Here is a 57311-nt window from a genome sequence, read left to right as displayed (position 1 = left end):
GCCTCCTGTGGCTCGTGGTCAACTACATTGCCGGGCCACAGATTCCATTCATGCAAACACTGAATGCATGGAATTACGCCATTGGTTTCGGCCTTTTCGTTGTTGGTCTCTTAATGACTATGGGATGGAAATAGCGACCTACCGCCGCCCCAGTCCTACATTCCCATAGCAGAGTGAACACATTCGAGATAGACCATTCCTGCCGCTAGAGCACCAAGAAATACGGCCACAGCGGCAGATACGCGTGCACGAAGCTTCCTCGTAACCCCACCATATCCGCGTGGAATGGTGCTTCCCGCACCACGGAGGAGCGAATATCCACCTGCTGATAGCGAGGAGAGGCCTCCAACGCCGTGCGCTAAGCCAGCTGTACCGATGCCCGCAGCAACAAACCGGCCCATACGCCGACCCGGACCTCGAACACCAAGGATCACCTGGGCGACATAAATGGTGACAGCCATCGCAGCGCCTGTCGTCAAGCCTCCGATGTGGCCCCACAATGAAATCCCTGGGGTAATAACTGAATACCCCACGTTCACCGCGATGAGAACAATGAGAGCCCTCATCTGCGGTTTATTATTGGTATACATTCCAACAGCCACGGCCATCAAACCGTAGACCACACCAGATGCCCCTACAGTGAGCGACAATGGGTCGCGCCACTGGATCATCGCTGCCGAACCATAGCTCGTACCAACAATAATGCTTGCCAGGGCACATGAACCATAGGTGCGTTCAATCCCAACACCAAAGAGCCACAGCATGACGCCGTTAAAGAAAAGATGCGTCGGACCGGAATGGACACAACTAAACGTCAGTCCCCGGAGCAACGCATCATGCTCACTCATTAATGCAGGTAAATATAGCCACCAGGAAGCAGCTAAGGACGAATCATGCGTGTTATTGTCCACAGACCCCGATTGCACGACCGTCACGAGATAGACAACCACGCAGGCGATCACGGCGCCCGAGGTCACAGGGGTACGACGAATCGTCCGTGTTAACACGCTGTCACACGATCTCCACAGAATCGATCACGATATCATCCAGCGGGCGGTCAAAGCGGTCCGTCGCGGTTTCCGCAATCGCGTCGACAACTTTCTGGGAATCCGCATCGGTGACTTCACCGAAAATGGTGTGGTGATTGTTCAAATGCGGAGTCGGGGCCACAGTAATGAAGAACTGGGAACCATTCGTGCCCGGGCCTGCATTCGCCATAGCTAGCAAGTAGGGGCGGTCAAACTGGAGCTCGGGGTGGAACTCGTCACCAAAACGATAACCGGGGCCACCACGACCTGTCCCTGTTGGGTCTCCACCTTGGATCATGAACCCGTCGATGACACGGTGGAAAATTGCACCATCGTAGAACGGGCCCTCTTCTCCACCCGAGGCGTTGCGCTCGGAGTAATCCTTTGTGCCCTGTGCCAAGCCGACAAAATTGTCGACGGTTTGGGGAGCATGATTACCGAAGAGGTCGATAGAAATATCGCCGCGATTAGTGTGCACAATCGCGGTTGCTGTCTTCTGCGTACTCACGACGACTCATTGTACGTAATTACTGGACGAACCGCCCCCTCACCCCACTACAGTGGGTAAAGGAAACTCTCTCACCACCCTGAGGACAATTAAGGAATCACCATGAACCCGTCGACAAAGATGATTGTGCACGCGGCCCGGAACCTTTCCGACGCGCGCAAACACCACAAAGACAGAAAAGAAGCTCGCGATTTTGATCCCGTTGAGCGCCTTGTCGAATACGCGAAAGCCAAAGAATCTAACCCCGGAAAACCACGTGGTCACAGCGATGACGGTAAGGTGGGTAAGGACGATAACAAGAAGGAGAACTCGGCCGTGTCAAAGAAAAAGTCCACTCTGGAGCAGCTTCGCGCTTCAGCAAACCCCACCGCCGTAGCTGTCGTTGATCGCATTCGCGAAGAGAGCGAGCGCGCATACGAACTCGCTACAGAAAAAGCTGATAAAGCCAGCAAGAAATTAGATAAAGCACGGAACCAGGCAGAAAAGAAAGCCAAGAAGGTTCAGAAAAAGACCGACAAGAAAGCCTCTCAGCTTCGGAAGAAGAACGCGAAGAAAGCCGATGCTCTACAGAAGCGTGCTGAGGTATTCCAGAAGAAGGCCGCTGGTTTTGCCGACAAAGCATCAGATAAGGCCAGTGATCTCGCTAAAAAAGCCCAGGATCGCGCCTCCGATGTGAAAGATAAGGCACTCGACACCGCAAGCACCGTTGCTGCATCAGCCTCAGATAATCTTCCCGATTCCGTAAGCAATCGTCTTCCGGATTCCGTCACACATTCCCTTGACCAGGTGGCGGGGAAGAAGTCGAAGCGCAGCAAGAAACCGTTGTTCATCGTCTTCTTCGTGGCATGTGTTGCTGTTGGGTGGGCGGCATATAAGTCCCGTTCCTCCAAGAAAGTGTCGACACAACCGCCGAGCACCACGAATACCGATTCCCGCTTGGTGTATAAGACGGAAACACCGACAACAGATGCCGCGTCCTCCGACACCAAAGACAAGGCCGATCAGGCCAAGGACAAAGCCCTCGAGGCGAAAGATGACGCTCAGTCCGCGGTCGCTGCGAAAGTAGACCATGCTCAGGACACGATCAACGACGTCAAAGCCAAGGCCCACGACAAGGCCGACGATCTCAAGGCTGCCGCTTCCACCGCCGCTGACAAAGCTGCCGATAAAGCGGAACAGGCAACGGCGAACGTCAAAGACGCAGCATCCCGCGCCAGCAATAAGGCCACCACCGCCCCCAAGCCCGCTACGAAGAAGAGCGCGCCTAAGAACAATGCTCCACAAGCACCAGGTGGAAAAAATAAGGCAAACAAAGGTAAGTCTGCTGGCAACAAAGGCGGAACAGGTCGCCACGCCCTCAAAGAAGACGAGAACTAACTGCCCCCACACTCGGGAGTCATGACACTCCTCCCCGGCAATCCGTGAACCCCGCCACCTGCTGTGGCGGGGTTCACGGATTGTTCATGTCTACGTCAGCATGGTGTAAGGGAAGATTGGTACACCATACACATGGCACAAGCACCCATTCTCCCCACCAGCCCGGGCCCCATCCGGTCCGCCCACTCCCCTACGTCGTCGAGTTCATCAAAGCCCTCGTCACCCATCGGCGTTAACCCTATCGCCGTAGCTTCCCTTCTCAGTGCCGCCGTCGTGTTGCTGATCATCTTCACTGTCACGGACAAACAGGTCAGCGATGCCATCATCGACCACAACAGCGTGTTCGGCACTCTGTTCCAGTCATATGGCGAATTCCCGCCGGCTATCCTCAGCGCTGTAGCCATGCAGATCCTCGCCGGGTGTTTACTACGGTCACAGCTCCCCAACATCGCCCGCGGGTTGGGAAGCATTCTGCTCACATGGGCCAGTTTCTTGTCAGTTCTCGAATGGTCAAAGCAGGCCGAAGCCTACCGCCGGTCGTGGGCCGACAATATATCCGCAGGCACGCCAATCGGCATCGCGAATAATGATGATTCCACCACAACATCCTGGTCCCAATTCGCACCAGCGTTGTTCATGGCGCTCGGAATCACCGTCATCGTGGCCGCGCTCGCATGGCTATTGATTCGGAATCTCTCCCCTGAGATGCTTCGCCTCATTGCGATCTCAGCGGTAATCATGCTGGCGATTGTGTGGGTCGGTCACGGAATTAATGTCCAGATGAAGGATCTGTGGGGCCGCTTCCGCCCCTACGAAGTTGATGCTGGCCAAGGCCCATACCAGGCGTGGTACCACATTAATCTGCCGAACGGTCACCGTTCCTTCCCCTCCGGGCACACACAAGAAGGCACAACGCTTGCAGCAATGGCTATTGTGCTTCGCCCACTCGGCGGGAAAGCCTGGCGCATCGCCTTGTGGGTCGGAACAGGGTGGGGTGTTCTCATGGCAGCAAGTCGTGTCATTATCGGTGCTCACTGGGCTACCGACACCGTCGCCAGCTTCATCCTGACCTACAGTGTCATCCTGATCGGACTCTGGCTGGCAACGTGGACAATGAAAACCCTGAATACCGGCGGGGCTACCGGCGTTGGTACGTCCGTGAATGATCCTTCACACCAGTAAAACGGAACGGTGCGTCCGTCACAGCGGGCGTGTCATAGTCCGTGATGTCGCCCACGCGTGTTCCCGGGTGGAGGCGGCGGTACGCGTCGTAGCTGAGGGGTTCGCGTGAGTCCAACTCTGCGTTGTGCTCCTCGGTGTGGAGCAAGTCGCGATAACCATCCACGACGACGCCGGTGAAGAACTCGGCGACAGCGCCGGAGCCGTAGGACAGGACACCGACGCGGGCGCCGGTGAGGTCATCATTGTCTGTTTCGAGTAGCGAGAGCAGCGCGAGGAACACCGATGCCGTGTAGGAGTTACCAATCATGCGGTTGTAGTGCATGGTGGTTTCTAGTTCGGCGGCAACCTCGGCTTTGTCTGCCGATAGGCCTACATGTTGACGCAACGCCATGTGTGCTTTGACGGCCATTGTCGTGAATGGCTGGTGATAGCAGTAGCGGTCGATGGCTGCGAAGTCAGAGCCGCCGTGGGAGATGTAGTCGTCGTAGGCTCCGCGGACCGCGTCCAGGTAGGCGCCAATGGATAGTTTCCCGTCGACGAGGGCGGTGTTTCGGTCATTCGGCCGCCAAAAGTCCTGTACATCGTAGGTGTATACACCGGATGCGGGCTCAATGGCGAGAATGCCGGGGTTCGCTTGAACAAGGAATGCGGTGGCCGCCGCGCCTTGTGTGGGTTCCCCACCGGAGTTGAGGTCGTAGCGGGCGATATCCGACGCCACGACGAGGACTTTTTCCTTCGGGTGTCGCGCAACGATTCCCAATGCAACCTGCAGGGCACCAACACCCGAGTAACAGGCTTGCTTCATTTCGATGGTGCGTACCTGGGATGGCAGCTCCAGGAGCCCGTGAACGTAGACACCGGCGGATTTTGATTGGTCCACCCCAGATTCTGTCGCAAAAATGAGGGTACGGATACCGTCAGCGCCGTGGCGATCGATGATCCGCTGAGCCGCGGTGGCGGCCATAGTGACAACATCCTCATCGGCTGCTGGTTGGCTCATGATTTCCTGGCCGATGCCTTTATGGAATTTGCCAACGTCGATGCCGAGTGTGTCGGCTAGTTCTGCGAGGGCGAAACTGTGGTGCCCCGTGGCGAAAGTGATGTCATGAATACCGATGGGGTTCGCAGCTGTGTTCACGGTTGTGCTCACTCGCCTTTCCTTTCAATTTTCACGTGGGCGGCCATCAGTTCGCCCGGGTTCGTCTGCGCGGCCAGCAATGACAGCTCTCCGCAGAAAACGGACGCCGCACACAATACTGCAAGTCGGCGTGCATTATCCCCCGCTGGGCGGTCGTCGCGGCAACCGAGGCGTCGTAAGTTTTCTTCGACAACCTCGAGGCCCTGGCCTTTTCCGTTTCCTACTGTACCAACAATGAGATTGGGCAGGTTACAGGAGAAATAGAGGTCTCCGTCGCGTACTTCGGCATGCGTGATGCCCTGGGAGCCTTCCACAATGTTGGCGGCGTCTTGACCGGTGGCGAGGTAGAACCCGAGGAGCATGTTGGCGTAGTGGGCGTTGGCGGAGCGCAGTCCGCCTGCCAGGTTCGTGCCGATGAGGTTTTTCTTGATGTTTAGGTCGACGATCTTTTCCGGGGTGGTTTTGAGTCGTGCCACGACGACGTCGAGCGGGATGAGCATTTCGGTGATGACGTTCTTGCCGCGGCCCAGGATGCCGTTGACGGCGGTGGCTTTTTTATCCGAGCACAGGTTGCCGGAAATGGATCCATACGTGAGTTCTGGGTAGTGATCGAGGATCCATGGCATGAGGTTGTCCGACGCGAGTGTCACCATGTTGTGTCCGGAGGCGTCGCCCGTAGTGAATTCGAATCGGAGGAACAGGAGGTTCCCTGCGTATTGGACGTGGAGGTCAATGAGTTTCGCGAAGCGGGATGCTCGGGCTACGACGGTTTGGAGTTCATCGCGGCGGCGGGTGATGTCAGTCGCGATGCGAAGGGCAGCCCCGGCGTGGGGGGCTTCGAAGTAGACGGAGCGGGTCATGCGTTCGTCGATGAGTGTGGCACGGATGCCGCCCTCAACGTCGCGGGATACTTTTGCGCCGCGTCCCACTGATGGCCACAGTGGGGTTTCGTATGTCGCTAGGGGGAGCATGACGGCATCATGGGCGACAGCGTCGGTGGTGGTTCCCTCCATGTCTCCGGAGACGATGTTGCCTGAGATGTGGACCGGTCCGATCCATGACATGGGGATGGGGGCGTATAGGTTGTGTTCCATTGGTCATCCTTGTTGGTTGTCGGGGCCATCGGTGCGGGCCGGGTTTTCTTGAGTGGTTGGGGTGCCGTGGTTGGCGCTGATGAGCTATGCGCTAGTGATGGTGCTTGTTGCCATGGCTCTGCGTGCGGCGACGCGTCGCGATGGTGGTGATGTCGATTCCTCTCGCGCGGGCGGCGTCGGCGAGTGGTCCGGTGATGAGGGCGTCGGTGGTGTGGAGGTCCGCGGTGGTGGTGGCGCCGACCATTTCGTAGAGCGCTCGGAGGTGGTGTGCCCAGTGGTTGATCTGGGCTGTGAGCGCGTCGACGGCGGTGTCGATTCCGGCTGCGCGTTCTTTTGGTGTGAGGGTCGCGTCGCCAACGCCGGTGCTCAGGGCGGTGTGGAGGAATGTTCCGGCGACGCCGACGGCGTTGGCTCCGAGGGCGAGTCCGCGGAGGACGTCGTAGGGGTGGCGGACTCCGCCTGAGGCGAAGAGTGTGGGGGTGGTGTGGGGTGTGGTGGTTGTGGCGTCGAGGAGGGAGAATGCGGCGGATTGTCCGAAGTTGGTGAGGTAGGAGAAGTCGCGGTCGGAGCGGCGGTCGTTTTCGATGCGTGCGAAGTTGGTGCCTCCGCGGCCGGAGACGTCGGCGATGGATACGCCGAGGTCGTGGAGTTGGCGGAGGGTTTCTACTGTCATGCCGAACCCAACTTCTTTGACGATGACGGGGGTGTTGGTGGCGTTGAGGGCTGTGACGATGGCTTCGATGTTGCGTGGCCAGGCGGCGTATCCGCGTGAGCCTTCGGGCATGACGGTTTCTTGGACGGCGTTGACGTGGATTTGGAGGGCGTCGGCGTGGAGGGCGTCGACGACGCGGGCGGCGTCGTCGGGTGTGGCGTCGGCGCTGAGGTTTGCCCAGACGGTGCCGTTGGGGTTGCGGTCGCGTAGGACGCGGAATGTGGGCAGGGTGTCGGGTTCGCGGAGGTAGATGGACATGGAGCCGGTTGCGACGGCGATTCCTGTGCGTGCGGCTGTTTCGGCGAGGACGTGGTTGATGCCGGCGGTGAGGGTGGATCCGCCGGTCATTCCATTGATGTAGAACGGGAGGTCCCAGGTGAGTGACCAGGGTGGTGTGTTGTCGTCACTGTCTGTGGGGTGGATGGTGGTGGAGATGTCGGCGTGGCCGGGGTCGATGCCGGCGAGTGAGTGGTGGAGGATTCGGATGTCGTCCCAGGCGGTATAGGGGGGTGTTGGGGTGGCGGTGGCGTCGTGGTGTGGGGTCATTGTGGGTGGCGTGGTGTTGTGTGTGGTGGTGCCGTGGGTTTCGCGTTGTTGTTGTGCGGCAAGGGCGAGGTGGTCGTCTTTGCGGTTGCTGCTCATTCCCCGTCTCCTTCCATGGGTGTGTGGTGGTTGGGTGTGGTGGTGGCGTGGGCTCCGTGGGGTGATACGTGGAGGTCGAGGGGTTGTATGCCTGCGGTGGCCCAGTGGTGGTGTAGTGCGTGGGGGTTGGTGTCTGGTGTGGTGAGGGCTATTCCGCAGTCTCCTCCGCCTGCTCCTGATGATTTTGCCCACCATCCTGTGGTGAGTGCAATGGTGGCCAGTGTGTGTAGTGCTGGTGTTTCGATGGTGACTCCGCGTTGTTGTGCGATGTGGCCGAGGATGTGTCGTGCGGTGGCGATGGCTGTGGCGATGGCTGTGGTGTTGTGTGTGGTGAGGGCGGTGGTGAGGGCGTCGACGGCGGCGTCGCTGCGGTGGAGGAGAGTGTCGGGTAGTGCGGTTTTTTTGACGATGTTGCCGACGAGTGTGGTGGTGTCGGCGGGGGTGCCTGTCCATCCGACGGCAAGTTGGATGCCGGGGTCGGCGGGGGTGATGCGGTGGAGTGTGAGTCCTGGCCAGGGGGTGGTGAGGAGGTGGTTGATGGTGGTTGTGGTGTGTGGTGTCCAGGCGTGGTGGTGGAGCCAGGTGCGGTCGGGTGAGTGGTAGTGGACCCAGCCGCCGAGCGCGCTGGCGGCGATGTCGCCGCCGGAGGTTTTTGTGGTGATGCGGGTGGTGGCGATGGTGGCGAGTCGGTAGATCTGTTCGGGTGTGGGGTGGAGTCCGTGGTGGTGTGCTGCGGCGGCGATGGTGGCGGTGGTGATGGCGGCGGAGGAGCCGAGTCCGAATTTGGTGCCGCTGGTGGTGTCGTTGAGGGTGCTGGTGGTGTCGATGGTGTATGCGCTGGGTGGGAGGTTTTTTTCTGCTCGCCAGCGTTCGACGGTGGTGATGGCGGCGGCGACGTATTTGTGGAATCCGTGGTCGTTGGTGTGGAAGTGGGCGGCTGTGTGGGGGTTGGTGGTGGCGTTCCAGTGGAGGGGTGGGTGGTTGGGTTGTGTGGGGTCGGTGGTGTGGGTGCGGATTTCGCCGTGGGTGGTGCCGGTGGGTGTGAGTGTGACGTGTATGTACCTGTCGACGGCGATGAGGAGGGCGGCGTGTCCGGGGTGTACGACGGCGTATTCGCCTGCTATGTAGAGTTTTCCGGGTGCTGATGCTTCGACGACGGGTTGTGGTGTCACGGGTGTTATTCCTGGTGGTCTGGGAGGGTGGTGAGGTGTGCTCCTGTGCCGGCGCGGGTGGGGATGAGGTCGAGGTGGGGGAAGTGTGTGGTGAGGGCGGTGTGTGTGGTGTCGAGGTCGTGGGCTTGGCAGAGGACGGCGACGTTGGGGCCGGCGTCGGCGGTGCCGTAGATGTTGAGGCCTTCGGTGCGGAGTTGGGCGATGGTGTCGAAGATGGCGATGGAGGTGGGTGTGAGGTAGCGGACGGGTGGGCGGTTGCCGTTGATGGTGGCGTGCATGCGGAGTGCGTTGGATTCTGTGATTTCGCCGACGCGGGTGTAGTCGCCGTCGGCGAGGGCGTGGGTCATGTCGGTGAGGTCGTGTTGTGTGCTGTGGACCCAGCCGTCGAAGAAGGGTGATGTGCGGATGCTGTCGGCCATGGCGATGCGGGAGGAGATGGTTTTTTGTGCTCCGGAGACGACGCAGATGACCATGGCGAGGTCGGGGCCGGGGATGTTTTCGGCGTAGGAGGTGAGGTCGGCGGTGGTGTTGTCGCCTTCTCCGGCGTGCCAGATGACGAGGTTGCCGAGGATGGATCGTGTGGCGGAGCCGGATCCGCGGCGGGCGAGGCGTGAGAGTGAGCGTGGGTCGGTGGGGAGTTTGTAGGCGTGTGATGCTGCGGTGGCGAGTGCGGCGAAGCCGGAGGCTGAGGAGGCGAGGCCTGCGCCGGTGGGTACGGTGTTGGTGGAGTTTACTCGCGCGTAGGTGTGTGCGAGTGCGGGGTTGTGGGTGGTGCTGTGGTTGCGGATGAGGTCGAGGAATGTGCTGACCCGTTGGGTTGGTGTGCCGGGTGCTTCTTCCCCGTTGAGGGTGAAGATGTCGCTGGTTAGGGTGGGGTCTGGTGTGACGGTGGTGTGTGTGGGGTAGATGTCGAGTGTGAGTGACAGGCTACCGGTGGCGGGTAGGACGAGGTCGGCGTTGCGTTTTCCCCAGTATTTGACGAGTGCGATGTTGGGGTGTGCGGTGGCGCGTGCTGTGTGTTCGGTGATGGTGCCGGTGGTGGTGTTGTCGGTGTGCATGGTGGTCACCTTTGAAATTCTGAGGGGTGCATGAGCCATGTGCGGCGTGCGCCTGCGGTGCGGAGGGCGTCGGCGAGTGTGATGGCGTGGTCTTCGTCGTGGGCTAGGGCGATGATGCAGCCGCCGCGGCCGCCGCCGGTGAGTTTAGCGCCGAGGGCGTCGGCGTTGCGTGCTGCTGTGACGAGGTTTTCTAGTGCTGGGCTGGATACTCCGAGGTCGGCGAGGTGTTCGTGGACGGCGTTCATGCGTTCGCCTAGTGATGTGCGGTCGTCGAGGGCGAGGTCGATGCGTGCTTCGACGGTGTGGTGTCGGATGGCGTCGACGTTGGTGGTGAAGCGGTGTTTGTCGGTGCGGCGGAGTTCGTCGACTCCGCGGACGGCGGAGAGGGTGTCGCCGGGTTGGCCGGTGTCGGCGACGACGAGTGGTGATCCTAGTGTGACGGTGATTGGTTCGCTGCGGCCGCCTTGGAAGAGGACGGGGTGGGTGTTGAGGACGGTGTGGGCGTCAAGGCCGCTGGCGCTGCCGTGGGCGACCCTCTCCCCTATTTGGACGAGTTCGTATCGGCTGTGGTAGTCGATGTCGGTGCCGCTGAAGTCGATGATGGAATCGACCATGGCTGCTGATGCGGCTGCGCTGGAGCCAAGGCCGCGGGCGGGTGGGACGTTGCCTTCGCATGAGATGTGCATGCCTGATTGGGGGTATTCGAGCAGGTCGAGGCATGCTTTGATGGTGGCGCCGACGGGAGATAGAAAGGTGGGTGCGTCGACGAGTGGTCCGTCGTAGTTGTTAGCGGTGAGCCATAGTTCTCCGTCGCAGGGTTCGGCGGTGGCGTGGAGGCTTAAGCATCGCATGGGGAAGGCGATGGCTGGTTCGCCGAAGACGACGGCGTGTTCGCCGAAGAGGATGATTTTGGCGTGGGCGCGGCCATAGCCGCGTGTGTTGTCGGTGAGGGCTGAGTAGTGGGTGCTGTCAGGGAGTGGGGCGTACTGTGGGTTGTCAGGGTGATGTGGGTATGCGTGAGCCTCGCTGCGAGGCGAGGATGTGAGAACTTCGCCGTCGGAATGTCTCAGTGGCTGCACCAGTGCTCCTATATGGGATGAATCTAACCCTGCCGCCACTCCAGCCTACCCAGTCTCCCGGCGGGCCTCCTCAGATCCAGCCGGGTGTGGAACAACATAAGCAAACGGCAAACGCCAGTACTCTACCATGGATCACAGTGGCGATCGATTCTCAGATAGACTGTTCACAACACTTAGATAACCAATATTGTGGGCTCACTCGCCACTAATTGGGCGCCGATATTTTCAATCTTTCGAACATCGATTATGGCTGCGACATATGGTTATCATCGTAATTTTCCTCACCGGCAAAACAATATCTCGACACCATTCTTCACCACCTTTATCCGCCACTCATTATAAACATTATTCAACCCCAGACTGGGGAACTAACTTCTCATCCACTGAAACAAGGTGAGTACTTAATTTCCTTTACGTCAACACCCGGTATCCATTTATACCGTTCAGACAGAGGTGGCATCGAGGTTCCTCCAGATTATCGCTATGACGGAAAAGATGGCGATGACCTCCATGACTATTGCTCATATAGTCCTGATCAGTTCCCAGCCCCAGGCGTCAATGCCGACTTCAGCGGAGCTTGCGCCCGACATGACATGTGCTATGAACGGGTAAATGCAGGAAATGGTACGCACAAAGACTGCAACGATGCTTTTGAACGAGATATGCATGCGGTATGCAACAACGTATACAGTGGCCATTTTAGCCTCCGTCGCCCAAGTTGCAATGCAACGGTCGATATATATGTCGAGGGTGTCCGTCACGCTAACTCATAACACATCAATCCATCACGCGAGGAGGAGGGAATGGGCAAAATCCTTTTCAAATTTCCAACTATTGAATTAGTTGTATCTATAATATCCTTTGTATCATTCAGTATGCTACATTTTGGGACTGCCGTTTGGGTGTTCTGCACCTTTGTCCCCGCAATGTTTTACCATTTTTTGTTGGCCCTATTGGGAGTCCGAAAGATTGTGTTGTGCCTCATCGTTCCGACGATTGTAACTGCTATCGGCATTTATGATTGGGTCGTAGGACCTTTCGGCATCCTCGACGGCCTAACTCTTCCAGCAGGTATCGGTCTTTTCATTGGATGCGGATTCCATTATGTATGGTTGAGGTTCGGCGTGTCCCCACAACACGAGGGATACAAGAACGACATGTCCACGTAACGCCGCTCTCACCGGCGCGCATCGCATCACTGACAGAGAGGCTGTTGGCTGGGTTGGTCAGTGTCTCATTGTCATAACGTCAATGACCACGTCAGCTAGTGCATCGTTGTTTTTGTTAAGTGGTTTCAGCCGGGTGATTGTTGTTTTTACGGCGTCGTACATGTCGGTGTGGTGTCGGTGGGTGGAAATTCCGGCGATGCGTCCCCGGGCAGCCGCGGCGACGGCGGCGCAGACCCAGGGGCGTACGAGGTAAACACCTGGGCCCATTGCAGCGGTGAATTCGTCGACAATGATGAGGATGTGTTCGGCGGTGACGACGCCCCCACTGTTTATTGGCATGCCGTGGGGTTGCGGGCTCGGCGGATTGCGATTCGCTGTGCGGTGATCTGGTGTGGTCATCGTCGTACTTTCGTGGCCAGTTCGGCGTATTCGGGGATACGTGCGCGGGCGTAGGCTCTTATTTCTTCGTTGTCGACGGTGCGTGCTGCTGTTCCGACGATGGCGCGGATGACGGCTTCGTGTTTGGATGTGCCGGTCATTTCGGCGAGGAGTGTGAGGGCGCGGTCGTGGTCGGGTGTGAGTCGTAGAGTCATTGCCATGTTCTTTATTTAACCAGTTACTCACACCTGGTGTGATACCACCGTGATACCGACTTGTAGGGGTTGGGGAAGCATAGTGGCGCTGTGGGCTTCGCAAGGGCCTGTTGTGGGCTCCTAGTGGGGTAGTGTTGTCCGTATGAGTGACGATAGCGGAAATTCTGGGGGCAATGATCTTTTCGATCGTGTTAACCCGATCGATATTCAAGAGGAAATGCAATCGAGCTACATCGATTACGCCATGAGTGTGATCGTTGGGCGTGCTCTCCCCGAAGTACGTGACGGTATGAAACCCGTCCACCGTCGCATCATCTACGCGATGTTCGACAATGGTTACCGCCCTGAGCGCAGTTATGTGAAGTCTGCTCGCCCGGTCGCAGACACCATGGGTCACTTCCACCCGCACGGCGATACTGCTATTTACGACACGTTGGTTCGTATGGCGCAGCCGTGGTCAATGCGGTACCCCTTGGTTGATGGGCAGGGTAACTTCGGTTCCCGCGGTAATGATGGCCCTGCTGCTATGCGTTACACGGAGTGCCGCCTCACGCCGTTGGCGATGGAGATGGTGCGCGATATCCGCGAAAATACCGTGGATTTTGAGCCCAACTATGATGGCAAAACGCTGGAACCCACGATTCTTCCGTCGCGTGTGCCGAACCTGTTGATGAATGGTTCCGGCGGTATTGCTGTCGGTATGGCGACGAATATCCCGCCGCATAATCTCACAGAGTTGGCTCATGCGATTTTCTGGTGTCTTGATAATTATGATGCCGACGAAGCCACCACGCTGAAGGCTGTCATGGAGCGGGTGAAGGGCCCAGACTTCCCCACTGCCGGGTTGATCGTCGGTGATAAGGGCATTAAGGATGCGTATACGACGGGCCGCGGTTCTATCAAGATGCGGGGTGTGACCTCGATTGAGGAGGAGCACGGCCGCACTATCATTGTCATCACCGAGCTTCCGTACCAGGTTAACCCGGATAACCTGGTCTCTAGCATTGCGGAGCAGGTTCGTGATGGCAAGATTGCGGGCATCTCGAAGATCGACGACGAGTCATCCGACCGTATTGGTATGCGGATCGTCGTCACCTTGAAGCGTGATGCTGTTCCGCGGGTGGTGCTTAACAACTTGTACAAGCACTCCCAACTGCAAACAAGCTTCGGCGCGAACATGCTGTCCATTGTGGATGGTGTTCCCCGCACGTTGCGCCTGGACCAGTTGTTGCGTCTGTATGTGGATCATCAGATCGACGTTATTGTTCGTCGTACTCAGTTCCGCTTGGATGAGGCAGAAAAGCGTGCTCATATCTTGCGCGGGTTGGTCAAGGCGCTGGATATGTTGGATGAGGTTATTGCGTTGATCCGCGCCTCGGACACTCCTGAGGTTGCGCGGACTGGTCTCATGGATCTTCTGGATATCGATGATATTCAGGCTGATGCTATTTTGCGGATGCGTCTGCGGCAGCTGGCTGCCCTGGAGCGTCAGAAGATTATTGATGAGTTGAAGGAACTTGAGCTCACCATTGCTGATCTCAAGGACATTCTGGCCCGCCCGGAGCGTCAGCGTCAGATTGTTCGCGATGAGCTCGAGGAGATCGTCAATAATTATGGCGATGAGCGTCGCACGCAGATCATTGCCGCCACTGGCGATGTGTCTGAGGAAGACCTTATCGCGCGGGAAAATGTGGTTGCTACTATCACGTCCACGGGGTACGCCAAGCGGACGAAGGTGGATCTGTATCGTAACCAGAAACGTGGTGGCAAGGGTGTTCGTGGTGCTGAGCTGAAGCAGGATGATGTTGTCCGCCACTTCTTTGTGACCTCGACGCATGACTGGATTTTGTTCTTCACGAACTTCGGGCGTGTGTACCGTTTGAAGGCGTACGAGTTGCCGGAGGCTTCACGAACCGCGCGTGGGCAGCATGTTGCTAATTTGTTGGAGTTCCAGCCGGGTGAGCACATTGCTCAGGTTATCCAGCTGCATACCTATGAGGATGCCCCGTATCTGGTTCTGGCTACGAAGCAGGGGCGTGTCAAGAAGTCGAAGCTCACTGACTACGATTCCGCTCGGTCTGGCGGGCTTATCGCCATTAATCTCAATGAGGGGGATTCTCTCATTGGGGCGCAGTTGTGTTCTGCCGAGGATGATCTTCTGTTGGTCTCCGAGGAGGGGCAGGCGATGCGTTTCACTGCCGACGATGATACTTTGCGTCCGATGGGCCGGGCGACTGCTGGTGTTAAGGGCATGCGTTTCCGCAGCGATGATTCCCTTCTCGCTCTGACCGTCGTCCGTGAGGATTCCTATCTGATGGTCGCTACGTCGGGTGGTTATGCCAAGCGGACGAAGATGGAAGAGTACCCGGCCAAGGGCCGTGGCGGGTTGGGCGTTGTGACGTTCAAGTACAACCAGAAGCGCGGGAAGCTCATTGGGGCGCTCGTGGTTGATCAGGATGATGAGATCTTCTGCATCACGACCGATGGCTCCGTTGTTCGGTCGAGTGTGAAGGATATCCGGCCCAGTTCGCGCCAGACGATGGGCGTTCGGCTGGTGCATTTGGACACGAGCTCCGAGCTGCTTGCTATCGACCGCAATGTGGAGGATGAAGGCGAGGAGAACGCGGCGAAGACCGCGGAGCGGGGCAACGCCCCTACTGATCCGGCCGAGTCTGGAGGAAGAAACTCTGATGACGGTGACGATGCTAAGGGCGGGGAGTAATGACGGTTCCCAGCGCGCCGAGTGCGCGTGGCGGTGAACGCGTTGTGGAGATCACCCATATTGATGTGACACGAGCTGCCCGCCTGTCAGGTGCTGTGAGCGTGGTTGTCGCCATCGTGTGGGTGATTGCTGCCCTCCTCGTGTTCGGCGTGGTGGGCTTGATGGGCGCGTGGGGCAATATGAATGATGCTCTTCATGACGTGACCGGTGTATCTATTCCTGCTGTTGCGATGATCGCGATGATTATCGCGGTGGCGGCCTTCGAGGCTGTGATTGGTACAGCTTTGGGGGTGGTGGGTGCTGCGATTTATAACGGTTTGACGCGTGTGGGTTCGGTTGGCGGGGTGACTGTTGTGGTTCGTGATTGCTCCGGGGAGATGTCGGTGTGAGTGTGGCGTGCGGCGTAGGGGTTTCCTACGATCTACTCGTGTTGTGACCTGGGGATTTGGCAAACCCCATTTTCGGCGGTAGAGTTCTGCACGGTTCATGGGCCTATAGCTCAGGCGGTTAGAGCACTTCGCTGATAACGAAGGGGTCGGAGGTTCAAGTCCTCCTAGGCCCACCACGAATGCCACGTGTCGTGGTGTTCGGGGTGGTTGAACCCCACGAGGGGCGTTAGCTCAATTGGTAGAGCACTTGCTTTGCAAGCAAGAGGTCACGAGTTCGATTCTCGTACGCTCCACATCGTATCCCCGGCCAGTTCCCCTGGCCGGGGTTTTCGCATGTCACCCTATTTTTTATTGACGCGGAAAGCCGCCGAGGTTAAAGGTGCCACGATGCATCTATCTCCCGAAGGCCTAAACCCCTATCACCTCACCGATTAGCCCCCCTTTTTTGAGGGGTATCGCATCCGATACGGGAAACACGAAGTTAGACGGAACGCGTCCGCTCCTTGTTAAGCTAAAGGCACACACATCCGATCGCCCGGTGACAAAGAACCATCCCCATGAAACTTAAAGCGAGGTGCACGTAATGACCATCCACGTCAAAGTAATCGCCACCTTTTTCTTTGGGGTGTTCTTTTCAATCATGTTAGCGGCGAGATACGATTCTTTGATTACGGGTGTTGGCTTCCTTGCCGCAGTGACCACCGTTTGTTTTGTGCTCAATCGGATGATCACAAAGTCAGACTAATCCACATCTTAAGTACTACCGAGAAGAATAATTCCTGGACCTCTGCGCACATCTACCCAGAACTCCTCTAGCTAGAGGAGTTCTGGGTTTGGTTGGAATGGTGTAACCATGCGCAGTTACAGGGGGCATACCTAAATCAGTCAGACGCACCAGAATTTGTACGTGTCAGCCTGGGCCCCATGTCCTCCCAGGAAATAGTTGCGAGTACGCAGTGGTTGAAGAATAAGTAGATGGGATCCCCTATGCAATTTAAAACTGGTATATCTTTGAGTGGAGAAACATTTCCCTTGGACTGCGGTCAAGAGTTTGATGAAATCGGTCTTATTCGGTCGGAATACTTATTTAGATCTGCTGGTCGTTTCCCATCCGGTGATTCTTGCAAATCACTAGTTACTCCTTATCTGGATGCAATTTCACGCAGTTTTTCAAAGGCGGTGTGGTATCGCACTCTCGAAGTGGACACTGCTGAAGCAAATGTCCTGGATGGTTGTGATCACATATTAGTTGAGGATGATCGGCTACGAGGAATTCGGGGGATACGTCGCTCGATCATCTACCCGGATCCTTTCATCGCTGAGCTGCAGGCGGTCAATGCTTCAACAGTCGAAAACATCGGTATTATTGTTCCATTCGTATCTACTATAAAAGAGATTGAATGGGCAGCGAAGGTCATTAAAACCATAGTTCCAAGGGCACGTCTCGCATGCATGGTAGAGATTCCATCCTTAATACCGGTGATCCCCACTCTTCGTAATCTTGGCTTTGAGCGGGTTGTTGTCGGCTGTAACGACTTGGGATCACTATGTATGGGGACCACTAGAAAGGCCCAGACCAGCTCAGGGATCCCTTTCGAATTTCGAAAAATATTAGACCATATCGCCGACACCTCTGCGCGCAATGGACTAGAATGTGTCGCAGCAGGATACCTCACTGCAGAAATGATAGATCATTTTCATAGGTCTGGTTTTTCCGGAAGTACTGTACACTACAGTGACCTACCGGGCGTCTTCAATATTTCCCCTGACAAACTCCCAGAGATCAAGCATCTAAGTTTGGTTAAAGAGAAGACTCGAGAGGCAATAAAGCACTTTAACCACGCCAACGGAGTCCACCAGGTTATTTACTGAGCTATATGGATCTAATTTTCTCAGCTCGTGCGTTCGTGGGCTCCGCATTCCTTATGGTTAATCGACTGAAGAGGGTGTCTTCGCCTCGGCTTTTAATGTCTAGCTTTATTTTATGCATTATTTCGTATTTTGCGATGCTGCTTGCCAAATCCATTTACCTCTCGATGGTTGTGCGCTTTATATGTGGTGCTGCCTGTGCTCTGATTTCATGCTCTCTATATAGGTTGTTCGCACTAGTGGAGTCCTTTGAATAGACCGCTCCTCCTCAAGGAGCTTCACCGAAAGTCCCCTTGTTGACGATCTCGTCAACAAGGGCGTAAAGATCAGTCAATGATCGCGCGCACCGGCCCATTGATGTCACCACAGGCTGGACTCCTGCGCGGACATATCGCATCGCTTCTTCAAGGCCAGGACACTCCCTGGAACCACCACTGGCCTTATCCGTGTAGTCAGTGAAGACCTTCTCCGCTTTGAGTTGTTCGATCTGGCGATCAAGGTTTTGGTCTTTCGAACTCACTCGGGCGTAACCCACTTTCTGGCCGGAAATCACACCCAACTGCTCGGTGATCTCTAGAGGTAGTGACGGTTCTGCTAATGAGGTCGATGGCCTTGTCGTCCACATCAAATCACTAGTCCAGCAAGCACGAACGGCAGCCAAGGAGGCTGCCGACCAGCGCCTAGCCCAGGAAACGGCGTACCTCAAAGCCCAAGCTCTCCAAGCTCGCGAAGTCCAAGATGCCCGCAATGCCGCCCAGAATCAAGAGCGCACCCGCCGCGATCAACTCACCGCTGACATGCGCGCCCTCGGAGCCAACACACTAGTCAACGGAGAGGCGTCAGCAGGGCCTACTCCAGGTTTCTCTGGCGATATCAGACAACTTCGCCAATCGACCATCGCAGCAGCAACAGTCGGCGGACCAGCCATATCAGCAGCAGCGAAAACAGCTCTGGCAAGTGGACGCGATGCTGACCTCAAAAAATTCGCTACCGATGGTTACCGAGCAGCTGCGAGCATGGATGAACGCGCCCAGCTCGACCAATGGTGGACAACACATTCGAATGAAGATGTTCGTTTCGATTCCGGTTATTACGCCAATGCGGCAGAAGATGTCGTTCACTGGTTTGCCACCGACGGTGTCGAGTAGATCCGCAAGCCAGCCCTCGATCTCGTCTTGGACCTCATTGGTGTCACGGATGTTCTTGACTGTATGAAGGGGCAAATATCCGGGTGCCTGATGACCGCGATCGGCCTAGTTCCATGGACAAAGCTAGGCAAGGTTGCTCTGGCTATGCCAGCTATCCACAAACTTGCAGGAAAAACTGGTCCCATCCGTGAGGCGCTCAAGAAACGCTCGGGGGCACTCGGAAATAAACTGGACAACGCCCGCAATACTCCTGCGTGCCCAGTCACTTTTAGAGCAAGCTACTTTGCGCAGAAGCCTGTCTTCACTTTCGGGATTCACCGGTCGGGTAATGCAGGAAGCGAGCCACGATACCTTGTCGCTAGCACTCGAAAGTGTAGAATACCGTCTGTCCAAGAAGCGCCTTTCAGAGGTGGAAACTATAATCACTTAGGAACTCGCTTTTGGAAAACCACCGATGATGTATCCGACTTAGAACGCCACCATATTCTTTCCCGTGCTGTTATCAAAGAAAATCCGGGTGGAAAAATCCCCGAAAAAATGAACCCGAATAATGCACCATCCATTCAAATGACCCCTGAAGATCATCGTCTAACTTTATCGTGGGGCGGAAAGCCTAAAGCAGTCGCTTATCGTGAACATCAGGCACAACTAGTCCGGGAGGGTAGGATTGATGAAGTGTTCCAGATGGAAATTGCCTCTACTCGTGAAAAGTTTGGCGACAAATACGATCAGGCCTTAAGCGAGATGGTGCAAGATGCAAAGAAGCGTGGATTCATCACCGACGCTGTTCAGGTTTAACAAGAATAATTATTCAATCAGTAGGAAATCATTGTGAATTTTGGAATCACGCCCATTTCACCTCTTCAAATAGGCGTCACTGCTGAAAGCTATGCAAACATATTGAAAGACTACAAATATAACCCAGAATCAGCATGGCCTTCCCTTTCAGGAAAGATAAAAATTGATGAGAAATACCGTCTTGTTACTTTTAGCTTGTCAGACGGAATTGTGACAGGTATCGAAATCTGCGAAATCGAAAAAGAAGATAGCTTCTGCGGCATTTCGATGCGTAACCGACCAAAGAAGTTTCAAAAACTCCTGGCCAAAGCTGGGTTTAACTCCAACATCGACTATAGCGGACTCGATCTCACAGATCATCCGGTCGGGTTCTTCATTGCAGGGGGATGGATTGCTTCCATCTGCTGGAAGTAGATCACACCAGCCCACATTCGCCGCTAATCAATATATTTGATCAAAGGATCAACGATGGACCTTTCCCCCACTTTCATCCTGCCCGTCACGTTAGGCGGAACAGTAAAAGAAGTCTCAGCACAATGCTACGAAGCTGAAATCAATGAATTTGAAGAGCTCGACGGCTTCATCGACATTGAAGAACTCGAGCCTGGCGACGACGGCAGACAGATCATCTGTCGCATCGAGGACGATCGCTGCGTTACCATAACAATGATCTACCCAGAATTCCCCATCACCGATACTTTCCTCGGGATAGATCTCAATAGTGGCCCAGGGGCAGAAGAGCGATTTGTTGAAAAGTTACGCGCACAAGGAATATCTGCCATCACCCAATTCGACGGAATCGTACTGCCAGACCATTTCATGATGATCGAGCTTGGCGAATCCATCACGTGGTGGGATGCACACTATTGGGGAAAAGACGGCTTCCACGAAGAAGCCATCGCACTACAATAAACCACCAAGAGAACCTCACACACCCGCTCGCCAGCAAAAGCGCAGGCAATCACCTCCACCTGACGCTTCCGGCTGACCGAGGCTTCACACTCCGCTACCCAACCCAATAACCCCAGCATTAGTTTGGCGATCGTCCGGAGCTACCCGACATTGACACGAACTCGCCGCACAAGTAGCTCATGCTCCCTGGCCGGGGTTTTCGCATCTCACCCTATTGTTTATTGACGCAAAGAGCCGTGGGTAGAGACCGAAATGGAGATTTCTCAAGAGCAAGTACCATTCTCGATATTGACGAAGAATACCGACGACAAAATAACCTCGTGTGGCATCACCACGACGAAACCGAACGTATGCAGTTGATCCCACACGACCTCCACAAGGTTGTTCGACACTCCGGTGGTTGGGCCAACTGGGGCCGAAATACGTAAAGCATATACAAGGACAAGGTAATGAAGCTGTCACACATTGAATTCACCCATCAGGGAAAACCCTGCGGTAGTCTCCGAATCCGTTCCATCGAGGAGAAGATTGGGCGCACGCTTCCTGCGGACTACAAGACGTTTATAAAGATGACGGGAGGCGGCACCCTCAGCCTAAAAAACTTCGTTCTCACGGTTGCGCCTCTTCCTGATGGTGAACAACTCGACGTCAACGTTGAACAGATTTTCGGCAATGGTCACTCCCCAGAAGATGGTAACGACCTGGCGGACTACGCCAGCTATCTCGCCGATGAATGGGAAATCCCTGATGAAGTTCTTCTTATTGGGCATTCCGAAGCGGGCATGCACGAAAGCTTTGTGATTAACTACGACCTCACAACCTTCCCCCTGCATTCTGTTCTCTATCTTGACAACGATGAACCGGAGCAATTCATTCTCGTAGCTGAGTCTTTCGGAGAGTTTCTCCACAAGCTAGCACCCTCGCCTGATTACGACCCAGAAACAGCGGGGCAAGAAGCACTTAACGACAAAACCCGACAAGACATTACTCGTGCTCGTAGAGGAGCCTTGTCACCGCAGCTAAAAGAATCGATCACTGCGACAGGTATTGCTGATTACGAACAGATCGTTCGCCGTGCTGCATACAACTTGGCCATAACTGAGGGTGGCTTCGGAGTGTGGGGCAGCAATGCCGCTTGGCTGGAGCTCGTTGATGTCGTGTATTGGGCAGCTCAACAGGTGCACCCGTCTCCCAGCCTTGAATCTTTCAAGGGGCCGTTGTGGGAAGATACTCCATGGGACGGCAATGAATACCAATTCCCCTCACTCATTAAGCGTTCATTCCTTATGGAGGATGACCATACTGGAATCACGTGTAGCGAAGCTATGCTTGAAATCTGGTGGAAGAGACGAATGAAGGCAGGCGTGCTTGCCGAGACGTCTGACGGTTTCAAGTTGAAAGATTCCTACATTGCAACAGTTCTCGAAACTCTGCGGTAGGCTTTCCTATCCGGTGGTACACGTCCGGGGGAAGATGGACTTCACTTTCCGGAACCTGTCACCGCTCAAGATTAATGTCAGATCACATGGCAGATACTTTCTGCTCATCTGTTAGAACCCGCCGCGCGCCCCTTATTCACATCGCCCCTCTTTCGCCCGGGCAATCCTTTCTGTCTGGTGCTCCCGGATGATAAGGCGTTCAAAATGTGCGACTGAGTTCAGCAAAGGCTCAGGATCAACTTGGTGATCGGCGTGGGGTCCTTGGAATAGGTTTGTCCCTCCTTGACGAGGCTCCTTTGCTAACAGGCGCATCAACGAATGGATTCGTACGTCACATAGAATGTCAGCCGGCGTGACCTTACCAGTATTCGTTCGCAACATTATTCATTACCTTGAGGGCACGGAAAACGCTCCGGTCTCTGATGAGAATCTCTGCGAAAACAACCGAGCTTCTAGTGTGAATCGTGGAGAGAATCAACGCACGCTAGTTAATGAAAGCTAAGTCGCAGCAGCGGTGTAAGTGATCTCCCGGGAAGCGTGCCATCAGCCCGCCTGAGCTGGGGAAAACATGAGCGCTACGATTAACGCGAAGCCTCATACCGCTGAGGAAAACCTCATCAAACAAGGCCATAACAGGGCGACTACTGGTTGTCACACGGCAGTTGGGTGCGGATGAAGTATTTGCCGTCCTCACCACACAAGAACCTGATCCAGAAGAGAAGAAATACGACGAAACACTATCCGCCTTGTTGGCTGAAAATAACCCGGCCATTGTTGTCAGAGAGATCCTCGCCAACAACAGCGAACCTGCCTCTAGTGAGCTGGCGTACAGCGTTGCAGCTACGGAAAGTGTAGAGATGACGAGGCTGATTCCACCCCACCGCAGGCGGCATCGGAAGCAATTCGCTCACCAATCAGCCTGTCTAACACACTTCACAGCACGTGTCAGTTACAAACTAGGGGTGGTCGCGCTTACTTCTACTTTGTAAAGCAACTATAGATTCAGAAAAAGACAGCTCTGGATGTTCATGACGAAACTGCTTTAAATCATCTACAGGTGGGGCCGGTACACCAGATTCGGCGATCTCATCAAAAGCAGAATGGCGTGTCAAGGATTGGAAACCCCAGATGCTAATTAAGGCAGCTACTGCGGCGACTAAATACTGGCCAGAAATAAGAGCCAATACCGAAGCCACGATTAATACAAAGGATCCAAATATTACCATCAGCTTAATCATAAGAAGACCTCATGGAAATGTAACGTGTGTCATCATTGAAAACAGGCCGCTTTAACGCCCGCATATCCTGTCAGCTCTGCAGCAAGCGCGCCAAGCGCTCCACCGGCAGCAATCATCTTTTCATAGCTGAAGCTGGCTCCCCACATAACTTGTACCGCTTCTTTGACACCACCCAGCGAATGTATATACTTTTTGATTTTGAGCAGTTTACCTGCCGCTACTAAGTTTCCCCCGACCAGGGCCACAATGGCACCAGTACATGCCAACTTGTTTGCATAAGGGACTATGTCGGTTCGATCCGGAGTTCTTAGTAATGAATTTTGACGGAGCCAGTTTTTAGTAGCATCATCGCCTTTCAGTAAGACTTCATCCGGGATGGACATAATAATATCCAGACCCTTTTCGAACTCATCCGCTTCGCTTTGTAAATTAGGATCCAATCCTTTGCCAGAAAAATTAGACGAAGAAACAGAATTGGGAGAAGTGAGAGGTGTAGCAGCAAAGCTTCCAGGCGCAGAAACTATTGACACACCCAAAGCAAGGGTAACGACACCAGAAATATATTTGACACTGCAAAATGCCATTATAAGCACTTTTAAAAAAGTTGGCAGTTCCTTCTACACTATAGAGGATTTTTTAATTTTCTCCAAATCGCCAGCAGATGTGGCCACCTATGTTCCCAACACCAGGTTTAGTCCACGAAGGCAAAATCTCCACATCACGGTGTTAAAGTGCCGAGTAGCTTGACGCAGATACGCCATATCTCCTTCGGCAGCCGCTCCACCGACATCGACGAGGTCGAGCTTGTATGTCAGAGTAGCAACGAAGTCAAAGTAAAAGTCAAAATCGCGAGGGCGTAACTTTTCATGCTATTCGTCAACGGTGATGTCGGCAATCAAATGGCTGAGTTGTGCTGAGAGGATTCTCTTTAACGGTGAACGAATCATATTTGGTACCAAGTTTATGAATGCCATCCTTAATTCTGCACTCGGCAGGCTTGATACACCTCAATATCGCGTTGAGTAGGTGGTTCCCACCTTTGTTTTCAATACGCGTGACTAGTGACGGCCATCGCTGACTGTTTGAGTGGTAAAACCACCATCAACAAGGACCTTCCCCTGACCCTACTTTCAGCACCCTGATAGCTACCAAGTTCTCCATACAGAAAGAAGCGAAAGCCGTGGCCACTTTCACTACCCCCAATCCTCATTCTCGGAACTCACATCAGAGGCAACCCAGTAGGCTTCAAGAGAACCTCCTTCTCCCCTACCTGGGAGAATTTCTGCAAGCACCATAGGTTCGCGAGTATCGATACCCAACCAACTAAAGGTTCGCTCCCAGATACTCGCCCCTCAAGATCGGCGAATGTCACCAACCGATTTTCATTCCGCCGGCGAGGATCTGCCCGAGGTCCCTAGACTGGCCGGTCACAGGAGCGTCGATACCCGCCGTTCCACTATCTCTCGAGAGCATAGGTGCATGACCAGCCATCACCACAGCACCCACCCTTGCACGTCACAACGAGAAAAACTCGCCTGAGAAAATTTCCTCAAGACTCCTCGCCTTCCACTTATTCCGTGATATATTGCATTCCTATAGGAACATAAAGGTTTCAGAAGGCATCCCATAGGGAGGAAGGTCCACACTAGGCGGATTATCAGCAAAGCAACGGTGACACTAGCTTTTATTTTTTCTATCGTCATTAGCTTGGCATCAACTGCGGAGGCGACTCCGATTGACAACGACGGATCGAGTTCAAAACCAGATTCCCGACTGGCTGTTGATTTCTACGGCCAGCAGGTCAATAGCAAAGTGGCTGCACATCTCGAAAATGTAGGTCCGAGAGAATGGGCTCGATCTTGAAGAGGAAATCTATACTTCAACCTTTGACCCGCGCCGTCATGGTTATAGGTCGACTGTCCTCGGGTATTACAGTGCAGTAGTTACTTTCCATATCAAGAATTATGGCTAAGGCGATTCAGTCTCGAAAAATAGATGAACCCTAGGAAAGAAAGCTTAAGAATGAGCGCAGCCAAAGGTGCTGGGATCCTCGTCCTTATGGGAATAATCTGCCATGCGGTCGCATTTGGTGCTACAGCACTGATTCATGACAGCGATATTGACGTCAGTTTCATACCACTTTTGTTTCGATCCTTATTCGTCATCGGTTCGGGACTAATATTTGCTGCTTTATGGACTCCGGCATTAGTTAAAACCTCTCGACGTATCCTTGCTGTCCTTGTGGCTCCTGCCGGTACAGCCGCAGCGTTATGCTTTTTCATGATGTTCATAGAATCTAACGATCCGGATATTTTCTCACCGTGGCTTCTCGGTTATCCCCTGTTAGGCCTTGCGTTGGGTTCCATGTTCCACCTATCTGTCAGGAGGTAGATCGCAAAACCTAGCCGTGGAACTAAAGGAAAAGTGGTCTTGACCCAGTGAAGAAATTTATTGTTCAATCTATCAACATAAATTTCCTTTACTATTTGCTAAGATGTGTCGCATTCTAGAATGAGGGTGGGTTTCAAGTTGATTATTGAGAAGATAGAAATAGTCGACAGCGGCCAGACATGGTCATCACACACCTGGAGTCCAACGATCGGGCGAAAGGTTTCACCTCAATTCGTTCATGATATTGCAGAGCTGTACTACATGAGAGAAGGAAACAAATGATAACAATGACGATTGTCGGTGCACTAGTAATCCTAGCCAGCTTGCAGTACTTTCTTCCTCGATGTGGACCCGACTTTCTTGGTGTGATAATTCCTATTCTGTTTGCGATAGCAGGAGTAATACTGCTGGCAAATACTGGTGTTAGCAGAATTCGAGACATTCTATTACCACTTGCCGGATTCTTCGCCTTGCTTTGCATCTGGGGTGGGCCCTTGAATCGAAAAAATCCAACCCTCGCGAGAAGAATGGGCCAGGTTGGCCGGGAATCAGATAAATCACGGAAATTCAAATGAACATCATGCTCCCTTGTGACACATGCGGTCCGACGGTTACCGGATTATAGCCGTCTTTTCTTCGAAGATCCGAACATTCCTACACTATGTCGTGAGACACATCCGAGGGTAATTCGCATGTGCGTTTTACGCAGTGGAGGTCCACGGATAAGCCCCTCCTATGGGTGGGCCTTCAGCTAGAACAAAGGTCCGGTGCATGTGAGGTAATAGACATTCTAAGCAGCGGGTATTGTCTGAATTGCGACGATGGCGTCAAATTCAACTGCTGATTGCGGATACATTAATCATGTGTTCCGACGTGCATGTCGGAATCTACGGCAATGTCCTCACCAGAAAATTCCGTCACCGCTATTCAACACGACTTGGACAACACTGCCAGGACCTTCCTCCTCAGAGGAGACAAGGCCAAACATATGGGCAAAGTGGTACAAGAAGAACATGCCACTTGCCGACGTCAGAAACACCACCTACCTCACCACCATGAAATTACGCCACAATACAGTTCCCTCATCACGGGGAAATCCACCTAAACCACGAAAAGAAGGTGCATCATTATGAAAACCCTTGACGATCTCGTCGCTAAGTATCCCGGCAACTGGGATAACCGGCTTGCTTGATCTTGTGGCTGAAGTTGTTGAGGATATGGCGTCTTCCGGCGAGGTGGTGCCTGCTCCGTTGGAAAGCCGTAGCTGCTCGGGGAAGTTCAATGTGCGCACGTCTCCGTCGTTGCATCGACGGTTGGTCATCGCTGCCAAGGCGGAGGGCATTTCTTTGAACGCATTGATCAATCAAATACTCGCGTCCGTCTAGCTGGTAGCACCAGAATATGCTGCCACCGAGATCGAGCAACAGCACCCACACCACGACATCAACGAGATCATCAGAGATGCTCGCCAGTATTAACGTGACGGCTGCCGCCGCCCCGTTAGACTATGTGACCATCTACCGCCACCCGGTTTCAACCAATTCCGGTTTTTAGATGCATTGGTTTTGGTTTAGATGATGCAACAACGGCACGAAACCCCTGTTCGGGGCGGGTTCACGCTAATCTGAAAGTGTCATAACCAATAATGGTTTCAGGGTTAAAACAAACATTGGTTAACTGGTCCATATGTGAATAGCACGTAGCCACACTTTTAACACTGCACTTCAGAAGACAAACACTCCCCTGTGATGTAGGAAATAAAAGACTGCCTTCCGGTGGTGCACTACTGGAAGGCAGTTTGAGAGCTACAAATATACTGATTGACAGTTTATTATGTTCACCGCCTGAAAGTGTTGATAGCTTGGAATTTAGATTGGAATCGAAATCAAAAGATTCGCATATTTTTGGCAGCGATATTTCGAGAAGTCACCGAAGCTACTCCAAGCCGCTATTGAGTCCTGAACTGTTAGGCTCCGGCATAGCTGAATTTTTGGTACGTGAGCACTGACGGTGATGAGTTTTGTTTTTCCGGAGTTAAGGTGAGTCGATATTGATCCAGCAGCGGGTCTCTTCTATTCCGGAAATTGCGTTTAATAGGCTTGTTTTCCCTGATCCGTGTGGTCCGCAAATGGCAGTAACTATACCGCTGTGTACTCTCGAGTCTGACACTCTGATATTTGTCCGGTTTTTCTTGACAGACCAAGATTTGATATTTCTATAGTGTATCGTTTACTCATGCATCATGGCGCTGAGTACGTTCCTTTTTTACCGTTTCTGTAATCAGTATGATTGCAGAAACGAGGGTTAGAACTACTCCAACTCCGCTCAGCAGTAGATTACCAAATACGATCACACTGAGAACGAAGATGATTGCTCCGACAGCTATACCGAGAGTTGAAAAGGTCGATATGTTCACACTAGTTCTCCTCCAGGTTAGAAGATAGTACTGCAATGTTATCATATTCCAGGATTTTCTTTGTAAATAGACCGTACCTGGGGTGGCCGCCAGTGCTTCACAAAAGTCGACTGTTGAGCCTGTGAACGGCGCATACACCAGGCAACATACCGAAGATTGGCAATCCACGACGGGTGCACGAAGCCTGCAGAAAATGAATGGTTACCACCTCAACATCGTCAAAGAACGGGATCGTGCACCCGACTGATGTTATTCTCGCTGACCACAGCCCCGTTGATCGCTGCAGCCCTGCCCGATGTACTAACTACCGTTACTGGTTCTCCGCCCTGCTCGCCGTTTCGCCGACAGCTATCGTTGTTGGTGCGACGTCCATCTTTACCATTGACGCAGTGGGCCAACGACCCTGCCAACGCCACCATCGATGACCTTGGTGTTGATCTGTTCCGATGGTCATTGGCAGCCACGCTCCGCCACGCACTGACAGGTGTCAATGCGAACATAGATGTCGGTACATGTGTCACACACAAACAAAGAAAATGCTATACCCCCTAGCACTCTTGTGGTCCGGCAATCCTTACGCAGACAAGGGAAATGTCCCCGGCAGTGACCCGCAACGCACTCAAAGCAATAGACAACGTAACCACATCCTAGAAAGGACACACCATGACCACTGCTATATCACCCGTAACCGTGACCGCCTCCCGGTGGTCTGGCGGTTGGGATTTAGTTCTCAATGACGATCACGCCACCAGTGTGACACACCTAAAAGATGCCGTCACTCAAGTACGTGACTACCTCGATACGGTAGAGCCAGCAGTCGATCACGCCACTGTTCCCGTTCACGTCGAGATGGAATTAGGTGGACTCCAAGACGATATTGCCAACGCGAAAGCAGCCAGCGCACACGCAGCACGTCAACAAGAAATCGCTGCTGCCGAAGTACGGCGGATCGCCCGCGAACTGAGCAGTAAGAAGATCAGCGCCGACGATATAGCGACCCTGCTCGACGTCAGCCGTTCTCGCGCTTATCAGCTACTAACCACAACGCGGGGGCAATAATTCGACATGTAACCACCACATACCCACGAAACGTTCCACTGGGGTATGCTGCAGTCGAACGTTTCGTGGGTACTAGTTATCTACATCGTGTTGCCTTGTTATGTCGCTATAAGGTAGCCAAAGTTTCGTAGCGGAGTGTGGGTAGTTGAATGTGCGGCACTGGGCGCTGTATCCCACATCAGACGACTAAACCGTATTCCTGGCGAGATGTGGGAACCAGTCGCTTACCTCACAGGATTAGACGATGATGATATTTCCATCGACATGAACCCTATCATCTCCGCCAATGTTGTAGAGCTTCGACGCAGAGGCTGAGGAATTGCACATTGAGGCAAAGCGGGAATGTAGGCGCTCTGCCCAGTCCCAACGCGAAGTAGCTCGAGGGCTAAAATAGTGCGGTTATAGGGTATGTGACATGGTCGCAATTTTAGGAATATGTCACTAACGAGCCGCATAACTAGCTGCCAACTAGATAGGATTCACCACTGTTGCGATATACCGGGAAGATATACCACCGGGTGATCTTCACAATATTGAAATGTTGATGTTATTAGAAGCGTCTGAGTCAACGTTGACTATGGTTGCTTGGCTGAGACAAAAAGGGGTGGCGTTTTAACCTCAGTAGAAAGACCCAGAGAGGACATGATTTTGTTTTATTTATCAGATCATGATTGATACTTGAACCCATCGATTATAAATAAGCTTGTTATATGCGCATAAAACATAAATAAACTTGCTTTATGTTTATAATTAACTTTGGCCGATCATATTTAATTGATACTGTTGGAGACACACCGCCGTCACTCGCTGCCGCAGGTAACCTTTGCGATTAGAATGAGCAAGGAATCATCATCTGGCAGGTACCCGCAGTGTCCACGCCTGCCGGCACCCCTCAGAAATACACCACAGAGCGAGGTAGAGCATGAAAAATCAAAGCATCCCTCTCGTATCCTGGATACTTTTAGCTATAGGCCTCGTTTTTATTGGTCTGTTTATAGCCGATAAAGCGGATACTATAATCGGCATTTGCGGCATGGTTCTCTGCACCCTCGCAGTAGCTACGCGGTTACGTCATTCTTCCAAGAAAAAATCCTCTTGAAACTGGACGTGGCGGGGCGTAACAGTGCGATACCGTACCGCCCCGCCACCCTTCATTACAACATTGACGTGTCAATGTTGTTGATAGAAGCGGATGGGTCGACGGTGACCGAGCTTGTCCTCAGAGGTAAGACGTTAAAAGTGCAGACGTCGCGACCTCAACGGTGTAAACCAGAAAACCAACGCACCTAACAAGCAGAATTGGTGTCAACCGGGTGACGGCAAATGGTCACGTGGTTTAAGGAGTAGTGATGGTAGTCGTCACGTCGATGCTGCAGGGTGCCCCGAATAGTATGATGCTGCAGGGTGCCCCGAATAGTATGTGGTTGAGACACCCTTGAGTCCATCACAGTGCACGGAAGCTAGCGCACCTGCTTTCGCAGAAGGGACAGTGGGCTAAATACCCACAACCGGGTATCGCGGTTAAGAATGAATCAATCCTCCCCACTCGACTGTATCCAGCCCCAAAGCCCGTACCACAACTGCAACATCATAGAGGGGAAAATGGCTATCAGATCCCCACTTTGCCCCCGTCTTTTTAGCGTATCCTTTAACCCATTTCCAATCCTTATGGCCATTCCAATCAGAGAACGAAGACCATGTCATTCTTGCTGCCTCTTCCATGGAAATCCACTGAATACCTCTTATGAATTGACACTGGTAGGCAGACTCTGGATCCGCATTAAAATTAGTATCTGTTACATCACGAGGTGCATCCCCCACTCCACCCAAAGCGAACACATGAGCTTTGACAGGAAGGCGTTGCCTGTTTAGCCGATTGAGAGCAGAGGCAATATTCGTCAATGGGCCAATACAGGCGATCACATCTTCCTCGCAGGCTAAAGATTGTTCCAGGAGATCAACCGCACATCCTTCGGCTAAGGGTCGATTGCATTGATCCCAGTGACCATTTATCCCATCGGAACCATGCCGAAGCATTGGCTTCCAACCGGCGGGGTTTAACCCCACCATCGGTTGCATACCAGTTGCAAAAGCTAGGGTCTGCGCAGCTTGTTGGGCGGAGACATTTCCCCCAACGGTCGTGATGCACACATCACGCTGAGAAAGCATCTTCGCCAGGCGAACAGCAAAAACATCATCAATGCCCCCATCAGAATCAACGATCAATCGTCCTCGCATGCCCCTATCCTGCCAAAATATTCAACCCAGAACATCCACTACTATGAGCCACAAACGCGGCTTGGAGAACACAAACCCTAAGTATCAAACCCCACATCATGCCGAGACCACCATCTAAACCGTAGTTGCTCCTAGTGATGCCGTAATGTGGCGACACGTGCCCCCTTCAGATAGGAAGCATTCCTAATACTTAGGTGTAGCCATGTGATCCGCTATCTCCCTTTACTGTGCCGAGTTGCAGAAGGATTTTCATATTTTAGATAAACGCCGTCATCGACACCGACACTAATTTTCCCCGCAGCAGTACGTAGCAGTTTTAACGCCAAACGGGTAATAAATGGCTCTCTCCTATATAATACATAACACTTCCCCCTCCAACTACCACAGATCCCCCACTCAGCCCGAGATACACGGCACATCACACGTGCACTTATGCTGGTTCTATGGACCGTGTACCTCATGTCGTAAATGATCAGCCAGGTCATAAGGCTCCACCCGCCATGGAAATTGGGGCGGGGATTGCGTCGATAATTCTCATGGCTGTTGTCTCAATCCTCAGCCTAACCGGACAGACCTCTAGGATATTCCTCCTGGCTGTCGCTATAGTCACGATGCTCGGCTGGATCAGCTACCTCCGGCCGGCCACGGGCCACTGATGCGCCGCTTCTACTCATACTGCTGCTCCCCATCGTGATAAGCGCGTGGACCCTCACAAGCGACGTCCATATGGGATTGTTGAATGCGTCTGGTTTCGCCGGGATAAATACATCATGTCTCTTCAGCTACTTCATGCGCCGGTGGCAGAAATAACCCCACAACCAGGGTGAATATAGTACCACTTCCTTATCACGGTCACTTACATGCCAACAATCACCACCAGGTGCACTCCGATACGGGCGAAGGCTAATGCTCGTAACACCACGCCACTGAAACCCCAGTGCAACGGAGCAGCTCCACGTTTCCCACCAACACAGCCCTCGGTCAGGCCAGGCACAACGTAACGAGATGCGCACCTAGTAGTGTTGCACTGCTCATACGCATGGGTGTGAACTACTGCCCGAGAGCCACCACGAGAACATCACACTCCCCAACATTAACCATGAAATCCCGGTAGAAACGTTTTCTACAACACAACAAAACCCACGCCAGGCCCTTCAGGACTCAACACAACTCGCGACACAACTGCCGAATCTACCAACGTTGAAATCCCACCCCTCAGAAGCACAGAGCCTATTCAGAACTAGCATACAAACTCCTAAAATATAGTTCCGAGTGATAGCCTTATCTCTACATTCGATGAGGTCTGTACACGCGATCGATTTTTGTTGTCGCCGGCGGTGGTCGCACGCGCTGGCCGAGGGATAGTTCAGGTGTTTCTGACAATGATCAACCGATAGAAATAGCCCCCACCGGGATCACAACCACAGCGGTCAAAGGACGCGCTGCCACGCCGGTACGTCTCGGCAACCAGGATTAATGGTGCATATCTCGTCACTGCGGCTGGGCTATTTCTTTCCCTCAACGATCATTCACACACCCACCACCGTCGCGCTACCCCTTCTTACCTCGCGCACGGGGGACGGTTTTCACGTGAAACATTCACCACCGTCGACCGAGAGATCCCATGACTTTTAAGACACTCGTACACCAATCATCTGGCCTTATTACTGCTGCGCTAATCCTGTCACTACTCGCAGCCATGGCAACCCTAGCCCAGCCGCTACTCGTAGGGAAGCTCATTGAGTCAATTGGCACCGCCGCCGTCGTTCACCCCACCATCATGCTCGTCACACTTATCATCGGCGAAGCGATCCTTCTTGGTGTCCAGATGTACCTCACCGCCATCGCCGCCGACCGCGCAATCCTCACCATCAGACAGAAACTCACACACCATCTCCTCCGCCTACCGTTACAGGCATATGACAAAGAAGGCGCTGGCGCATTCGTCACCCGCCTGACCTCAGATACGTCCGTCATCGGCACCGCTTTCTCCTCTGCACTCGTCGAATCAGTCGGAGGCGTCATTGTTGTCATCGGCGCCATCACCTACATGGCCTACCTCGACACCATTCTCTTCAGCATTGTCATCCTTATCCTCGTTCTCTCCCTGCTCATCATCACCGTAGCAACGACAAAGATCTCTCGTCTCTCCGTCGACGTACAAGACAACCTCTCCCATATCGGCTCCCTCCTACAGGCCTCCATCAGCGCCATGAAAACCGTCAAATCCTCCACCGCAGAACGCCTCATCACCGTGGAACTCAACAAAAGAATCTCCACCACCTACACAGCCGGCAAGACAATGAGCCGCATCGAGTCCATCCTCACCCCCATCAGCACCGTCACGGTCTACATCTCACTCGTCGCCGTCCTCATCTTCGGTGCCGTCCGCCTCGACAACGGCAACATCACAGCCTCCGAACTCATCGCTTTCATCACTGCACTCTTCCTCATTGTCAACCCCATCGCTCACATCGCAGAAGCAATCGCCTCCTTCCGACAGGCCTCCGGTGCATTCGCACGCATCCGCACCGTCCTCAATACACCCCTCGAAGCAGACCTGGACACCACAACCAACACGACGACCGCCGGCACACCCAACGCTTCTACTGAGCATGATCTCCACATCACCACTAACCAGACTAATTCCGTTGTCCCCCGAAACTCCCCCACCACCGTCTCCGCCAACACGGACATAACACACACCCCCGCACTACCCGTTCGTTTTGAATCCGTAACGTTCAGCTATAACGACCATCACGTCCTCACCAACGTGTCCTTTGAGCTTCACGCCGGGGAGAAAGTCGCCATCGTTGGGCCCTCCGGGTCAGGGAAAACAACACTGTTATCACTCCCTCTTCGCTTCTACACCCCCGACAGTGGACGCGTCATCGTCGGGGATCAACAGGTGTCCGAATGGAACCTGGCCCGGCTCCGGACATATGTGTCCTACATCGAGCAAGAACCCATGCTCCTGCCCGGCACGCTGCGCACCAACCTGACCCTCGGCCATGACCATGACGTCCCCGACTCCACTCTTGCCGGCCTACTCCGTCACGTCGGGCTCCCCGCCTTCGCTAACAAGGACGGGCTCGACACCGTCATCGCTTCCTCCGGGGCTGGTGTATCCGGTGGTGAGCGTCAACGCATTGCCATAGCTCGAGCGATCATTCGGAATGCGCCACTCATCATTGTCGACGAACCCACCTCAGCACTCGATGCCGCATCCGGCTCCACAGCCGTCGACTATCTCCTATCCACGCCCGCAACCGTCCTACTGTGCACCCATGACATGACAATGGCTACACGGGCTGGTCGCATCATCACACTCACCAATGGACGCATCACAGAGAACCACAACCATATGGCTCACTAAAGTCGGGGAGTCATCCGGTGGCTTGTCCACACACCCGTGTGGACACCAAGCTACTTTCCCCTTTTCTTTAATTTCTTTTTAATCTTCACTATCTCATATTTTCTAGCTTTCTCAGCTTTGTTATTAGCTGACATGTTTGACCTTTTCTTTTCTTTTCTGATCTCCCGATTCAGTTTTATCGCCTGCTGCGCCTTCGTCGAGGTTCCTGTGAGTTGCTGCTTAGCAATTTCTCGACGCAACCTCTTCGGATTTCCTTTCCGTGGCGAATCGATATTGCCCGGAACTGGCGCAGAGCGAAGAGTACACCGCGCAAGAGCAGTGCCATGTTCCAAAAACCAGGCGTAAAGCTCTGCATTAGTCGGCTCTGGCCCAAACACCACCCGGGTAGCCCGGAACTCTCCAGAATCAGATGTTTCGTATATCCCACACCAGAACTGACCGTCATAGAAAAGAGTAAATTGAGCTGTCATCATTGTCTCCAGGTACGCAAAAAGCGGACCTGACGACGCTGGATTCTTCACCCGATCAACAGGAGAAGCGACGAATGCTCATACAGGATGATCACCGCTCGGACTTCCGACCGAGACTGTGCGGTTTGCGCATCAGGAACTTACAAAATGGATGATACAAACTAGCTAACACCAAGACAATTTTCTGCTGTCAGTAATCCGACCGCACAGCGCGAATCTCCTCCTCCCGGAAGGAAACTCTGCCTCCAGGAAGCATGACATGGCCAACCTGGAAGCAAATCACCACCTCACACAACCTTCACCAACTACTTCCCCAGGGTGACAAAGCACCTACACGTCGGGCCTCGAAAGATGTAACCTCCTCCCCCACCACGCATCGATAAGCCACTGATCATGGCTAACGACAATAAGCGTTCCCTCCCACACAGCGAGAGCAGCCTGCAATGCCTCAATAGTATCCACATCAAGATAGTTCGTCGGCTCGTCAATAATAAGAATCTTTGCCTCCTGCGCTGCAGCAACAGCAAGCTGGACGCGCCGCTGATTTCCCGCCGACAACTCCGCAATAGGCGTCGCCCACAGCGACGGGTGAACAACCCCACGCCCCACATCACCAACCCCCCGCAACCACCGCTCCTCACCAAAACCAGGATCCAACTGCCGAGGCAAGCGTTGTGGCACATGCACCACACTGTCATCACGACTAACCGTCCCGGAAGAAACACCCGCACAATCTGGTGGCGGATAGCCCGCACCTATCCAGGTGACCAGCGTTGTTTTCCCCACACCGTTATCCCCTGTAATAAGGAGCTTCTCCCCATACCCCAACTCACAGTTCACCTCCGCCAATCGGCCCTCCACACGGGCACCCCGAATGGACACCGCAATCCCACCCCCTGCCGGGGCAGGCGTGAGAGGCAAAGTGAGTGCGTAATGCCGCGGTTTCCGCACCTCACGCTGCGTCAAACGCTCAAGGTCACGATCATCACGAGTCGTACGACGCGTCGCCGTCGCAGCAGCCCGGTCAGAATAGAACTTCTTCGCCATCCCAGTCGCCGTCGACAACCGACGACCCCCCTTACCAATCGCCTGGCTCACATCACGGTGCTGGTGAATGGAACGCTTCGTAGCCTGCTGGGCAGTATGAAGACGCTCATGGTGGCCCCGCGCACATGCCTTGGCTTCCAGGTAGTCACGGTAGTTTCCACGACACTGGTACAACCCACCCACAGCCGCCCCACCCGATGCCATCCGGTACGCTTCCCACGTCGCGGTATCAAAGTCATACATGACCGTCGCCGTGGACTCAATGAAATCACGGTCATGACTCGCAACCAGGACAGGGCCTGGCCAATCCGTGAGAAGGTCAATAAGAAAGCGGACAGCAGCACGGTCAAGATGATTCGTTGGTTCATCCACAACCACACAATCCGGGCGTGAGATCAGAAGCGACGCTAAAGCAAGACGAGCACGTTGCCCCGGTGACAATGAATCAAGCGGCCGCGACGCCCCCTCACCTGTCAACGACGTCAGATTCAACCCGGTGAGAACCTGATCAATTCGTGCGTCCAGACTCCACACATCCTTAGCGTTCATCTCACCAAGCAGATGGTCATAGTCCTCGACCACGCGTGGATCATCAGGGTTGAGGGCAATCTGCTGTGTGAGCACCTCAAACCTCTCGGCAAGGGCGCTAACACTGTGTAACTCATGTTTGAGAACATCATCGACAGTTGTCACACCCGGTATGTCTCGCCCCAGGTCACTCGTCATCCCACCGATGGTTCCGTTGACATCGACAGTGCCATGGTCCGGCGTCAACTGCTGCGTCACAAGGCTCAAGAGCGTCGTTTTACCTGAACCATTAGGCCCAACCAGAAAGGCACGCTCCCCTGCCCCAATATGAAGGTTGACATCATCGATGAGCGGACGGGCATCGTAAGAAAATCGGACGTGGGAAAGATCGATATGAGGCACAGTAATCTCCATGAGCGCAGTCAACGGTGTAGCGTCTCAGCTCAGCTGAGTGGAGATTACTTCTTCAACGGAACGACCAGTCCTTACCTCACCGGGAATACAATGCCACTCACCCTACCTATCACGCCCCTCCCCACACAACCTGTTGACGTGCACACACTATCGTCACCCCGCACATTAACCTCACAGACCGTGGAACCAACCATGCCCCATTGTCACACAACCTCGAGAGCAGGTTGTCGTGCGAACGCTTGCGGATCTCGGGTGTAACACCAGGGTAAACGCATCGCATGCACGGTTTCCGCGGTGACTTCCTGCGGTTCGCCCCAATCCCGAACAACGTCAACATCCGGTGCGATGCTGACCTCATCGCGGAATAGGGCTGGGGTATAACGGTGGCCAGTATCTGGCGTGACGATGACAGTGGCGTGCTTTCGCCGCGGTGAACGGTGGTGAACATGCGGGCTATGAGGCATCGGTGTGCCGGTGCCGCAGGCGTGGGTTCGTTCAAAGGTGGCGGCGGCGAAACACGCTCCGCTGGATAGTCCCGCAAAGAGACCATAGTTCTTCAGTAAAGAAATAGTGCCAGCGCGTGCAATGGGGAATGACACCCAATGAATCGCGTTGTACAGCTCGGGTTGGACATTACGGAATTCAATTGAGCTGCCAATCCCCGCGATAAGCATATCGGGGTCGTCGACGTGTGCGGAGCCGAACGTGATACTCCCGAATGGTTGGATTCCGATCACCTCATGCGCAAGGCCCGTTGATGTGATGCCACGCGCCAGGCCCGCGCTGGAGGCACCGGAGCCCACGGCGCTGACAAGACTGACACTCTCATAGCCCTGCTCGCGGAGACTTGCGGCAAGATCAGCACCAATAGGTTCATAGCCCAGGTAGTGGTCAGGGCAATGATATTGCTGCATCCAATGCCATGAGGGATTCGATGCGGTGAGTTCCTTAACCCGCGCAACGCGTCGGCTTTGGTCCAGTTTGAGCGACGTTGATGGGGGCATGTGCTCCACGGTGGCACCCAGGCATGCAAGCTGGTGGGCAAGCGTCTTATCGATGGTGGTGGAACCCACGATGTAGCAGCGTAGTCCAAAGCGATGGCACGCTAGAGCCAGGGCGTGCGCGTAGATTCCACTGGATGAGTCGACCACAGTATCCCCCGGGGAGAGTGTTCCCTCGTCCAAGAGGTGCCGTAGTGCACCAGTAGCAGATGCCATTTTCATCGATTCAAATCGAAGAGCGAACAGGGTGTCTTCGAGTCTGATGAGATCGGGTGTGCCGATCGCTTGGGATGTGTGAGCATAAATTTTCACGGTGTTAGCCTCGTACACGTTCAACGATGGTCAAGGGAAGGTTGAGGGATGTGAGTGCTGCACAGCAGTCGCAAACCTGTGCGTGAAGGGCCGACCACGCGGTGCCAGTTTGCGGGCCCGATGCGGTGGCGCTGGCGTCGAATAAGATTCCGGCTATGGATCCGCTGTGGGCAACTTGCACTCCCACGGCGCGACAGTCACCACAGATGTCCAGGAGGAGATCGAGCTCTGGTTTGTGGAGGCGTTCTTGGTTTAACAGGGCGCTGCGGGTGGCTACTTTCCCAATCCCGGCGGCGTCACGGGCGGCGAGAGCCTCGCCGAATGTGTCTCGTAGGGCATCGAACTCGCCGATGGTTGTTGACGAATACTGGTTGCTACGAGCGTGCAGTTCTTCCGTGTCGACAGGTTCCCCGCAGCGACATCCGACGACCACGAGCGGGGGCAAGGTGTAGTTCCACCGGTGGAAGATGATCCCTTTCCGCTGGGCGAAGAGGCTTGTTCCCTGTGTGTCGTTGTTCATGGTGGGGTCGCTGGCACCTTCGGCGGCCACGGCTAGTCGGGCTAGGTGGTGGGTCGGTAGGGTGACGTGTGCACTATCGGTGACTGCGCGGATGGTGGCGACGACGTCGGCGGTGGATGAGCCCATTCCCCATCCGGAGGGAAGTGTGGATGTGATGGTGAGTTCACCGGTGAGGTGTAGTCCATGGGTGGTGGCCAGGTAGTCAAGGGCGAGTTCGGCGGCCCGTCGTGCTTTGGTTCGACGAGTCTCCCCCCGTAGCCGGTGCCCGCGTGGGGTCGTCGAGGTGGGTGCCCTGCCGGTGTGAGGTGGGTCGGGGACGAACCGCGCCCGGGTGTGCCGGGAGTTCATGGGCAGGGTGACGAGACCATGCCACTGTGATTCGTGGTCACGACGGCTCGATGATGATGGCGTCCAGGTGAAGACGCCTTGGAGAAGTTCACCGTGGTGGCCGCGGCATGTGCCATGCCCTTCACGCATGGTGGTCACCTGGTTCGTTGCTGGTGGTGTGGTGTCGCAGGTGGAGGCCAGCGAGCATGCTGAGAATGGCAGCTACCAGTGTGGTTATCCCCAGTGATAGGCCAGCGCCATGCCAGCTGGCGGTCTGTAGTCCAATGCCCGCTAGTGATGCTCCTACACAGACACCGATGCTTTGTCCGACGCCGTTGAGGGACAATATGGTGCCTCGGTGGTGGGATTGGCGGACGAGGATCGTGGTGACGCAGGCTGCAATCACCGCGTGAGATATCGCGACGAGGGATGTGCAGGCTAGGGCAATAATTAGGTGTGGTGCATGGAAGAGGTAGTAGACGGCGCCTGTTCCCGATAGGCTCGCGATCGTCATGACGAGTGCCATGGCACCTGGGGATTCGATGGGTTTAAGGGCTTTGCCGCCGAACCAGTTTCCCAGGAAGAATGACAGGCCGGAGAGGCTCCATACCCAGGTGAAAACTTCGGAGGATAGTCCGAAGTGGTCGTGATAGAACACTGCGACAAAGGCGAGCTGCCCCATGAATGCGGCGGTACGCAGCATCGATACTCCCAGCAGTGGAAGGGCTGCGGGTGTTCGGGCCGCGAGGGTGAACGAGGCGAGGTAGTTTGTGGTGTTGCCTCGTATGTCTGCGGGTGGGGCGCTATCGGTGGTGTTGTGTGTTGTGTGGGTTGTGTCTTGTCGTTCTGTGTGTGCAGTGATACTGGTCTGGTGTGCCCGTCGACGGGAGATGATGGCGACTGTGAGCAGGCATGTGATGGCCACCACGATCATGTTGCCCTGCCACCCCCAGATCAGCGCGGGACCTGCCAGAATTGGGGCGGCCAGCATTGCTGTGAGTGTCATTGTCGAACTGACCAAGGTTGCTGCGCGGCCGGCTTCGGCGTCGTTGTGGAAGGTGTCGCTGGCTTGGGCCGAGATCGCTGGGTTGAGGACGGCGGTGCCAGCGCCGATGATGAGGCAGAATGCGATCCATGTCGATGTGTGGCTGACCACGGATAGTGCGCACCCGAGGCCAAGGGTGGCTAGGGCTAGGTTAATGAGGCGCTGGCGGGGTATGGCGTCGATGAGTGGGGCACACAGGACGCCGACGATGACTGCCGCGATGCCGCCTAATCCGCGGAAACTGCCGATTGTTGACGAGTGTCCGTGGGCGTCGGCGGCGATGTCGACAAGGAAGTTGCTGAAGATGGTGAATGGGACGAGGCCTAGCGCGGCTGCGAGAAGGAGTGGCCATGTTGTCCGTACCATTGAGAAATCTGTGGTACGGGTGGTGGTGGGTCCTCCTGTTGTGCTCATTGGTTCTCACTCCGTGACGATGAGTAGACGTAGAGGGGCGAGGCATCAGCGCTGAATTGGGAGAAGGGAAAATGCTCAGCGGTTAGGCCGGCAACTCCGTCTCCGAGGAAGTGGCGGATGATGGCGGAGCCTGATTGTGCGTAGAAATACAGTGGAATGGTGTGTTCTAGGCAATGGGTTCGGATCTGGTCGAAGCTGCCGTCGCTGACGGTCATTCCTGTGGAGAGCACGATGTCGGCGTCGGTGAGGACGTCGGTGGCGTCATGGGCTACGGGGAGTCCTAGGCACGTGTCCATGTTGCGGTCGCAGAGTAGTGGGGTGGCGCCTCGTGCGATGATGGCGTCAACGAGTGGGGTGACGACGCCGATGAGGGCAACTGTGGCGCCGGCGGGGGGATCGAGTAGGTCGATGATGGCGTCATCCCTCGCTACTGCGCGCTCCAGTGGGGTGCCGGTGGGCAGGGTGATGACGGTGCCGTGGGGATCGTCGCGATGGGGGCGTTGATCAGCGAGGACTGCGTCGATGACGGCCATCCGGACTTCTGCTGGGGCAGTTCGGAGGATCTCTGCGGCGCTGAGACCGGAAAAGTCGGCTACGTGGGGGCCTATTCGTCCGGCTTCGCATGAGCATGCGCCGAAGCTGGTGCCAATGCGTACCACGACGTAGCGGTTGCGGTACACCGGATCGTCATGGTCTGCTCCTAGCCGTGTGCCGTGTTCGAGGTAGAACACGCTGCGGGCAATAACATCACTACCTGTGGATTCGACTATTGCGCATAGGTCGTCCACGCATGTCGCGCGATCGTAGGTTGAGGAATAGGTTGTCATTTTTTACACCTCTTCTAGGAAACGTTGAAGTTTTTCTGCCGCGTCGAGGTTGCGTGGGGAGCTGATGGCCTCGGCGTAGTCGATGACGTAGATGTTGTTGTTCGTGATTGCCGGGGAGTCTTTGATTGGAGATTGTGTCTTGAGGTAGGTGATCTTGTCGTTGACCGGTTGTTTGTTGTAGTCGACGACGATCACTGCCTCTGGTTGGGAGGCCACAATAGGTTCCCAGCCGACGCTGGTAAAGAGGCTGTCAACATTAGCTGTGACGGAGGTGCCGCCGGCAAGATCGACTACGGAGTTGAGGGATGTTCGTTTGCCGGCTGTGTAGGGTTGGTCGGTTCCGGAGTCGTAGATGAAGACCTTGGGTTTTTTGGTGTGGTGTTTGTGGTTCTTCTCTTTGAGTGTTTTTTCGCGTTTTTTCAGGTTGTCGATGAGGGTTGTGGCGCGGTTGTCGACGTTGAAGATGGTCCCGAGGTTTCGTAGGTCTTGGTACATTGCTTCGATGGGTTGGGAGGCGCTGGGGTTCTTGGCGTTGTTGCCGTAGTTGTAGCAGGTTTCTTCCTGCATGTAGCTGTTGATTCCTAGTGTGTGGAGTGAGTCTGGGGTGATTCCACGTTCGTGGCTGAATCCTGCTTGCCATCCGGCTGAGATCCAGTCTGCTTTGGCGTTGACGAGGGTTTCTTGGCTGAGTACGGAGTCGCTGATGGTGTCGACTTTGTTGTAGCTGTCCCGGTAGGGGGATTTTTCTTTGATGCTGGTGATGGTCTTGGGGAGGACGATGCCACGCATGGTGTCTGCGAGGCCGAGGGCGAACATTTTTTCAATGGCGGAGGCGTCGTATGCTACGGGTCGTTCTGGGCGAAGGTATGTGTGTTCGATGCCGCAGTTACGTACGGTGATTTTTTCTTTGTCTGTGGCGGTGTCGATTGTCGCACCGCAGGCGGTGAGTGCTGTGGTGAGGCTGGCGGTGAGGAGTGCGGCTGTTATGGCGGTAGCGCGTGGTTTTGTCAGGTGGGGGGTCATCGTGGGGTGTCCTTTCTGGGTTGGGGTGGTGTTGTCTGGGTGTCGTCGGGGTCGTGGAAAAGTAGTGTTGTTGTGCCTGTTTGTGGGTGTGTGATGGTGCAAGCGTCGACGCCGAAGACGTCGTTGATGAGGTCTGGGGTGAGTGTTTCTTCGGGTGGTCCTGCTGCGTGTAGACGGCCGTTGTCGAGGACGACGACGTGGTCGGCGTGGAGGGCGATGTTGAGGTCGTGGATTGCTGCGATGATGGTGCGGTGGCGGGTCAGGCGTGTGAGTAGGTTGGTGAGGCGTACCTGGTGGTGCAGGTCGAGGTGGTTGGTGGGTTCGTCGAGGACGAGCACGGGTGTGTGTTGTGCGAGGGCTCGGGCGAGGAGGATTCGCTGGTATTCGCCGCCGGAGACGCCCAGGATGGGTTGTTCGGCGAGGTGGGCGACACCTGTGGTGTGGAGGGCGTCGTCGATGAGGGCGTCGTCGTGGGGGGTGGGGTTGGCGCGTCGGCTGAAGCTGACGATGTCGCGGGCGGTGAAGTTGAGTTCGTGGTGTTCGTTTTGTGGTAGTGCGGCGATCCAGCGTGCGGATTCGCGCAGTGGTATTTGGGTGATGTCGATGTCGTCGATGGTGATGGTGCCGGAGGTGGCGGTGGTTGCGCGGTAGATGGCGGATAGTGCGGTTGTTTTTCCGCATCCGTTGGGTCCGACGATGGCGACGAAGGTGCCTGGTTGGGCGTCGAAGGTGAGTCCGCGGATGATGTGGTTGTGGCCGCGTCGGATGTGGAGGTCTTTGACGGATACGGCTGCGGGGTGGAGGTCGTTGGTGGGGGTTGTGGGGGTCATCGGGTGCCTCCGTGGGTGTGGTCGGTGGAGCGGATGATGACGATGAAGAGTGGTACGCCGATGAGGGCGGTGACGATGCCGATGGGGAGTTCGCGTGGGGGGACGAGGCTGCGGGAGATGATGTCGACCCACACCATTAATATCGCGCCGATGAGTGGTGCGAGGAGGACGAGTGTGCGGTGGGTGGGGCCGCAGAGCATGCGGACGATGTGGGGTACGACGAGGCCGACGAAGCCGACGGTGCCGGATATTGCGACGAGTGTGCCTGTGCCGATTGCGATGATGATGAAGAGGATGCGGCGCATGTTTTTTGGGTTGATGCCCATGCTGAGTGCGCTGGCGTCGCCGGCGGAGAGGACGTCGAGTGTTGTGCTTAGCCACCACATGGTGATGATGGAGGCGATAACGGCGGTGGTTGCTAGTGGTAGTTGTGACCATGTGGCGCCGCCGAAGCTGCCGAGGAGCCAGAACATGATGGTGCGGGCTGCGTCGCCTCGGGGTTCGAAGAATACGATGGCGCTGGTTATTCCTTGGAATCCGAATGAGATGACGACGCCGATGAGGATGAGCCGTGTGGGGTTGAGGCCTGTGGGGCTCCATGCGAGGGAGTAGACGACGGCGGAGGCGAGGAGGGCGGAGCAGAATGCGGCGAAGGATAGGCCGTAGATTCCCCAGTTGGCGAAAAGTCCTAGTGTGATGACGGCGGCGGCGCCGATGGATGCTCCGGATGAGATGCCGAGGATGAATGGGTCTGCTAGGGGGTTGCGGACCATGGTTTGTGCGGCGATGCCTAGGACGCTTAGTCCTGCGCCTACGAGTGCTGCGAGTATGGCGCGTGGGAGTCGTATGGTGGTGACGACGGTGTAGTCGGTGAAGGAGGCGTGGTCGAGGGTGCTGCCGGTGGCGGCTGCCCAGAGGTAGTGGGCGGAGTCCGCGATGGTGATGTGTGCTGCGCCGATGGTGGTGGCGAGCAGGATGGATGCGAGCAGGAGCACGCTTAAGAGCACCGTTATCCCCCGTGTGCGGGTCGGTGTACGACCTGACTTCATTCGGCTAACAGTAACCATTTTCAATTGTTAGTGCAATTGCTTTTCAGCAGCGCCCGTTCTCATCACCCTCTACCTCCCCTCTGGGCAGCACCCTGGCCGCCGTACCACCAAGCCTCTACCGTGGTGAATATGAACCGATCATGCCCACCCACCCCCACACGCACCGGTAGCTCCCTTACTCTCACAGAAATCACAGACACGGACCCAGACGCGGATGCCCCTGCGAAAGACGCAACCTGGCTCCCAGGGCGTGCGTCATCAACGATTCAGGAGCTTCTTGTGGAGGCGGGGCGGATCCGTCACCCTTATCAGGGCCTTGCAGAACATGAACAGGCGTGGGTACGCGACCGAACCTGGTGGTATCGCGGTGTCGCGACAGTGGCGGCTGGTGATGTTGTCACATTCGCACGATTAGACACGGTGGCCACCATCTTTTTCGATGGCCACGAGGTAGCCCGACATGCCAATCAGTTTGTGCCTTTGCGGTTTGTCATCAGTAAGGATCAGGCAGGCGATCATGAGGTTCTTGTTCGACTTGATCCGCCTCTGAGAGGGTTGACGGAACCGTCGGTGCCTGCTTCGACGCGAGCACAGATGTCTGCGTTCTTCGCCGATGCCCGCTCCACCGGTGAAAATAGCGAGAGTAACGAGGACAAACCACGTAACCCTGAGGACACACCGTTGGGTGCGCCCACTATGAATTTGGCGGCGACCCGACGCAGAAAAGCAACGTTATCGTGGGGGTGGGATTTCGCCCCAGAGGTAACGTCGGTCGGTGTAAGCGGACCTGTGACCGTAACAAAACCAGGAATCGAACACCTTGACCTGGCTACCCAGACGCTCACATTCTCCAAGCGCACAGACGCAGGTGGGGCAATGGGCTGGACCCGATCCACACAGCCTGACATGACGGAGAAATCAAATCCTGTCAGTCCCAGTATTGACGCGGCCGTGTCCGATGGATTCTCCCGTACCATCGCGCACGTTCAGATCCGCGTCGTAGTGTCCGAGGGATGCCCTGCCAAACAGGTGCATTGGGAGCTCCTTGGGATTCCTGATGAACCACTAGCCACCGGCACTGCGACTGTTGTCGATGGTGCTGCCACCGCCGACGTGACCGTAGAAAACGTACCGGTGTGGTGGCCTATCGGTGAGGGACGGCAGGATTTCCTCAAGCTGCGTGCAACACCAATTATCAGCGGTGATCCCGCGGAGACGACGACCCGTCGCGTCGCTATTCGAACCGTAGAGATCGATCAGGGCAAGCGCTCCGATGGTGGTGGACGTCGTATGCGTTTCATCGTCAATGGACGACCTGTTTTCGCTCGTGGTTCGTGTCTCGTTCCGCCCGATATGTTGGTTGGGTCGGAGCCGGAGGGTACGGAAACACGCCTCGTTGACCAAGCTAGATCAATGGGGCACACCATGATTCGTATCTGGGGAGGTGGCCTCTATGGCTCCGAGGAGTTCATGAATCGCTGCGATGAGCTGGGGATTCTTGTAATTCAGGATTTCCCTTTCGCCAGCATTGAATATCCGGATGACGATGATTCTCTCCGCGCAGAGATCCATCGGGAGGTTCGCGAGGCAGTAATGCGGCTGCGCCGTCACCCGTCGTTAGTGTGTTTTGCGGGTAATAATGAGGTTCAGGCTGTGCATCAGGCTATTTGGAAATCCCTGGATGGTGACGGGTGGGGACGTCGGTTCTTCGACGACATTATTCCTCAGATCGTCCACGAGCTGGCTCCGGAGATTCCGTATCGCCCGTCGAGCCCGTGGGGTGAGAATGATCCCGCAGGGATCAATGGTGTCCGTGATGGTGATCGTCATGCGTGGGAGGGGTGGCATGGTGGCGATTTTGGGGCAGGAGGACAGGAGGCATACGCAACGCAGACTGAGGCTGCTCATTTCTGGCGCTACGACCATGATACCGGGTCGTTTATCAGTGAATATGGCTTCTGTGGTGCTCCGGAGCTGGCGACTCTCCGACGCTGGTCAGACGGCCCTGTGGAGCTGGGGAGTCGTCAGTTGCGCCAACGGATTAAGGATACCCCGAAAGATAAGGGGGCAGGGCTCATCGAATTAGAGTTTGGCCCAACGGTCACGATCGAATCGTGGGCTGTGGCATTCGCGATGTTGCAAGCGGAGGCTGTCGCCTACGGTACTTCCCATTACCGACGCCAACAGCCGAACTGTTCCGGTGCTCTGTTGTGGCAGTTCAATGAGCCGTGGCCGGGTATTTCGTGGTCACTGATTGATTATGATGGTGTTCCGAAGGCTGCTGCGTTCGCCGCACGCCGTGTTCTCCAGCCTGTTTTGGTGAGTATTGCCGGTGGGCGTGATGGTGTTCCTGCGGAGGTCTGGGTGACGAACTCGTCCCCCGTGACGTTCACGGGGACCATCCGGGCACGACTTTTGGAGGTGGCCTCGGGGTCCGTGCGGGATGAGGTTCGTGTCGACATCGCAATCGGTGCGGGTGCCAGCAAGAAAGTGGGCACGTTCGCGTCGATAAGTCCTCATGAGGTTATCGGGCGGGTCACCGTGGAGAATGCTTCCGGGGCGTGGGGCTCACCGCGTGTGTTATTCGCTCATGCCAAGGAGTTGGGATTCACCGGTACGCCAGAGATTGTGTCGGTGGAGGCCACTGATATACCGGAGTCGGGGGCTGAGTATATTGCTGGCCATCGGAATTGGCAGTGGACGCGCACAGTGTGTGTGCGCTCGGAAGAACCTGCCTACGCAGCGCATGTGTGTGTACCGGGCCGGGAGCTGGATATCGCGGTGAGCGACAATTGGTTCGACATTCTCCCCGGCGATGATTTGAGTGTCACTGTGGTTGGTGTGGGTGAGCCGCCGAGTGATACGGAGTTCCGTATCAATTCCTTGATCCTTGGGCCAGCAGAATAGTGCCGGGCTGGTGCTGCCAGCTCGCTGCATGTTCCCTTTATCACTACGGTTCGTGGCACCCGTTTAGGGGGGCAACATACCGTGCTGTTTGACGGAGGAGATCAGAGCACACCTCATCGTCTCGTGTGGAATCATTATTCTGATTGTGCCCCTCAGCCGCGCTGGTGGGGCGTGCCTACTAGTCATACGTTTTCCCCTGTGTGTCTGGTGAGGTGGGGGTGCCCAGTAGTGGATCTAGTGTGTTTCCCCAGGTGGCCGTAGGGGTGTATGGGTGCGAAGGAGCGTCGAAGGGTGAGGATACGTTGTGTTTAAAGAGATTCGGGATCTAAAACCTGTATCCATTTCGGTATCGGTGCTGACGTTAGTTGCGTCGTGGTTGCTCACACTGTCCCTTGGCATGACGATCGTCGGGGCAAGGGCGTCTGAAACGGATGCTGGGGAGCAATTTTCTTCCCTGGGCGGTATGCAAATTGCCTTGACTTGCATGTCTGTCCTGATGTGTCTTCCGTCCGTGGTGAAGGTGGCGATTCGCCGGGATGCACGACGTATTGCGCTGTGGCAGGTCGTCGGGGCATCACCACGCGGCGCCCGCGCACGCTACATCGGAATTGCGACGTTCAGTGCCGTTGCTGGCGCTGCCGCGGGTGGGCTCATAGCGTTCGTGACATGGCCAACGTTTGGTGCTGCCGTCAAGCGGACGGGTTTGTTGACGCTTCCGGGCTTCTCAGAACCACTTACCGTGTGGGCTTGGATATTCGGCCCAGCATCAGCATGTGTCGTCCTCCTCGTGTCATTACTTATGGGCACACGACAGTTGAAGAAAATTGAGCCTGTGGAAGCTGTCATGGATCTTCCCGAGCGCGCACCATCCCGGGGAATTGTGCGCCTTATATTCTCCGTACTCATCATTTCTGGTATCGCGGCCGGTTATGTTGCCATCGGGGCAACGTCGCCGCCCGACAATATGGAAACGTTGGGTGGTCTCCTGTCGGCGTATTGGGGTACTGCCCTCGGGTTACTTGTTGCCTACGGTGTGTCGGATCGCGTTGTTATCACCCCGATCGTCCGCGTTGTTGGGGCTATCATTCCGTTGAACGCCCTTGATAGTTGGGTACTGGCTAAAACATCGGCACGGCGGCGCTCTACCCTGTCGACCTCAGTGATTACACCACTGGTGGTGGCCGCATCATCTGTCGGTTGTATTTTCGGGATGGTCAATCAAATGAGGAACGTCATGGTCGCCTCAGGTGCCAGTGAGGCTGACCTGCAAGTTAGTCCATCGAGCCAAATTATCCTGATTTTCGGCGCACCTGTCATTATTTCTGCATTTTCAGGGGTCATCGCCGTCTATCTCACTAATGAGTGGCGTCGCCATGATGTCGCTCTTCTGCAAACACTGGGCGCCACCACTTCCGCAATTCGGTGGTCAGCGTTTTTTGAGTGCGTCATTTATCTCGTATCCGCGGTGCTTATCGCGACGATGATTCTGGGGGTCAATGCCGTCGCGATGGGATGTGCGCTCAACCATGGTCCGGTACCAGGTGCGAGCCCCGTGTGGATAGGAAATGAGACCTACTGGTTGCTCGCCGCTGGTTTCTCTCTTCTGGGGGTATCTATCATCCTGCCCACTGTGAGGGAATCACGGAAACTCACCATGACTGCTATCGTTCGCTAAGGAAAATACAGTGGAAAACATTATTATTACGCGTGATCTCACGAAAGCATTTCCTATTAATCGGAAGGAAAAAGAACTCGTCCTTAAAGGGATCGACTTTTCTGTACGCCCACACGAGTTCGTTTCCATTGTTGGACCCTCGGGCTCAGGAAAATCGACATTCCTCTACTGTATTTCAGGGTTGGAGCACGCGGATTCCGGGCAGAGCATGTTGTGTGGCGTTGACCTTGTCACAGCGTCGACAAACACTCGAAGTGAGGTTCGTCGTAAAAATGGGAGCTTCATTTTCCAGGATTACAACCTTGTCGACTCGATGACAGCATTAGAAAATGTTCAGCTTGGGTTGCGGTTTGTCTCCAAGAAGCTGCCAAAGAACGAGATCAATGAGTTATTTGACAAGTTTGGGCTAGGTAAAAGGAAGAATTATTACCCAGCACAGCTCTCTGGTGGTCAGCGTCAACGTGTGGCTATTATCCGGGCTCTTGCGGTCAAACCTCGAATCCTGTTTGCCGACGAACCAACAGGAGCCCTGGATTCCGCATCGAGTGCCCTCGTAATGGATGAGCTGGCTAATGTGGGCCGTCACGGTACCGCAGTCGTCATGGTGACCCACGATCTCGAGGTGGCGGCCAAGGCAGACCGGGCCATCGTCCTCTCGGACGGCGTCCTGGTGAAGAACATCAAGTGCCCAACCACCGAGGAACTATTCCTCGCCCTGGGCAAGAAATAGTGCGTAGACCGCCGGGAACACACGTATCCCGCGAGCACCCGGCTACCCTACCCCCACGCTGTGATCCACCGTCGTGAGATCAGCTCAACGCTCCATCACCTCTGTGGCGAGTTCCACGAGGACACGCTCACCCCGTTCGGTGGAGCGTTGTGAAGCAATGAATTGCACTCCTCGTGGTAGGCCTTGTGCATTTCTACTGACGGGAACATGAATCGCAGGATGCCCCGATACGTTCCACTTAGCGGTATATGCCACGGAGGGGAGGCTAGCGATCTGAGCTGCTACAGTACCCATTCTCATCAAGCGGCCAGCCTTGGACGGGCCGCTAGCCACCGTCGGCGTCAGGATCACATCATAGCGGTCAAAATATTTCTCTAGTTCGTCGCCATATCGATGTGAGGCTTCACGCGCCCATTTCTCTACCCGCGGAGTAACCCAAAACCCTAGAGCTCGGGTTCGTTTATGCCTCGCTTCAATCCTGTCAGGATTGTCAAGCCCCTCAATTTCATGCCGGATTCCCGCCAAAAATTGAATCATAAACAGCAGTGTTGGGTCTTTAGCTCGAAGGTGAACACGCTCCACATCATGCCCGGCGTCACGAAGTCGCTTCTCCATGGATTCAACGGCTGTGCGGTGTTCGGATGACAGCGGCGTCAATAGGCTTTGAGGGGTGTAGTCGACCGCGATCTTCCATGTGGCTGGTGTCCGGTTGGTCTCGATGCGTTCATCAGAGATGACAGTGAACATGAGTTGTGTGTCACGAACAGTTCGAGTGAGTGCGCCGGCTGTCCCCAGCTCACACCAAAGGTCTTTGTATGGGGCCGTAGGAATAACGCCTCGACGTGGCTTCAGGCCAACCAACCCACAATGGGCTGCGGGAATTCGAATAGAACCGCCACCATCACCGCCAATAGCAACAGGGACCATCCCATCTGCTACCGCCACAGCTGACCCCCCTGAGGATCCGCCTGGGGTATAGAGCGGGTTATGAGGATTCCGCGTTACCCCGGTCGCGTCAGATTCTGTGAAAGGGAACGCACCGAAGGCAGGCATGGCGGTTTTCCCAATAATTATTGCTCCAGCAGCACGCAGTCGAGCAACAATGTCTGAATCAGCAGTTTTCGGGGTCTGATTAGCCATTGTCCCGAACGTGGTGACACACCCTGCGACGTCTACTTCTTCTTTAATTGCTACCGGAACACCAAAGAGTGGTCCAGGGTTCGATGTGTCACTATCAAGTCGGTCTGCCTCAGCACGGGCTTGTTCTGCCAGAATCACGGTAAAGGCATTACATAGCGGGTTCCGACGGTATATCCGCTCCAGTGCTGTGTCGATAAGGGCACGTGCAGAGTGTTGATGTGCAGCCTCGCGCCATGCCACGGCATCTAACTGAGTTATATCAATAGTCATTTTCTATCTACTAACACCCAACATGCGATCACCATGGGAAAAGAACTTTGTGTGCCATCATCCTACTGTAGTGCACTATTGACGAGCAGCAACTCGAACTAGATTGGCGTCATGGTTGCCTACCACGGGGATCACCCGTTGTTGTTGGGATACCGTCGCAGAAATCAGGAGGGTGAGCTGTGATGGGTTACTCTTCTCCCCTGAGGTCAATCCAAAACCGCATATATCGTTGGCCATTGTCGTTATGACGGATATCGTCGAGTACCCCACCATTCGACCGAATCACTGACTGTGACGCGAAATTATCCTCGGCGCAGGTCAGTAGCAGCCGTTCGATCCCCATGCGTTGAGCAATATCTTTCGTGTGAGCCAACGCTGCTGTTGCTAAACCTCTATTTCTGTACGATGGCCGAATCGAGTACCCGATGTGACCCCCACAATTCGCAAGATGGTCGTTCAGACCATGCCGGAGCGCAATAGTTCCGGCGAATACATTATCCTCGACTATCCACATGTATGTGCAACACACACGCCCCGGACTGGACGGAACGTGTTCCTCTGCGCGTAAATCGTCAATCCATTGTGCGAAGTCACGTGTGCATGCGAGATCATATTTCTCGTTGATCTCTGCCCCATCTTGGTATTGCCCCGCCCATTCCTTGAGCGAATCCACAAACGACGCGTGTAACTCGATAGTTGGTCGCACGAGCTTCATCTGACTCTACCTCGCGTATGTCCTCACGGCACCCAATGGTGTTGGTTCTCCTACACTGGCTCCGCTTAGGTTGATCATTGTTATTTCACACATCAATCGTGCCAGTTTAATGTTGTGATGTGGTCGATAGCATCGAGGAGAACATATGAACACACCTCCAGGGCTACACGGTAGCATCCGTGACTATACGGATGGTCTCTATCGTGTCACTTTTCAAACTGGCGGCCCCGATGACATAGTTCAATCTATTGTGGAAGGATACTTTGACGAGAAGAAAAAATACGTTCCTTCCTATAAGGCGTCTTTCATCTCTATCCATGATGGTACTTTTAATGTGAATATTGCTATGCAATTAATTCCGGAGCTTATTCGAGTCTTAGTGTGCCACAATATCGGTGTTTATGCTGTGACACGGAGCGCCATTACCTCCTGAGGTAATGCTTCATCTCTGAACTACCATTCCACACATGGCATCGCGCGAGTGCCGTCATCGTCCGTGAAATACGATGAGGCACCCGCGCGACAGTATATTTCCCGAGCGGTCAGTCAACGATTGTTTTAGAAGTCCCAGTCGGATTCTTCGGTGGCCTCAGTTTTTCCGATGACGTACGATGCCCCGGATCCACTGAAGAAGTCATGCGTTTCGGCAGACTCGGGGGCCAACGCTGCGAGAATGTCAGCTTCCGTATGCTGTGCTTCTTCTTCGTACTGGGGTGGGTAGCCAAGATTCATCAACGCTTTGTCTGCGTTGTAGTGAACGAATGCCATCACACCCTCGATCTTTGGCCGAGCAACAAACGAGGATTGTTCCGTACCTCCGTCGGAATCCTCACCAGTCTCCCCTACTGTGGGGCTACTCGCAGCACTCCCGGCATTCGTATGACCAGAATGATGTGAGGTGGTCGGAACAATCAAACTGCCATAGAGCTCGCTGGAGTAGTCTTTTTCCAACGCCAGGAGGTCCTCAACGAGCCCGAAGGTGAACTCTTCCAGCTCGTTCTTCCTCTCAGGGTGGGCATCGAGCCCGCGTTGGAACTTGTACCCCGAATAGTAGCCATGCACTGCCTTATCGCGGAGGATGAGGCGAATCATATCAGCTGTATTCATGAGCTTGGCCCGGCAACTGAACCACAATGGGAGATAAAATCCCGCGTAGAGCAGCAGTGAGCTCAACAGTGTCGCGGCAACTTTCCGTTTCAGTGGATCATTGCCAAAGTAGTGTGTCATCACAGCTGTTGCCCGTTGTTGGAGCAATGAATTCTCCGTTGCCCATGTATAGGCATCGGTAATCTCTGGGGTATTACACAACGTGCTGAACACGCTACTATAGCTACGGGCATGAACGGCCTGCATAAAGGCAATGTTGGTATACACTGCTTGTTCATGTTCAGTGCGCCCGTCAGGGATCTGGCTAATTTCTCCTACCGTTGCTTGGACCGTGTCAAGCAGTGTTAATCCGGTAAATGTTTTTACTGTTAGTTCACGCAGGTCATCAGGTAGGGAGTTCCAGCTCTGAATATCGTTAGATAGTGGAACTTTCTCTGGAAGCCAAAAATTTCCGGTCAACCGCTGCCATACTTCTAAGTCCTTCGGGTCCTGCATTCGATTCCAGTTGACTGGCCTGAGTGGCGTGTCGGGCTGTGCATGCCATTGTGCTGGTGTGATCGAATTTTCAATATATGACATTGTTCTCTTTTCTTATCCTTTCTGAGAGAACGGTCTCGTTTCTGACAACGGTATGGGGTTACCGAGACGGAGAGTACTGTGCAGAGCTATCATGGTGGCGCCAAAATTCCGTTAGTCCTTTCCGAACCTGTTCCACATCACGACGCGTTCCTAGCAGTTCGAATCTATAGAGCTCTGGAACGTGACACTTTGAGGCAATCACTGGCCCAGCGCAGCAGAATGCTGTGCCAAAATTCGTATTACCACTGGTTATTACTCCTCGAATTAACGAACGGTTCGTTTCATCATTAAGGAAACGAATCACTTGACGCGGAACAGCACGGGCAATGTCCCCTCCTCCGTAGGTTGGCACAATGAGGACATAGGGGTCTTTCACGTGTAGAGCAGGGTCCTTAAGCCTCATTGGGATCCGAGCAGCGGGGATCTGGAGTTTTTCCACAAAACGTGCCGTGTTCCCCGATGCGGATGAGAAGTACACAAGGCGTACTTCTGACGCACTGGTCGAGTGAGACATCAGTCTTTCCCATCCAAGACGAGTGGTGGTCGCGTGTGAGCGACCCATGCTATCGTGTTCAATGCATTGAACTCTATCACTCATTTGAGTGAACATATAGTTTTATTTGTGATGGGAGGGCACTCTCATCCGGGATACAACGAGGTCATATCGGCGCCATCAGGACGGGTGCCGGCACCTGCACTCGGGGCGTTGATCCCGCGAAAAGGAAGGAAATATCATGGCTACACTCACTGATCCAATGAAAGAAATGATCAGCAAACAACTTCCCTACCTCGCGACGGTGACCGACGCGGATACTCTCCGCCCAAACATTGGGCCAAAGAGGTCTCTCCGGGTATGGGATGACCACACCTTGATCTACAACGAGAACACTGGCCGTCAACACTTCGAGAATCTCCGTGAGGGGTCACTTGCGGCCGTTGCTGTCGTCGATTGGGGTGAGCTCGACGGCTACAGGTTCATTGGTAAAGCAGAAATCCACCGGGACGGCCCGGTATGGGATGCATGTATCGCTTATGCCGATGAAAAAGGTTACCCACCGCCCAAGGCTGGGGTTCTTATCCATATTGAGCAGATCTATACGCTCATGATCGGTAAGCATGCCGGTGAGCTGCTCGATAGTGATGATCCAGACCTGTCGTGAGCTGGCACCGTCCGAGCCACTGACATCATCGTGTGGGAAGATCAGGATCGGTACAAGACAATGACCTAGCGTTCTGTGATCAGCATGATTATCACGGAAAGCTAGGTCGTTTGTTTTTAAATTGTTACGTGGGAACTCCGTCCTATGATGGGATCATCCAGCTCATCACCGTCGCCTGCAATCCGTTGATGATGCACAGTGCGAACAATAAGCCCACGCTCCACAGAATCACTTTTCGCAGGATCTCCGATTCACGTCCGACCAGACCGACAGCCGTTGCTACGATAGCGAGGTTCTGGGGGCTGACCAGTTTACCAACCACGCCACCTGAGGTATTCGAGGCAACCATCAATGCAGGATCAACATGCGCTTTCTCTGCAGCTGTTTGCTGCAACGTGGAGAACAGTGCATTTGCGCTGGTATCGGAGCCTGTCACCGCGGTGCCCAACCAACCAAGGATCGGAGCAAAGAAGGCGAATGCTGACCCCACGCCAGCAATCCACGTGCCCATGGTGATTGTCTGGCCTGACTGGTTCATCACGTAGGCCAGGGCCACCACTGACGCAACCGTGACGATGGAGAACTTCATTTTCACCACGTTTTCCCAATAGGCCTGTCCTAAGGTCTTGATGGAAACTCGGTACACCGCAGCAACGATGAACCCAGAAATGATGAGCAATGTGCCAGGCGACGACAACCAGGCGAAGTCAAAAATTGTGGTGCCCGAGATACGGCCGGTCGACGTCAAAATATGCCCATCGGACACAGGCCAGTGGATTTTAACGTCTGTCCCTTTTAAGAATTTCTTGACGGGTTCACACAGCTCAGCGAGGGAGAACACCACCAGTACCAGCAGGTATGGGAACAAAGCCATGAATGTGCGGCCAGCTGTGAGTTCACGGTCGTCGGCGTCCTGGGACACGGTTTCAGCACCAGCAACGTCTTGAGTTCCAGATTCCTGGTCCTCTTTGTGGCGCTCAATATACAACCGCTCGCGAGCTTCCTCTGTTCCCTTCGGCTTCCAGAAGCGCAGCATGATGACAGTCGCAGCTACGCCCATCAGTGCTGCAGCGATATCTGTCAACTCCACGGAAATGAAGTTAGAGAATACGAACTTCGTCAACGAGAACACGAACCCAATCACCACAGCGATCGGCCAACATTCTTTGATGCCACGTTTACCGTCAACAAGGATGCATAGGAAGAGTGGAATAAAGAGCGATAAGAGCGGCGTTTGACGTCCGACGATAGCGCCGATGTGCTGGTAGTCAATACCGGACAGGGCGCCGGCGGTAATAATTGGCGTTCCCACAGCCCCGAAGGCGACGGGCGCCGTATTGGCTACCATCACGGATACAGCGGCGCGCATACGCGAAAAACCGATGGTCAATAGCATGACGCCTGTAATGGCCAGCGGTGCGCCAAATCCCGCGAGGGCCTCCAACATGCCGCCAAAGCAGAAGGCGATCAGAATGGCTTGTACACGAGGGTCATCGGAGACGTGGTCGATGAGAGCACGTAGATCCTGGAAGCGGCCGGAGCGGACAGTGATCTCATAGAACCAAATCGCTCCGATCACGATCCACATAATCGGGAAGATTCCGAACACTGCTCCTTGTGTAGCAGCCAAGCCTGCGAGGTGGGCGGGCATTCCGTAGGCGACAATCGCGATGATGAGAGACACAGCCAAGGCGGTCAGTCCTGCCCAATGGGCTTTCCACCGCAGCACTCCAAGAGTGACAAAGATTGTGGCCAAGGGAAGAAAAGCGACGAGTGCTGACAGGAACAAATTATCTGCCAGCGGAGCCAGAACAGGCTGATAGGTGGAACTCATGGCACAGGTTATTCTCACTTTTTAAGGGCATCGCTCGGGGATGCCAAAAGGACAACTACGCATCACTTGAACTGCCTAGTTACATACCAGCAGAAAAATAGTGATGTAGAGCACATTTGTGGCGTGGCCACATTGTTAGTCACATCTTTCACGATCACCCGAATCGGGTCAAAATGCGTGCCCCTGCGATAAACAAAAACCACGGTAAAGCGGGAAAGCACGTCAGACAGGTCCTCATATTCACCCCCAGATGGGAACCTTTCAGCGCGTACAGCTCACCGTGGTGACGACCATATACGCGACCTATACAGTCACATTCACATCACGAGTATCAACACGACGCACACGCGACAGCTGCGTCACGTGCTGCGGACCCAACTCTTCAACACTCGTAACCTGCAATAGCTTCATTGTTCGCTCAATTTGCGACCGCAAGATCTCGATGGTCCGATCCACTCCGGCACGCCCACCGGCCATTAAGCCATATAAGTAGGCACGCCCAATCAATGTGAAGTCTGCACCCAAGGCCAGGGATGCAACAATGTCGGCACCGTTCATGATGCCGGTGTCCACCATGATTTCCATATCCTGGCCAACCTCACGAGCAACCTCAGGAAGAAGCAGGAACGGCACCGGTGCA

At 54.7% G+C, this 57311-nt stretch carries 56 protein-coding genes, 2 tRNA genes and 1 pseudogene (2 of these 59 running past the window's edge); 28 read left to right on the top strand and 31 right to left on the bottom strand.

Features of this window, described 5'->3' with window-relative positions; genetic code table 11:
* On the top strand, positions 1-134 hold the 3' portion of the coding sequence (gene crgA / locus V5S80_RS07010; protein ID WP_395170044.1) for a cell division protein CrgA. The gene continues 139 nt to the left of window position 1, outside the view; the window shows 134 of its 273 coding nt (coding positions 140-273); its start codon lies beyond the left edge, outside the window; it ends in the stop codon at positions 132-134.
* Positions 135-155: 21 nt separating this feature from the next.
* On the opposite strand, the gene V5S80_RS07005 is transcribed toward crgA, so the two are convergent.
* Together V5S80_RS07005 and V5S80_RS07000 are read right to left on the bottom strand one after the other, a co-directional pair.
* Positions 156-911 carry a rhomboid family intramembrane serine protease gene (locus V5S80_RS07005; RefSeq protein WP_395170043.1) on the bottom strand — a complete coding sequence of 252 codons (756 nt, stop codon included), beginning with the start codon at positions 909-911 and terminating at the stop codon, positions 156-158.
* Between the two features lie 100 nt (positions 912-1011).
* A complete protein-coding gene (locus tag V5S80_RS07000; protein ID WP_395170042.1) occupies positions 1012-1536 on the bottom strand; it encodes a peptidylprolyl isomerase in 525 nt (174 codons plus the stop codon).
* Between the two features lie 102 nt (positions 1537-1638).
* Between V5S80_RS07000 and V5S80_RS06995 the strand changes: the two genes are divergently transcribed.
* Together V5S80_RS06995 and V5S80_RS06990 are read left to right on the top strand one after the other, a co-directional pair.
* On the top strand, positions 1639-2913 hold the full coding sequence (locus tag V5S80_RS06995) for a hypothetical protein (RefSeq protein WP_395170041.1): 1275 nt from the start codon (positions 1639-1641) through the stop codon (positions 2911-2913).
* A 132-nt stretch (positions 2914-3045) separates the two neighbouring features.
* Positions 3046-4095, top strand: coding sequence for a phosphatase PAP2 family protein (locus V5S80_RS06990; protein WP_395170040.1), 1050 nt, complete (start codon positions 3046-3048; stop codon positions 4093-4095).
* On the opposite strand, the gene V5S80_RS06985 is transcribed toward V5S80_RS06990, so the two are convergent.
* From V5S80_RS06985 to mvk, 6 genes are all read right to left on the bottom strand, one after another.
* Positions 4052-5245, bottom strand: a complete 1194-nt coding sequence (locus tag V5S80_RS06985) for a hydroxymethylglutaryl-CoA synthase (protein ID WP_395170039.1) — start codon at positions 5243-5245, stop codon at positions 4052-4054. The genes V5S80_RS06990 and V5S80_RS06985 overlap by 44 nt on opposite strands.
* Entirely contained in the window at positions 5242-6327 is a 1086-nt protein-coding gene (locus V5S80_RS06980) for a hydroxymethylglutaryl-CoA reductase (protein WP_395170038.1), read from the bottom strand. The genes V5S80_RS06985 and V5S80_RS06980 overlap by 4 nt, the downstream gene beginning before the upstream one ends.
* 91 nt (positions 6328-6418) lie before the next feature.
* The gene (locus V5S80_RS06975) at positions 6419-7681 is read right to left on the bottom strand and encodes an alpha-hydroxy-acid oxidizing protein (RefSeq protein WP_395170037.1); all 1263 of its coding nucleotides are present in this window, start codon (positions 7679-7681) and stop codon (positions 6419-6421) included.
* On the bottom strand, positions 7678-8853 hold the full coding sequence (locus tag V5S80_RS06970; protein ID WP_395170036.1) for a phosphomevalonate kinase: 1176 nt from the start codon (positions 8851-8853) through the stop codon (positions 7678-7680). The genes V5S80_RS06975 and V5S80_RS06970 overlap by 4 nt, the downstream gene beginning before the upstream one ends.
* Positions 8854-8858: 5 nt before the next feature.
* Entirely contained in the window at positions 8859-9911 is a 1053-nt protein-coding gene (mvaD, locus tag V5S80_RS06965; protein WP_395170035.1) for a diphosphomevalonate decarboxylase, read from the bottom strand.
* A gap of 5 nt (positions 9912-9916) precedes the next feature.
* Positions 9917-10990, bottom strand: coding sequence for a mevalonate kinase (gene mvk, locus V5S80_RS06960; protein ID WP_395170034.1), 1074 nt, complete (start codon positions 10988-10990; stop codon positions 9917-9919).
* 308 nt (positions 10991-11298) lie between these two features.
* Here mvk and V5S80_RS06955 point away from each other — a divergent pair, with 308 nt between their 5' ends.
* Entirely contained in the window at positions 11299-11763 is a 465-nt protein-coding gene (locus V5S80_RS06955) for a phospholipase A2 (protein WP_395170085.1), read from the top strand.
* Between the two features lie 453 nt (positions 11764-12216).
* Here the strand turns inward: V5S80_RS06955 and V5S80_RS06950 are convergent, their stop codons facing one another.
* Both V5S80_RS06950 and V5S80_RS06945 read right to left on the bottom strand, forming a co-directional pair.
* Positions 12217-12558 (bottom strand): hypothetical protein, encoded by a 342-nt coding sequence (locus V5S80_RS06950; protein ID WP_395170033.1) that lies wholly within the window; start codon positions 12556-12558, stop codon positions 12217-12219.
* The gene (locus tag V5S80_RS06945; protein WP_395170032.1) at positions 12555-12758 is read right to left on the bottom strand and encodes a CopG family transcriptional regulator; all 204 of its coding nucleotides are present in this window, start codon (positions 12756-12758) and stop codon (positions 12555-12557) included. Before V5S80_RS06945 ends, V5S80_RS06950 begins: the two co-directional genes overlap by 4 nt.
* A 136-nt stretch (positions 12759-12894) precedes the next feature.
* On the opposite strand from V5S80_RS06945, the gene gyrA reads away from it, so the two are divergent.
* The 6 genes from gyrA to V5S80_RS06915 all read left to right on the top strand — a co-directional run bounded on the left by gyrA (position 12895) and on the right by V5S80_RS06915 (position 17735).
* Positions 12895-15474 carry a DNA gyrase subunit A gene (gyrA, locus tag V5S80_RS06940; protein WP_395170031.1) on the top strand — a complete coding sequence of 860 codons (2580 nt, stop codon included), beginning with the start codon at positions 12895-12897 and terminating at the stop codon, positions 15472-15474.
* Positions 15474-15863: a DUF3566 domain-containing protein gene (locus V5S80_RS06935; RefSeq protein ID WP_395170030.1), complete on the top strand. Its 390-nt coding sequence runs from the start codon at positions 15474-15476 to the stop codon at positions 15861-15863. The genes gyrA and V5S80_RS06935 overlap by 1 nt, the downstream gene beginning before the upstream one ends.
* A gap of 99 nt (positions 15864-15962) precedes the next feature.
* Positions 15963-16039 (top strand) — tRNA-Ile (locus V5S80_RS06930).
* A gap of 44 nt (positions 16040-16083) precedes the next feature.
* Positions 16084-16156: transfer RNA gene (locus tag V5S80_RS06925), tRNA-Ala, on the top strand.
* Positions 16157-16446: 290 nt separating this feature from the next.
* Positions 16447-16608 carry a hypothetical protein gene (locus V5S80_RS06920; RefSeq protein WP_395170029.1) on the top strand — a complete coding sequence of 54 codons (162 nt, stop codon included), beginning with the start codon at positions 16447-16449 and terminating at the stop codon, positions 16606-16608.
* A 242-nt stretch (positions 16609-16850) separates the two neighbouring features.
* Entirely contained in the window at positions 16851-17735 is an 885-nt protein-coding gene (locus V5S80_RS06915) for a putative PEP-binding protein (RefSeq protein ID WP_395170028.1), read from the top strand.
* Positions 17736-18000: 265 nt separating this feature from the next.
* Here V5S80_RS06915 and V5S80_RS06910 read toward each other — a convergent pair whose 3' ends face one another.
* A complete protein-coding gene (locus tag V5S80_RS06910) occupies positions 18001-18357 on the bottom strand; it encodes a recombinase family protein (RefSeq protein WP_395170027.1) in 357 nt (118 codons plus the stop codon).
* Between V5S80_RS06910 and V5S80_RS06905 the strand changes: the two genes are divergently transcribed.
* The 6 genes from V5S80_RS06905 (at position 18299) to V5S80_RS06880 (ending at position 22029) form a co-directional block, all read left to right on the top strand.
* Positions 18299-18880, top strand: a complete 582-nt coding sequence (locus V5S80_RS06905) for a hypothetical protein (protein ID WP_395170026.1) — start codon at positions 18299-18301, stop codon at positions 18878-18880. The two genes, V5S80_RS06910 and V5S80_RS06905, sit on opposite strands and share 59 nt — an antisense overlap.
* Positions 18881-18943: 63 nt before the next feature.
* Positions 18944-19678 carry a hypothetical protein gene (locus V5S80_RS06900; protein WP_395170025.1) on the top strand — a complete coding sequence of 245 codons (735 nt, stop codon included), beginning with the start codon at positions 18944-18946 and terminating at the stop codon, positions 19676-19678.
* A gap of 33 nt (positions 19679-19711) precedes the next feature.
* Positions 19712-20092: a hypothetical protein gene (locus tag V5S80_RS06895; RefSeq protein ID WP_395170024.1), complete on the top strand. Its 381-nt coding sequence runs from the start codon at positions 19712-19714 to the stop codon at positions 20090-20092.
* A gap of 54 nt (positions 20093-20146) precedes the next feature.
* Positions 20147-20590, top strand: coding sequence for a hypothetical protein (locus V5S80_RS06890; RefSeq protein ID WP_395170023.1), 444 nt, complete (start codon positions 20147-20149; stop codon positions 20588-20590).
* Positions 20591-20769: 179 nt separating this feature from the next.
* Positions 20770-21018, top strand: a complete 249-nt coding sequence (locus tag V5S80_RS06885) for an HNH endonuclease (protein ID WP_395170022.1) — start codon at positions 20770-20772, stop codon at positions 21016-21018.
* Positions 21019-21039: 21 nt separating this feature from the next.
* Entirely contained in the window at positions 21040-22029 is a 990-nt protein-coding gene (locus V5S80_RS06880) for an SMI1/KNR4 family protein (protein WP_395170021.1), read from the top strand.
* Between the two features lie 132 nt (positions 22030-22161).
* On the opposite strand, the gene V5S80_RS06875 is transcribed toward V5S80_RS06880, so the two are convergent.
* The 3 genes from V5S80_RS06875 to V5S80_RS06865 form a co-directional block, all read right to left on the bottom strand.
* Positions 22162-22410, bottom strand: coding sequence for a hypothetical protein (locus V5S80_RS06875; protein ID WP_395170020.1), 249 nt, complete (start codon positions 22408-22410; stop codon positions 22162-22164).
* Positions 22411-22985: 575 nt separating this feature from the next.
* On the bottom strand, positions 22986-23267 hold the full coding sequence (locus V5S80_RS06870) for a hypothetical protein (RefSeq protein ID WP_395170019.1): 282 nt from the start codon (positions 23265-23267) through the stop codon (positions 22986-22988).
* 32 nt (positions 23268-23299) lie between these two features.
* A complete protein-coding gene (locus tag V5S80_RS06865) occupies positions 23300-23851 on the bottom strand; it encodes a hypothetical protein (RefSeq protein ID WP_395170018.1) in 552 nt (183 codons plus the stop codon).
* 1087 nt (positions 23852-24938) lie between these two features.
* Between V5S80_RS06865 and V5S80_RS06860 the strand changes: the two genes are divergently transcribed.
* From V5S80_RS06860 to V5S80_RS06850, 3 genes and pseudogenes are all read left to right on the top strand, one after another.
* Complete coding sequence (locus V5S80_RS06860) at positions 24939-25130, top strand: hypothetical protein (protein WP_395170017.1); 192 nt, start codon at positions 24939-24941, stop codon at positions 25128-25130.
* Positions 25131-25289: 159 nt separating this feature from the next.
* Positions 25290-25658 carry a hypothetical protein gene (locus V5S80_RS06855; RefSeq protein ID WP_395170016.1) on the top strand — a complete coding sequence of 123 codons (369 nt, stop codon included), beginning with the start codon at positions 25290-25292 and terminating at the stop codon, positions 25656-25658.
* A 1181-nt stretch (positions 25659-26839) separates the two neighbouring features.
* Positions 26840-27043, top strand: a pseudogene (locus tag V5S80_RS06850) (toxin-antitoxin system HicB family antitoxin); the annotation flags it as partial.
* A gap of 649 nt (positions 27044-27692) precedes the next feature.
* Here the strand turns inward: V5S80_RS06850 and V5S80_RS06845 are convergent.
* A complete protein-coding gene (locus V5S80_RS06845) occupies positions 27693-27884 on the bottom strand; it encodes an AAA family ATPase (protein ID WP_395170084.1) in 192 nt (63 codons plus the stop codon).
* A gap of 387 nt (positions 27885-28271) precedes the next feature.
* Here V5S80_RS06845 and V5S80_RS06840 point away from each other — a divergent pair, with 387 nt between their 5' ends.
* Both V5S80_RS06840 and V5S80_RS06835 read left to right on the top strand, forming a co-directional pair.
* Positions 28272-28499, top strand: coding sequence for a hypothetical protein (locus tag V5S80_RS06840; protein WP_395170015.1), 228 nt, complete (start codon positions 28272-28274; stop codon positions 28497-28499).
* A 238-nt stretch (positions 28500-28737) separates the two neighbouring features.
* Positions 28738-29133 (top strand): antitoxin HicB, encoded by a 396-nt coding sequence (locus V5S80_RS06835; RefSeq protein ID WP_395170014.1) that lies wholly within the window; start codon positions 28738-28740, stop codon positions 29131-29133.
* 1521 nt (positions 29134-30654) lie between these two features.
* Here V5S80_RS06835 and V5S80_RS06830 read toward each other — a convergent pair.
* Positions 30655-31371, bottom strand: coding sequence for a nucleoside hydrolase (locus V5S80_RS06830; RefSeq protein WP_395170013.1), 717 nt, complete (start codon positions 31369-31371; stop codon positions 30655-30657).
* Between the two features lie 443 nt (positions 31372-31814).
* On the opposite strand from V5S80_RS06830, the gene V5S80_RS06825 reads away from it, so the two are divergent.
* On the top strand, positions 31815-32027 hold the full coding sequence (locus V5S80_RS06825) for a hypothetical protein (protein ID WP_395170012.1): 213 nt from the start codon (positions 31815-31817) through the stop codon (positions 32025-32027).
* Between the two features lie 968 nt (positions 32028-32995).
* Positions 32996-34747: an ABC transporter ATP-binding protein gene (locus V5S80_RS06820; RefSeq protein WP_395170011.1), complete on the top strand. Its 1752-nt coding sequence runs from the start codon at positions 32996-32998 to the stop codon at positions 34745-34747.
* Positions 34748-34797: 50 nt separating this feature from the next.
* Here the strand turns inward: V5S80_RS06820 and V5S80_RS06815 are convergent, their stop codons facing one another.
* The 9 genes from V5S80_RS06815 to V5S80_RS06775 all read right to left on the bottom strand — a co-directional run bounded on the left by V5S80_RS06815 (position 34798) and on the right by V5S80_RS06775 (position 44554).
* On the bottom strand, positions 34798-35268 hold the full coding sequence (locus tag V5S80_RS06815; RefSeq protein ID WP_395170010.1) for a YjdF family protein: 471 nt from the start codon (positions 35266-35268) through the stop codon (positions 34798-34800).
* 279 nt (positions 35269-35547) lie between these two features.
* Positions 35548-37206 carry an ABC-F family ATP-binding cassette domain-containing protein gene (locus V5S80_RS06810; protein WP_395170009.1) on the bottom strand — a complete coding sequence of 553 codons (1659 nt, stop codon included), beginning with the start codon at positions 37204-37206 and terminating at the stop codon, positions 35548-35550.
* 203 nt (positions 37207-37409) lie between these two features.
* Positions 37410-38519 (bottom strand): pyridoxal-phosphate dependent enzyme, encoded by a 1110-nt coding sequence (locus V5S80_RS06805; RefSeq protein ID WP_395170008.1) that lies wholly within the window; start codon positions 38517-38519, stop codon positions 37410-37412.
* A 4-nt stretch (positions 38520-38523) separates the two neighbouring features.
* Positions 38524-39516, bottom strand: a complete 993-nt coding sequence (locus V5S80_RS06800; RefSeq protein ID WP_395170007.1) for a hypothetical protein — start codon at positions 39514-39516, stop codon at positions 38524-38526.
* Positions 39509-40825, bottom strand: a complete 1317-nt coding sequence (locus V5S80_RS06795; protein ID WP_395170006.1) for an MFS transporter — start codon at positions 40823-40825, stop codon at positions 39509-39511. Before V5S80_RS06795 ends, V5S80_RS06800 begins: the two co-directional genes overlap by 8 nt.
* Complete coding sequence (locus tag V5S80_RS06790) at positions 40822-41652, bottom strand: Rossmann-like domain-containing protein (protein ID WP_395170005.1); 831 nt, start codon at positions 41650-41652, stop codon at positions 40822-40824. Before V5S80_RS06790 ends, V5S80_RS06795 begins: the two co-directional genes overlap by 4 nt.
* A 3-nt stretch (positions 41653-41655) precedes the next feature.
* The gene (locus tag V5S80_RS06785; protein ID WP_395170004.1) at positions 41656-42675 is read right to left on the bottom strand and encodes an ABC transporter substrate-binding protein; all 1020 of its coding nucleotides are present in this window, start codon (positions 42673-42675) and stop codon (positions 41656-41658) included.
* Positions 42672-43505 (bottom strand): ABC transporter ATP-binding protein, encoded by an 834-nt coding sequence (locus V5S80_RS06780; protein WP_395170003.1) that lies wholly within the window; start codon positions 43503-43505, stop codon positions 42672-42674. The genes V5S80_RS06785 and V5S80_RS06780 overlap by 4 nt, the downstream gene beginning before the upstream one ends.
* Positions 43502-44554 (bottom strand): FecCD family ABC transporter permease, encoded by a 1053-nt coding sequence (locus tag V5S80_RS06775; RefSeq protein ID WP_395170002.1) that lies wholly within the window; start codon positions 44552-44554, stop codon positions 43502-43504. The genes V5S80_RS06780 and V5S80_RS06775 overlap by 4 nt, the downstream gene beginning before the upstream one ends.
* 129 nt (positions 44555-44683) lie before the next feature.
* On the opposite strand from V5S80_RS06775, the gene V5S80_RS06770 reads away from it, so the two are divergent.
* The 3 genes from V5S80_RS06770 to V5S80_RS06760 all read left to right on the top strand — a co-directional run bounded on the left by V5S80_RS06770 (position 44684) and on the right by V5S80_RS06760 (position 49866).
* Complete coding sequence (locus V5S80_RS06770) at positions 44684-47461, top strand: glycosyl hydrolase 2 galactose-binding domain-containing protein (protein ID WP_395170001.1); 2778 nt, start codon at positions 44684-44686, stop codon at positions 47459-47461.
* A gap of 304 nt (positions 47462-47765) precedes the next feature.
* The gene (locus tag V5S80_RS06765; RefSeq protein ID WP_395170000.1) at positions 47766-49136 is read left to right on the top strand and encodes an ABC transporter permease; all 1371 of its coding nucleotides are present in this window, start codon (positions 47766-47768) and stop codon (positions 49134-49136) included.
* Positions 49137-49146: 10 nt separating this feature from the next.
* Positions 49147-49866, top strand: coding sequence for an ABC transporter ATP-binding protein (locus V5S80_RS06760; RefSeq protein ID WP_395169999.1), 720 nt, complete (start codon positions 49147-49149; stop codon positions 49864-49866).
* An 84-nt stretch (positions 49867-49950) separates the two neighbouring features.
* Here V5S80_RS06760 and V5S80_RS06755 read toward each other — a convergent pair whose 3' ends face one another.
* Complete coding sequence (locus tag V5S80_RS06755; protein ID WP_395169998.1) at positions 49951-51276, bottom strand: amidase family protein; 1326 nt, start codon at positions 51274-51276, stop codon at positions 49951-49953.
* 187 nt (positions 51277-51463) lie between these two features.
* Complete coding sequence (locus V5S80_RS06750) at positions 51464-51991, bottom strand: GNAT family N-acetyltransferase (protein WP_395169997.1); 528 nt, start codon at positions 51989-51991, stop codon at positions 51464-51466.
* A gap of 145 nt (positions 51992-52136) precedes the next feature.
* Here V5S80_RS06750 and V5S80_RS06745 point away from each other — a divergent pair, with 145 nt between their 5' ends.
* Positions 52137-52424 carry a hypothetical protein gene (locus tag V5S80_RS06745; RefSeq protein ID WP_395169996.1) on the top strand — a complete coding sequence of 96 codons (288 nt, stop codon included), beginning with the start codon at positions 52137-52139 and terminating at the stop codon, positions 52422-52424.
* 125 nt (positions 52425-52549) lie between these two features.
* On the opposite strand, the gene nrdF is transcribed toward V5S80_RS06745, so the two are convergent.
* On the bottom strand, positions 52550-53677 hold the full coding sequence (gene nrdF, locus V5S80_RS06740) for a class 1b ribonucleoside-diphosphate reductase subunit beta (RefSeq protein ID WP_395169995.1): 1128 nt from the start codon (positions 53675-53677) through the stop codon (positions 52550-52552).
* Positions 53678-53735: 58 nt separating this feature from the next.
* Positions 53736-54191: a class Ib ribonucleoside-diphosphate reductase assembly flavoprotein NrdI gene (gene nrdI / locus V5S80_RS06735; protein WP_395169994.1), complete on the bottom strand. Its 456-nt coding sequence runs from the start codon at positions 54189-54191 to the stop codon at positions 53736-53738.
* Between the two features lie 220 nt (positions 54192-54411).
* Here nrdI and V5S80_RS06730 point away from each other — a divergent pair, with 220 nt between their 5' ends.
* Positions 54412-54837 (top strand): pyridoxamine 5'-phosphate oxidase family protein, encoded by a 426-nt coding sequence (locus V5S80_RS06730; protein ID WP_395169993.1) that lies wholly within the window; start codon positions 54412-54414, stop codon positions 54835-54837.
* Between the two features lie 142 nt (positions 54838-54979).
* Here the strand turns inward: V5S80_RS06730 and V5S80_RS06725 are convergent, their stop codons facing one another.
* Positions 54980-56671 (bottom strand): L-lactate permease, encoded by a 1692-nt coding sequence (locus tag V5S80_RS06725; protein WP_395169992.1) that lies wholly within the window; start codon positions 56669-56671, stop codon positions 54980-54982.
* A 303-nt stretch (positions 56672-56974) separates the two neighbouring features.
* On the bottom strand, positions 56975-57311 hold the end of the coding sequence (locus tag V5S80_RS06720; RefSeq protein WP_395169991.1) for an alpha-hydroxy-acid oxidizing protein. The gene runs 920 nt beyond the window's last position; 337 of the gene's 1257 nt are visible here — the last part of the coding sequence; the start codon falls outside the window, past its right edge; its stop codon occupies positions 56975-56977.

The sequence above is a fragment of the Corynebacterium sp. PCR 32 genome (assembly GCF_037464985.1).
Lineage (GTDB): Bacteria > Actinomycetota > Actinomycetes > Mycobacteriales > Mycobacteriaceae > Corynebacterium > Corynebacterium kroppenstedtii_D.
The sequence above is the reverse complement of the archived record's forward strand: the minus strand, read 5'-3'. Positions and strand labels throughout refer to the sequence as shown.

What these genes read in the sequence shown, in the direction of transcription:
- mvaD (WP_395170035.1), bottom strand. Translation starts at nt 9,911, where the DNA reads ATGCACACCGACAACACCACCACCGGCACCATCACCGAACACACAGCA.
- V5S80_RS06755 (WP_395169998.1), bottom strand. Translation starts at nt 51,276, where the DNA reads ATGACTATTGATATAACTCAGTTAGATGCCGTGGCATGGCGCGAGGCT.
- nrdI (WP_395169994.1), bottom strand. Translation starts at nt 54,191, where the DNA reads ATGTCTCACTCGACCAGTGCGTCAGAAGTACGCCTTGTGTACTTCTCA.
- V5S80_RS06840 (WP_395170015.1), top strand. Translation starts at nt 28,272, where the DNA reads ATGGTTACCACCTCAACATCGTCAAAGAACGGGATCGTGCACCCGACT.
- V5S80_RS06915 (WP_395170028.1), top strand. Translation starts at nt 16,851, where the DNA reads ATGCAATTTAAAACTGGTATATCTTTGAGTGGAGAAACATTTCCCTTG.
- V5S80_RS06835 (WP_395170014.1), top strand. Translation starts at nt 28,738, where the DNA reads ATGACCACTGCTATATCACCCGTAACCGTGACCGCCTCCCGGTGGTCT.
- V5S80_RS06890 (WP_395170023.1), top strand. Translation starts at nt 20,147, where the DNA reads ATGGACCTTTCCCCCACTTTCATCCTGCCCGTCACGTTAGGCGGAACA.
- V5S80_RS06725 (WP_395169992.1), bottom strand. Translation starts at nt 56,671, where the DNA reads ATGAGTTCCACCTATCAGCCTGTTCTGGCTCCGCTGGCAGATAATTTG.
- V5S80_RS06880 (WP_395170021.1), top strand. Translation starts at nt 21,040, where the DNA reads ATGAAGCTGTCACACATTGAATTCACCCATCAGGGAAAACCCTGCGGT.
- V5S80_RS06910 (WP_395170027.1), bottom strand. Translation starts at nt 18,357, where the DNA reads ATGTGGACGACAAGGCCATCGACCTCATTAGCAGAACCGTCACTACCT.
- V5S80_RS06865 (WP_395170018.1), bottom strand. Translation starts at nt 23,851, where the DNA reads ATGGCATTTTGCAGTGTCAAATATATTTCTGGTGTCGTTACCCTTGCT.
- V5S80_RS06770 (WP_395170001.1), top strand. Translation starts at nt 44,684, where the DNA reads ATGAACCGATCATGCCCACCCACCCCCACACGCACCGGTAGCTCCCTT.
- V5S80_RS06750 (WP_395169997.1), bottom strand. Translation starts at nt 51,991, where the DNA reads ATGAAGCTCGTGCGACCAACTATCGAGTTACACGCGTCGTTTGTGGAT.
- V5S80_RS06795 (WP_395170006.1), bottom strand. Translation starts at nt 40,825, where the DNA reads ATGAGCACAACAGGAGGACCCACCACCACCCGTACCACAGATTTCTCA.
- V5S80_RS06745 (WP_395169996.1), top strand. Translation starts at nt 52,137, where the DNA reads ATGAACACACCTCCAGGGCTACACGGTAGCATCCGTGACTATACGGAT.
- V5S80_RS06980 (WP_395170038.1), bottom strand. Translation starts at nt 6,327, where the DNA reads ATGGAACACAACCTATACGCCCCCATCCCCATGTCATGGATCGGACCG.
- V5S80_RS06810 (WP_395170009.1), bottom strand. Translation starts at nt 37,206, where the DNA reads ATGGAGATTACTGTGCCTCATATCGATCTTTCCCACGTCCGATTTTCT.
- V5S80_RS06775 (WP_395170002.1), bottom strand. Translation starts at nt 44,554, where the DNA reads ATGAAGTCAGGTCGTACACCGACCCGCACACGGGGGATAACGGTGCTC.
- V5S80_RS06950 (WP_395170033.1), bottom strand. Translation starts at nt 12,558, where the DNA reads ATGACCACACCAGATCACCGCACAGCGAATCGCAATCCGCCGAGCCCG.
- nrdF (WP_395169995.1), bottom strand. Translation starts at nt 53,677, where the DNA reads ATGTCATATATTGAAAATTCGATCACACCAGCACAATGGCATGCACAG.
- V5S80_RS06800 (WP_395170007.1), bottom strand. Translation starts at nt 39,516, where the DNA reads ATGCGTGAAGGGCATGGCACATGCCGCGGCCACCACGGTGAACTTCTC.
- V5S80_RS06935 (WP_395170030.1), top strand. Translation starts at nt 15,474, where the DNA reads ATGACGGTTCCCAGCGCGCCGAGTGCGCGTGGCGGTGAACGCGTTGTG.
- V5S80_RS06995 (WP_395170041.1), top strand. Translation starts at nt 1,639, where the DNA reads ATGAACCCGTCGACAAAGATGATTGTGCACGCGGCCCGGAACCTTTCC.
- gyrA (WP_395170031.1), top strand. Translation starts at nt 12,895, where the DNA reads ATGAGTGACGATAGCGGAAATTCTGGGGGCAATGATCTTTTCGATCGT.
- V5S80_RS06790 (WP_395170005.1), bottom strand. Translation starts at nt 41,652, where the DNA reads ATGACAACCTATTCCTCAACCTACGATCGCGCGACATGCGTGGACGAC.
- V5S80_RS06990 (WP_395170040.1), top strand. Translation starts at nt 3,046, where the DNA reads ATGGCACAAGCACCCATTCTCCCCACCAGCCCGGGCCCCATCCGGTCC.
- V5S80_RS06920 (WP_395170029.1), top strand. Translation starts at nt 16,447, where the DNA reads ATGACCATCCACGTCAAAGTAATCGCCACCTTTTTCTTTGGGGTGTTC.
- V5S80_RS06785 (WP_395170004.1), bottom strand. Translation starts at nt 42,675, where the DNA reads ATGACCCCCCACCTGACAAAACCACGCGCTACCGCCATAACAGCCGCA.
- V5S80_RS06945 (WP_395170032.1), bottom strand. Translation starts at nt 12,758, where the DNA reads ATGGCAATGACTCTACGACTCACACCCGACCACGACCGCGCCCTCACA.
- V5S80_RS06855 (WP_395170016.1), top strand. Translation starts at nt 25,290, where the DNA reads ATGAGCGCAGCCAAAGGTGCTGGGATCCTCGTCCTTATGGGAATAATC.
- V5S80_RS06830 (WP_395170013.1), bottom strand. Translation starts at nt 31,371, where the DNA reads ATGCGAGGACGATTGATCGTTGATTCTGATGGGGGCATTGATGATGTT.
- V5S80_RS06975 (WP_395170037.1), bottom strand. Translation starts at nt 7,681, where the DNA reads ATGAGCAGCAACCGCAAAGACGACCACCTCGCCCTTGCCGCACAACAA.
- V5S80_RS06825 (WP_395170012.1), top strand. Translation starts at nt 31,815, where the DNA reads ATGGACCGTGTACCTCATGTCGTAAATGATCAGCCAGGTCATAAGGCT.
- V5S80_RS06870 (WP_395170019.1), bottom strand. Translation starts at nt 23,267, where the DNA reads ATGATTAAGCTGATGGTAATATTTGGATCCTTTGTATTAATCGTGGCT.
- V5S80_RS06885 (WP_395170022.1), top strand. Translation starts at nt 20,770, where the DNA reads ATGCTCCCTGGCCGGGGTTTTCGCATCTCACCCTATTGTTTATTGACG.
- V5S80_RS06875 (WP_395170020.1), bottom strand. Translation starts at nt 22,410, where the DNA reads ATGTTGCGAACGAATACTGGTAAGGTCACGCCGGCTGACATTCTATGT.
- V5S80_RS06780 (WP_395170003.1), bottom strand. Translation starts at nt 43,505, where the DNA reads ATGACCCCCACAACCCCCACCAACGACCTCCACCCCGCAGCCGTATCC.
- V5S80_RS06900 (WP_395170025.1), top strand. Translation starts at nt 18,944, where the DNA reads ATGAAGGGGCAAATATCCGGGTGCCTGATGACCGCGATCGGCCTAGTT.
- V5S80_RS06730 (WP_395169993.1), top strand. Translation starts at nt 54,412, where the DNA reads ATGGCTACACTCACTGATCCAATGAAAGAAATGATCAGCAAACAACTT.
- V5S80_RS06820 (WP_395170011.1), top strand. Translation starts at nt 32,996, where the DNA reads ATGACTTTTAAGACACTCGTACACCAATCATCTGGCCTTATTACTGCT.